This is a genomic window from Rhodococcus sp. APC 3903, assembly GCF_030407755.1.
Lineage (GTDB): Bacteria > Actinomycetota > Actinomycetes > Mycobacteriales > Mycobacteriaceae > Rhodococcus_F > Rhodococcus_F erythropolis.
In genome coordinates this window covers 1-56,438 of record NZ_JASDCV010000029.1, presented here as the reverse complement: position 1 = coordinate 56,438, position 56,438 = coordinate 1, and the positions used below count along the sequence as shown (strand labels likewise).

58 protein-coding genes and 1 pseudogene (1 of these 59 running past the window's edge) are annotated in these 56,438 nt (G+C 62.0%); 18 read left to right on the top strand and 41 right to left on the bottom strand.

The annotated features are described in order from the left end of the window. Positions 1–166, top strand: the 3' portion of a protein-coding gene (locus QMA15_RS28650) for an Lrp/AsnC family transcriptional regulator (protein ID WP_019746936.1). 356 nt of this gene lie to the left of the window's left edge; 166 of the gene's 522 nt are visible here — the last part of the coding sequence; the start codon falls outside the window, past its left edge; the stop codon is at positions 164–166. 7 nt (positions 167–173) lie between these two features. Here the strand turns inward: QMA15_RS28650 and QMA15_RS28645 are convergent, their stop codons facing one another. The 3 genes from QMA15_RS28645 to QMA15_RS28635 are packed head-to-tail and all read right to left on the bottom strand — an operon-like array spanning position 174 to position 2,581. After that, positions 174–1,238 (bottom strand): maleylacetate reductase, encoded by a 1,065-nt coding sequence (locus tag QMA15_RS28645; protein WP_046377950.1) that lies wholly within the window; start codon positions 1,236–1,238, stop codon positions 174–176. Between the two features lies 1 nt (position 1,239). Then, complete coding sequence (locus QMA15_RS28640; RefSeq protein ID WP_020906267.1) at positions 1,240–2,028, bottom strand: pirin-like bicupin family protein; 789 nt, start codon at positions 2,026–2,028, stop codon at positions 1,240–1,242. A gap of 37 nt (positions 2,029–2,065) precedes the next feature. Then, on the bottom strand, positions 2,066–2,581 hold the full coding sequence (locus QMA15_RS28635) for a VOC family protein (RefSeq protein WP_256063794.1): 516 nt from the start codon (positions 2,579–2,581) through the stop codon (positions 2,066–2,068). A 111-nt stretch (positions 2,582–2,692) separates the two neighbouring features. Between QMA15_RS28635 and QMA15_RS28630 the strand changes: the two genes are divergently transcribed. Then, a complete protein-coding gene (locus QMA15_RS28630) occupies positions 2,693–3,163 on the top strand; it encodes a MarR family transcriptional regulator (protein WP_290287704.1) in 471 nt (156 codons plus the stop codon). Between the two features lie 62 nt (positions 3,164–3,225). Next, positions 3,226–4,044 carry an HAD family hydrolase gene (locus QMA15_RS28625; RefSeq protein WP_256063790.1) on the top strand — a complete coding sequence of 273 codons (819 nt, stop codon included), beginning with the start codon at positions 3,226–3,228 and terminating at the stop codon, positions 4,042–4,044. A gap of 1 nt (position 4,045) precedes the next feature. Here QMA15_RS28625 and QMA15_RS28620 read toward each other — a convergent pair whose 3' ends face one another. The 8 genes from QMA15_RS28620 to QMA15_RS28585 all read right to left on the bottom strand — a co-directional run bounded on the left by QMA15_RS28620 (position 4,046) and on the right by QMA15_RS28585 (position 12,439). Then, the gene (locus QMA15_RS28620; protein WP_003945464.1) at positions 4,046–4,933 is read right to left on the bottom strand and encodes an alpha/beta fold hydrolase; all 888 of its coding nucleotides are present in this window, start codon (positions 4,931–4,933) and stop codon (positions 4,046–4,048) included. A 225-nt stretch (positions 4,934–5,158) separates the two neighbouring features. After that, positions 5,159–5,824 carry a hypothetical protein gene (locus QMA15_RS28615; protein ID WP_290287700.1) on the bottom strand — a complete coding sequence of 222 codons (666 nt, stop codon included), beginning with the start codon at positions 5,822–5,824 and terminating at the stop codon, positions 5,159–5,161. 122 nt (positions 5,825–5,946) lie between these two features. Next, positions 5,947–6,711: an SDR family NAD(P)-dependent oxidoreductase gene (locus QMA15_RS28610; protein WP_003945543.1), complete on the bottom strand. Its 765-nt coding sequence runs from the start codon at positions 6,709–6,711 to the stop codon at positions 5,947–5,949. Positions 6,712–6,857: 146 nt separating this feature from the next. Continuing rightward, positions 6,858–7,910, bottom strand: a complete 1,053-nt coding sequence (locus tag QMA15_RS28605) for an acyl-CoA dehydrogenase family protein (RefSeq protein WP_070796358.1) — start codon at positions 7,908–7,910, stop codon at positions 6,858–6,860. After that, complete coding sequence (locus QMA15_RS28600) at positions 7,907–8,872, bottom strand: acyl-CoA dehydrogenase (RefSeq protein WP_020906274.1); 966 nt, start codon at positions 8,870–8,872, stop codon at positions 7,907–7,909. Before QMA15_RS28600 ends, QMA15_RS28605 begins: the two co-directional genes overlap by 4 nt. Continuing rightward, complete coding sequence (locus QMA15_RS28595; RefSeq protein ID WP_007734181.1) at positions 8,869–10,029, bottom strand: acyl-CoA dehydrogenase family protein; 1,161 nt, start codon at positions 10,027–10,029, stop codon at positions 8,869–8,871. Before QMA15_RS28595 ends, QMA15_RS28600 begins: the two co-directional genes overlap by 4 nt. Then, positions 10,029–10,901, bottom strand: a complete 873-nt coding sequence (locus tag QMA15_RS28590) for an enoyl-CoA hydratase (RefSeq protein WP_019746945.1) — start codon at positions 10,899–10,901, stop codon at positions 10,029–10,031. The genes QMA15_RS28595 and QMA15_RS28590 overlap by 1 nt, the downstream gene beginning before the upstream one ends. Then, positions 10,898–12,439 carry a FadD3 family acyl-CoA ligase gene (locus tag QMA15_RS28585; protein ID WP_069147001.1) on the bottom strand — a complete coding sequence of 514 codons (1,542 nt, stop codon included), beginning with the start codon at positions 12,437–12,439 and terminating at the stop codon, positions 10,898–10,900. Before QMA15_RS28585 ends, QMA15_RS28590 begins: the two co-directional genes overlap by 4 nt. A gap of 55 nt (positions 12,440–12,494) precedes the next feature. Here QMA15_RS28585 and QMA15_RS28580 point away from each other — a divergent pair, with 55 nt between their 5' ends. The 4 genes from QMA15_RS28580 (at position 12,495) to QMA15_RS28565 (ending at position 16,444) form a co-directional block, all read left to right on the top strand. Beyond that, complete coding sequence (locus QMA15_RS28580) at positions 12,495–13,724, top strand: acyl-CoA dehydrogenase family protein (protein WP_290287693.1); 1,230 nt, start codon at positions 12,495–12,497, stop codon at positions 13,722–13,724. Further along, positions 13,724–14,536: an SDR family oxidoreductase gene (locus QMA15_RS28575; RefSeq protein ID WP_290287691.1), complete on the top strand. Its 813-nt coding sequence runs from the start codon at positions 13,724–13,726 to the stop codon at positions 14,534–14,536. Before QMA15_RS28580 ends, QMA15_RS28575 begins: the two co-directional genes overlap by 1 nt. Positions 14,537–14,612: 76 nt before the next feature. Beyond that, positions 14,613–15,284 (top strand): TetR/AcrR family transcriptional regulator, encoded by a 672-nt coding sequence (locus QMA15_RS28570; protein ID WP_003945807.1) that lies wholly within the window; start codon positions 14,613–14,615, stop codon positions 15,282–15,284. A gap of 11 nt (positions 15,285–15,295) precedes the next feature. Continuing rightward, positions 15,296–16,444, top strand: a complete 1,149-nt coding sequence (locus tag QMA15_RS28565; protein WP_084326860.1) for an acetyl-CoA C-acetyltransferase — start codon at positions 15,296–15,298, stop codon at positions 16,442–16,444. Positions 16,445–16,498: 54 nt separating this feature from the next. Here the strand turns inward: QMA15_RS28565 and QMA15_RS28560 are convergent, their stop codons facing one another. Together QMA15_RS28560 and QMA15_RS28555 are read right to left on the bottom strand one after the other, a co-directional pair. Further along, complete coding sequence (locus QMA15_RS28560) at positions 16,499–16,816, bottom strand: DUF4333 domain-containing protein (RefSeq protein WP_020906277.1); 318 nt, start codon at positions 16,814–16,816, stop codon at positions 16,499–16,501. Positions 16,817–16,913: 97 nt separating this feature from the next. Beyond that, the gene (locus QMA15_RS28555) at positions 16,914–18,314 is read right to left on the bottom strand and encodes a cytochrome P450 (RefSeq protein WP_020906278.1); all 1,401 of its coding nucleotides are present in this window, start codon (positions 18,312–18,314) and stop codon (positions 16,914–16,916) included. A 95-nt stretch (positions 18,315–18,409) separates the two neighbouring features. On the opposite strand from QMA15_RS28555, the gene QMA15_RS28550 reads away from it, so the two are divergent. Beyond that, complete coding sequence (locus QMA15_RS28550; protein ID WP_020906279.1) at positions 18,410–18,997, top strand: TetR/AcrR family transcriptional regulator; 588 nt, start codon at positions 18,410–18,412, stop codon at positions 18,995–18,997. 47 nt (positions 18,998–19,044) lie between these two features. Here QMA15_RS28550 and QMA15_RS28545 read toward each other — a convergent pair whose 3' ends face one another. Together QMA15_RS28545 and QMA15_RS28540 are read right to left on the bottom strand one after the other, a co-directional pair. Then, a complete protein-coding gene (locus tag QMA15_RS28545) occupies positions 19,045–20,055 on the bottom strand; it encodes an ABC transporter substrate-binding protein (RefSeq protein ID WP_134998411.1) in 1,011 nt (336 codons plus the stop codon). Positions 20,056–20,136: 81 nt separating this feature from the next. Continuing rightward, positions 20,137–21,015, bottom strand: coding sequence for a bile acid:sodium symporter family protein (locus tag QMA15_RS28540; protein WP_029254492.1), 879 nt, complete (start codon positions 21,013–21,015; stop codon positions 20,137–20,139). 132 nt (positions 21,016–21,147) lie between these two features. Between QMA15_RS28540 and QMA15_RS28535 the strand changes: the two genes are divergently transcribed. The 3 genes from QMA15_RS28535 to QMA15_RS28525 are packed head-to-tail and all read left to right on the top strand — an operon-like array spanning position 21,148 to position 23,335. Next, a complete protein-coding gene (locus QMA15_RS28535; RefSeq protein WP_003945457.1) occupies positions 21,148–21,420 on the top strand; it encodes a DUF2277 domain-containing protein in 273 nt (90 codons plus the stop codon). A 5-nt stretch (positions 21,421–21,425) separates the two neighbouring features. After that, positions 21,426–22,847: an alpha/beta hydrolase gene (locus QMA15_RS28530; RefSeq protein ID WP_290287681.1), complete on the top strand. Its 1,422-nt coding sequence runs from the start codon at positions 21,426–21,428 to the stop codon at positions 22,845–22,847. Positions 22,848–22,870: 23 nt separating this feature from the next. Continuing rightward, on the top strand, positions 22,871–23,335 hold the full coding sequence (locus QMA15_RS28525) for an NUDIX hydrolase (RefSeq protein WP_290287679.1): 465 nt from the start codon (positions 22,871–22,873) through the stop codon (positions 23,333–23,335). Positions 23,336–23,745: 410 nt separating this feature from the next. Here the strand turns inward: QMA15_RS28525 and QMA15_RS28520 are convergent. From QMA15_RS28520 to QMA15_RS28470, 11 genes and pseudogenes are all read right to left on the bottom strand, one after another. Continuing rightward, positions 23,746–24,072, bottom strand: a pseudogene (locus QMA15_RS28520) (transglycosylase family protein); the annotation flags it as partial. A gap of 483 nt (positions 24,073–24,555) precedes the next feature. Then, a complete protein-coding gene (locus QMA15_RS28515; RefSeq protein ID WP_290287677.1) occupies positions 24,556–25,461 on the bottom strand; it encodes an oxygenase MpaB family protein in 906 nt (301 codons plus the stop codon). Between the two features lie 24 nt (positions 25,462–25,485). Continuing rightward, positions 25,486–26,043 (bottom strand): mce associated protein mas1a, encoded by a 558-nt coding sequence (locus QMA15_RS28510; protein ID WP_290287675.1) that lies wholly within the window; start codon positions 26,041–26,043, stop codon positions 25,486–25,488. Further along, positions 26,030–27,250, bottom strand: a complete 1,221-nt coding sequence (locus QMA15_RS28505) for an MlaD family protein (RefSeq protein ID WP_290287673.1) — start codon at positions 27,248–27,250, stop codon at positions 26,030–26,032. The genes QMA15_RS28510 and QMA15_RS28505 overlap by 14 nt, the downstream gene beginning before the upstream one ends. After that, positions 27,247–28,311, bottom strand: a complete 1,065-nt coding sequence (locus tag QMA15_RS28500) for an MCE family protein (protein WP_060938404.1) — start codon at positions 28,309–28,311, stop codon at positions 27,247–27,249. The genes QMA15_RS28505 and QMA15_RS28500 overlap by 4 nt, the downstream gene beginning before the upstream one ends. Continuing rightward, positions 28,308–29,405, bottom strand: coding sequence for an MCE family protein (locus QMA15_RS28495; RefSeq protein WP_290287670.1), 1,098 nt, complete (start codon positions 29,403–29,405; stop codon positions 28,308–28,310). The genes QMA15_RS28500 and QMA15_RS28495 overlap by 4 nt, the downstream gene beginning before the upstream one ends. Next, complete coding sequence (locus tag QMA15_RS28490; RefSeq protein WP_029537558.1) at positions 29,402–30,457, bottom strand: MCE family protein; 1,056 nt, start codon at positions 30,455–30,457, stop codon at positions 29,402–29,404. The genes QMA15_RS28495 and QMA15_RS28490 overlap by 4 nt, the downstream gene beginning before the upstream one ends. Beyond that, complete coding sequence (locus tag QMA15_RS28485) at positions 30,457–31,488, bottom strand: MCE family protein (RefSeq protein ID WP_134998407.1); 1,032 nt, start codon at positions 31,486–31,488, stop codon at positions 30,457–30,459. Before QMA15_RS28485 ends, QMA15_RS28490 begins: the two co-directional genes overlap by 1 nt. Continuing rightward, positions 31,485–32,708: an MCE family protein gene (locus QMA15_RS28480; RefSeq protein WP_134998406.1), complete on the bottom strand. Its 1,224-nt coding sequence runs from the start codon at positions 32,706–32,708 to the stop codon at positions 31,485–31,487. Before QMA15_RS28480 ends, QMA15_RS28485 begins: the two co-directional genes overlap by 4 nt. Before the next feature lie 3 nt (positions 32,709–32,711). Beyond that, positions 32,712–33,569, bottom strand: a complete 858-nt coding sequence (locus QMA15_RS28475) for an ABC transporter permease (RefSeq protein WP_134998405.1) — start codon at positions 33,567–33,569, stop codon at positions 32,712–32,714. Then, positions 33,569–34,378 (bottom strand): ABC transporter permease, encoded by an 810-nt coding sequence (locus QMA15_RS28470; RefSeq protein ID WP_046377962.1) that lies wholly within the window; start codon positions 34,376–34,378, stop codon positions 33,569–33,571. The genes QMA15_RS28475 and QMA15_RS28470 overlap by 1 nt, the downstream gene beginning before the upstream one ends. A 531-nt stretch (positions 34,379–34,909) precedes the next feature. Here QMA15_RS28470 and QMA15_RS28465 point away from each other — a divergent pair. Continuing rightward, positions 34,910–36,184 (top strand): TetR/AcrR family transcriptional regulator, encoded by a 1,275-nt coding sequence (locus QMA15_RS28465; protein ID WP_134998404.1) that lies wholly within the window; start codon positions 34,910–34,912, stop codon positions 36,182–36,184. Between the two features lie 68 nt (positions 36,185–36,252). After that, positions 36,253–37,488: a crosslink repair DNA glycosylase YcaQ family protein gene (locus tag QMA15_RS28460; RefSeq protein ID WP_211918252.1), complete on the top strand. Its 1,236-nt coding sequence runs from the start codon at positions 36,253–36,255 to the stop codon at positions 37,486–37,488. Between the two features lie 222 nt (positions 37,489–37,710). On the opposite strand, the gene QMA15_RS28455 is transcribed toward QMA15_RS28460, so the two are convergent. Further along, positions 37,711–38,820, bottom strand: coding sequence for a Rieske 2Fe-2S domain-containing protein (locus QMA15_RS28455; RefSeq protein WP_290287725.1), 1,110 nt, complete (start codon positions 38,818–38,820; stop codon positions 37,711–37,713). Between the two features lie 287 nt (positions 38,821–39,107). On the opposite strand from QMA15_RS28455, the gene QMA15_RS28450 reads away from it, so the two are divergent. After that, positions 39,108–39,824: a helix-turn-helix domain-containing protein gene (locus tag QMA15_RS28450; protein ID WP_003945819.1), complete on the top strand. Its 717-nt coding sequence runs from the start codon at positions 39,108–39,110 to the stop codon at positions 39,822–39,824. A gap of 77 nt (positions 39,825–39,901) precedes the next feature. On the opposite strand, the gene QMA15_RS28445 is transcribed toward QMA15_RS28450, so the two are convergent. Genes QMA15_RS28445 through echA20 form a run of 4 tightly spaced genes read right to left on the bottom strand, consistent with a single transcriptional unit; the run spans position 39,902 to position 43,404 of the window. Continuing rightward, positions 39,902–40,963: a nitronate monooxygenase gene (locus QMA15_RS28445; protein ID WP_019746967.1), complete on the bottom strand. Its 1,062-nt coding sequence runs from the start codon at positions 40,961–40,963 to the stop codon at positions 39,902–39,904. Next, positions 40,960–41,715, bottom strand: coding sequence for a CoA-transferase (locus tag QMA15_RS28440; RefSeq protein WP_019746968.1), 756 nt, complete (start codon positions 41,713–41,715; stop codon positions 40,960–40,962). The genes QMA15_RS28445 and QMA15_RS28440 overlap by 4 nt, the downstream gene beginning before the upstream one ends. Further along, entirely contained in the window at positions 41,712–42,620 is a 909-nt protein-coding gene (gene ipdA / locus QMA15_RS28435; RefSeq protein WP_019746969.1) for a cholesterol ring-cleaving hydrolase subunit IpdA, read from the bottom strand. Before ipdA ends, QMA15_RS28440 begins: the two co-directional genes overlap by 4 nt. Before the next feature lie 7 nt (positions 42,621–42,627). After that, positions 42,628–43,404 carry a (7aS)-7a-methyl-1,5-dioxo-2,3,5,6,7,7a-hexahydro-1H-indene-carboxyl-CoA hydrolase gene (echA20, locus tag QMA15_RS28430; protein WP_003945611.1) on the bottom strand — a complete coding sequence of 259 codons (777 nt, stop codon included), beginning with the start codon at positions 43,402–43,404 and terminating at the stop codon, positions 42,628–42,630. A 102-nt stretch (positions 43,405–43,506) separates the two neighbouring features. On the opposite strand from echA20, the gene QMA15_RS28425 reads away from it, so the two are divergent. Further along, positions 43,507–44,421, top strand: a complete 915-nt coding sequence (locus QMA15_RS28425; protein WP_020906294.1) for an SDR family oxidoreductase — start codon at positions 43,507–43,509, stop codon at positions 44,419–44,421. A 67-nt stretch (positions 44,422–44,488) separates the two neighbouring features. Here QMA15_RS28425 and QMA15_RS28420 read toward each other — a convergent pair whose 3' ends face one another. The 4 genes from QMA15_RS28420 to QMA15_RS28405 all read right to left on the bottom strand — a co-directional run bounded on the left by QMA15_RS28420 (position 44,489) and on the right by QMA15_RS28405 (position 47,379). Beyond that, positions 44,489–45,160 (bottom strand): GNAT family N-acetyltransferase, encoded by a 672-nt coding sequence (locus QMA15_RS28420; RefSeq protein ID WP_279163097.1) that lies wholly within the window; start codon positions 45,158–45,160, stop codon positions 44,489–44,491. A 94-nt stretch (positions 45,161–45,254) separates the two neighbouring features. Continuing rightward, entirely contained in the window at positions 45,255–45,668 is a 414-nt protein-coding gene (locus QMA15_RS28415; RefSeq protein WP_021342917.1) for a hypothetical protein, read from the bottom strand. 57 nt (positions 45,669–45,725) lie between these two features. Next, positions 45,726–46,214, bottom strand: coding sequence for a nitroreductase family deazaflavin-dependent oxidoreductase (locus QMA15_RS28410; RefSeq protein ID WP_029254509.1), 489 nt, complete (start codon positions 46,212–46,214; stop codon positions 45,726–45,728). Between the two features lies 1 nt (position 46,215). Continuing rightward, positions 46,216–47,379, bottom strand: coding sequence for a steroid 3-ketoacyl-CoA thiolase (locus tag QMA15_RS28405; RefSeq protein WP_019746975.1), 1,164 nt, complete (start codon positions 47,377–47,379; stop codon positions 46,216–46,218). Between the two features lie 174 nt (positions 47,380–47,553). Between QMA15_RS28405 and QMA15_RS28400 the strand changes: the two genes are divergently transcribed. Next, complete coding sequence (locus tag QMA15_RS28400) at positions 47,554–48,804, top strand: cytochrome P450 (RefSeq protein ID WP_003945573.1); 1,251 nt, start codon at positions 47,554–47,556, stop codon at positions 48,802–48,804. A 194-nt stretch (positions 48,805–48,998) separates the two neighbouring features. Here the strand turns inward: QMA15_RS28400 and QMA15_RS28395 are convergent, their stop codons facing one another. The 6 genes from QMA15_RS28395 to QMA15_RS28370 form a co-directional block, all read right to left on the bottom strand. Then, complete coding sequence (locus tag QMA15_RS28395; RefSeq protein ID WP_020906296.1) at positions 48,999–49,379, bottom strand: VOC family protein; 381 nt, start codon at positions 49,377–49,379, stop codon at positions 48,999–49,001. A gap of 173 nt (positions 49,380–49,552) precedes the next feature. Beyond that, the gene (locus QMA15_RS28390; protein WP_019746977.1) at positions 49,553–49,963 is read right to left on the bottom strand and encodes a nuclear transport factor 2 family protein; all 411 of its coding nucleotides are present in this window, start codon (positions 49,961–49,963) and stop codon (positions 49,553–49,555) included. 9 nt (positions 49,964–49,972) lie between these two features. Beyond that, positions 49,973–50,836, bottom strand: a complete 864-nt coding sequence (locus tag QMA15_RS28385) for a TIGR03619 family F420-dependent LLM class oxidoreductase (RefSeq protein ID WP_019746978.1) — start codon at positions 50,834–50,836, stop codon at positions 49,973–49,975. A 35-nt stretch (positions 50,837–50,871) separates the two neighbouring features. Continuing rightward, the gene (locus QMA15_RS28380) at positions 50,872–52,053 is read right to left on the bottom strand and encodes a thiolase domain-containing protein (RefSeq protein ID WP_003945946.1); all 1,182 of its coding nucleotides are present in this window, start codon (positions 52,051–52,053) and stop codon (positions 50,872–50,874) included. Next, a complete protein-coding gene (locus QMA15_RS28375; RefSeq protein WP_003945801.1) occupies positions 52,053–53,123 on the bottom strand; it encodes a thiolase domain-containing protein in 1,071 nt (356 codons plus the stop codon). The genes QMA15_RS28380 and QMA15_RS28375 overlap by 1 nt, the downstream gene beginning before the upstream one ends. 10 nt (positions 53,124–53,133) lie before the next feature. After that, positions 53,134–54,111 (bottom strand): OB-fold nucleic acid binding domain-containing protein, encoded by a 978-nt coding sequence (locus QMA15_RS28370; protein ID WP_019746979.1) that lies wholly within the window; start codon positions 54,109–54,111, stop codon positions 53,134–53,136. A 73-nt stretch (positions 54,112–54,184) separates the two neighbouring features. Here QMA15_RS28370 and QMA15_RS28365 point away from each other — a divergent pair, with 73 nt between their 5' ends. Both QMA15_RS28365 and QMA15_RS28360 read left to right on the top strand, forming a co-directional pair. Continuing rightward, positions 54,185–55,222, top strand: a complete 1,038-nt coding sequence (locus QMA15_RS28365; RefSeq protein ID WP_019746980.1) for an LLM class F420-dependent oxidoreductase — start codon at positions 54,185–54,187, stop codon at positions 55,220–55,222. A gap of 172 nt (positions 55,223–55,394) precedes the next feature. Beyond that, entirely contained in the window at positions 55,395–56,369 is a 975-nt protein-coding gene (locus QMA15_RS28360; RefSeq protein ID WP_020968491.1) for a hypothetical protein, read from the top strand. Positions 56,370–56,438 lie beyond the last annotated feature (69 nt).

Here is a 56,438-nt window from a genome sequence, read left to right as displayed (position 1 = left end):
GTACTTCGTTGCCGGTGTCGACGACTACATGCTGCACGTCGCAACGACGGATTCGGCGCAGCTGCGTGACTTCGTCGTCAACAATCTCTCGGCACATCCAGCGGTTGCTGCGACCGAGACGATTCTGATCTTCGAACACGTCAGGCCTCGAGGCGGTACTGCCTGATTAGTTCTCACCTGATGGCGGGTCGACGCCCGGACCAGGCGTTCTCGAGGAGTTCGCTCAGGCCCGGCGGGGTGATCTCACGCGGGTTCGGATACGCGGCGGAGGTGGCGAGTTCGACTGCATTTTCGATTTGATCGTGACTCATTCCCAGTTCTTGCAGAGTGGTCGGTCCGCCGCACGCGGTGACGAGGTCGAAAACGCCGGTAGCGGCATCGGATGCGCCCAGAGCAGTCGCTATTCGCGACATCACATCCGGGACAGCAGGCGCGTTGAATGCCATTGCGTGGGGGAGGACAACGGTGTGGGTGGGAGCATGCGGCAAACCGAAGCTGCCACCGAGGGTGTGGCACAACTTGTGATGAAGCCCCATACCGACTGTGCCCAAGCAAGTTCCGGCCAACCAGGCCGCTTGCAGTAGTTCGGCCCTACCTTCCAGATTTTTCGGATCATCGACAATGCTCGGCAGCGCACGGGCGATCCCGGCGATCGCCTCGATCGCCATCAAGTCCGTGATCGGGTTGGACTCGGTGGAGTACAACGCTTCAACCGCATGCGCCATCGCGTTGACGGCGCTGGTGACGGTGGTATCCAGCCGCAGATCGAGAGTGAGGTCGACGTCGTAGATGACGGTTTCGGGTCTGATGTGGGGAGAGGAGCGAGTTGTCTTGCGTCCGTTCTCTGTTTCACCCAACACCGGAGTGACTTCTGATCCCGCGTACGTTGTCGGAACGACGATCTGATCGAACCCCGCTCGTAGTGCCAGTGCCTTGGACAACCCGGTTGCCGAACCGCCGCCGATCGCGACGACCGTGTCGACGTGATGGTTCTCGGCAAGTCTCAGCGCGGCTGTCGTGACTTCGATCGGAGTATGCATCACAGCGCCGTCGAAGCGGACCACCGCCATGTCGCCGAGAGATTCGGTCACGGCGGCGGCAACCGCGTCGAGTCGACGACTTGCCAGCACCATCACTCGGCTACGGCCGAGCCGCCGCACTTCTTCGGCGATCGTATCGATCATCCCTTGGCCGAAGACAATTCGAGCCGGTGAAGCGTCGTACGAGAAGGGCTTCATGTCATCCCTGCGAAACGGTGGCGTGCATTTCCCAGACGATGACCTCTGCCCCGGTATCGGAGCTGAGCTGCTGACCTCCACCGCCGGATACTCGCACCGCGTCACCTTGTTCGAGCACTCCGACGCCTTCCATGGCGGCCTGACCGTCGGCGACAAAAACATGCAGGAACGGTGCGTCCGGCAGGGTCACAGGTTGTCCGGGTTGCAGACGCGCAACGTGCATCGCGGCGTACTTGTTCTTGATCCGGATTGCCGAGTGATCGGCGTACGCGTCCATGCCCGACGCGACGGGAACCAGTCCACCGGCAAGCAATTCGGCGTCGATCTCCAACTGCTCGTATCCGGGCGTGATTCCGGCCTCGTCGGGGACGACCCACATCTGGATGAAGTGAACCGGGTCGCTGTGCTTGTCGGAATGCGCACCCGCCACGTCACCGAGTCGCCACGAATCGTTCTTCTCCGAATGCAGGATTCCCGTTCCAGCGCTCATCCGCTGGGCGAGACCGGGGTAGATGACGCCCGAATGCCCCATCGAATCCTGATGTACGAGAGAACCTCTCAGTACCCAGGTGACGATCTCCATGTCCTGGTGCGGGTGGGTGTCGAATCCCATTCCGGGCGTGACGATGTCGTCGTTGTTGACCAGGAGAAGACCGTGGTGAGTGTTCTTCGGGTCGTAGTGATTGCTGAACGAGAACGAGTGCTTCGAGTCCAGCCAGCCGGCATTGGACTTGAAGCGATCCCCGGATCGACGGATATCGAGGTTCGGCTGCGACAGAGTGGAGGTCATGGTGTGCCTTCCGAATGGTGTGGGGGAGAGCAAGTTTTCAGAGGACGTGATTGCCGTACATCTCGCCGAGGGGGTCGGCGATCAGCTCGAGTCGAGCGCCGTCGGGATCGCGGAAGTACAACGAGACCTCGCTGTGCTCGATCAGTTCGACGCCGGCCTCGGTCAGTTGGGTGCGCAGCTTCGCCCACTTGGCAGGTTCGACGCTGATCGCGATGTGGTGGAGGCCGCCGAGTACTTCTTGGTACGGGCCCACGTCGAGACCCGGGAAGTCGAAGAAGGCCAGCAGGTTGCCATTGCCGATGTCGAAGAAGAAGTGCGACGACCCGGGATAGTCACGGTTCTCGATCAACTCGGTGAGTGGGAATCCGAGGAGATCCTGATAGAACTTCACGGTTCGTTCGACGTCACTGCTGATCAGGGCCGTATGGTGCAGGCCGCGTGCGGTCGATGCGGGTCGTTTGTCGGCGGGGATCAGATGTCGATCCCTGATCTCGGTCCGGCGTTCCTCGAACTGCACTGCGTTGTCGAACTGCACTGCGTTGTCGTCGCTCATGGCGCCCGCCTCTCGGTTGAACCTTCTCTTCGAACAGGTAGTTGATTGATCAACTACATTGAGAATAGATCATTTGATTTCGTTGTCAACTACTTCGGATATGCTGGTGTCATGGAATCGACGCGGTGGTTGAGCGACACGGAGCAAACGGCCTGGCGGGCTTACCTGGACTCGACCCGACTGCTCCAGCGTGTTCTCGATCAGCAGTTGGTGCGAGACTCCGACATTTCCTTCACCGATTTCGAACTGCTGGTCGCTCTCGCCGAAGCGCCCGGCCGGCAACTGCGCATGAGTGAGCTCGCCGACGCTGTGATGGCTACCCGAAGTGGTGTGACCAGGGCCGTAAATCGATTGGTCGGCGCAGGGTGGGTGCGCCGGGTTGAGTGTGTCGACGACAAGAGGGGCGCCAATGCGGAGCTGACCGACTCGGGTGCCGACAGACTGGCGTCGGCAAGCCCGGCGCACGTAGCCGCAGTGCGGGAGAGCATGTTCGATCTGCTGAGCCCGCGAGATGTCGAGCGGCTCGGTGTGGTCTTCGGCGAGATGCGTCGGCACCTTCTCGAGACCCAGTCAGGTAATTGACAGAGCAACGGTCCGTGTCACGTAGTTGGTGAGGGCTGCGAACGGACTGCCATCATTGTCTGGTGACCCGCATTCGTATGTTCGCAACCGACCTCGACGGCACCCTGCTGCGCTCCGACCGAACGATTTCGGCGCGCACCGCGCAGGCCATGGAGAACGCGCGGCTCTCCGGAATCGAAGTTGTGTGGGCGACGGCCCGCGCCCGGCATTCGGTACACACATTGGCGAACTCGTGCGGATTTCGCGGTAAAGCTGTGTGTGCCAACGGAGCTGTGATTCTCGACCTCGCCGACGGGACTCCGGAGATCGTCGATACCGTCTCGATCGAAATGTCCTTGGCTGCAACGGCTATGGAGCAAGTTCGGGCGCTGGTTCCGGGCGTCGTGTTCGCGAATGTCGGACCCACGCAGTTCTTTGCCGAGCCGGAGTATGCCGCTCTGTGCGAATTCGCGGACCATCACCGGCACCTGCACGAGATGGTGCTCGCCGATACCCTGCCGCTGGACGTGGAGCCGATGGTCAAGATCGTGGCTCGGCATGCGGAAGTTCCCAGCGCCGACCTGTACCGAACAGCGGTCGCTGCGGGCATCGAGGGCGTGGAGTTGACGCACTCCGGCGCCCCGTACATGGAAATGGCTGCAGCGGGCGTCTCGAAGGCCAGCGCTCTCGCGCAGTTGTGCGCGATCGACGGCATCGACGCGTCGGAAGTGGCGGCAGCCGGTGACGCCTTCAATGACGTTGCCATGCTGACCTGGGCCGGAACAGCTCTGGCGCCGGCCAACGCCAGAACCGAGGTCATCGAGCTCGCCGACCGAATTTTGCCCACGAACGACGAGGACGGCGTGGCGAGCTACCTCGAAGAGTTGGTTGCGGGGCGCTAGTTCAGCTGCTGACGGCCTTGGGTCCGGTGCCGATACCGACTCCGCAGTCCGTCATGAATTCGGAGAAGACGCGGTCGAAGCGATCCGGGTAGTCAAGGTGCGGGAAATGTCCGGCGCGCTTGAAGATCTCCACCCGCCCCAGCGGTAGTTCGGCGCGAGCGTTCTCGGTGTGGGCGTTGGGGATGATGGTGTCCTCCTCACCCCACACCAGCAGTGCCTGCAGATTCTTGAAGTTGGCGAAATGCGGAGTGGCATTGACGGTTTGACCGTTGTAATTGATGACCGATCGTGCCGTCGCCAGAAATGCCTGACGCGTCGACGCGTCCGATACCGAAGCGAAGCTCTTACGGGCCTCGCTCGCGCTGGCACCGAGCTTGAACAGGCCGATCTTGTTGAAAAGTCCGAGCGCTTTGTCGGTCACGTCGGTCAGCGTCCTCGACGCGAGGACGGGAAGTACCAGTTCGCTGCCGGGCAGTGTCGCCGCACGCAGGAGTGGGCTCACCTCGGGGCCGAGTCCACCGCTGGCTACCAGGCACAGCCGCTCCACCCGGTCGGGGAACAGATACAGCGTCTGCATCGCGATCCCACCACCGAGGGAGTGGCCGACCAGGGTGGCCGACGGAATGTCGAGGGCTTCGAGGAGGTCACGCACAGTGGCGGCGTGAGCACTGAGTGAATAGTCGCCGGCAGGCTTGTCCGACGCACCGTGTCCGAAGAGATCAGGGGCGATCACGCGGTAATGACGCGAGAGCGTCTCGATCTGCGGTTCCCAGTTGGAGTGCGCGCCCAGCAGGCCGTGAATGAGCACCACGACGGGGCCACTGCCTTGGTCGACGTATTTGAGCTGGTCGCCGTGCAATACAACCGTCTGTAATTGGTCGGTTGCCATGATTGAACCTTTCGGAGCCGCCAGTGTCTGTGGCTGCTCGCGTGTTGTCGGACCGCACCCGCCCCGACGCGGATCCACGGGTATTTGTGACCGGGAGTAACCCCAGTTCCCTCAGTATGCCCATCGAGGGGGTCGATGTCGTGGCCATCGGGCGTGTTGTGACGAACCGTGAGCCGTCGGCTGAGGGGAGACGTACAACTCACCGCCGCGTGTCGGCGCCGTTGATCAGGCGAAATCGACCAGTTTGCCGAAGGTGAGGTTGATGTCCCACGGTGTGACGCCCCACGTCTCGATCGCTGAAACCGCGAAGATTCCGGCAGCCTCGATGGTGTCCTGTGAGGCTGGTGCCGACACAGAAACGCCGGTTTGGTCGCTCGGAACCTCCGGCCAGACGCCTGTGCCCACCGGTGCGGGGGTTGCCTCCATGACTGCGTTGGCCAGGCCCGATTCGTCGACGGTCGTGAAGAGGCAGTTCGGCTCGTGCGGAGAATCCCACCCGCCGAGTTCCGCGAGCCAGAATTCGCCGCGTCCAGCAGCGGAGATCGCGATGGACGCGAGTACCGATTCGAGATCTTCCCAAGCGTCGCCGGTCGGGGAGGACGCGTCGGTGAGCTTGAACGGTGCGGCGAGGGCAGTGCTGTCCGGGGAAGTGAAGCGCGGCTGCACAGTGAGGGCCTGGGTCTGGGTATCCAGGAACGCAACTTCTCGGAACTTGTTGTCCGGCAGAGCAGTACGAGCTACGAGGCCGCGTCCAAGCAGTACGCCGAGCGCGGCGGGATCGTCGACGCTCCACAAGCGGGTCTCGTCCTCGGACCAGGTGCGAATCATTCCGCTGACGACAGGACTGATCAGCACGGGCTCGAGGTTCGTACTGCCTGTTGATTCGCTCACCGCTGGCTCCCCACCGCACTTCGTACCGCCGGACCGGTTCCGCGCGACCAGATAAGTATGCCGCCTCGCTGCTGTGCGCCTTTATTAACCGCCGGGGGTTAATAAAGGCGCACAGCAAGTGGTCACATATGCGTGCCGCCGTCGATGCGGATTTCCGTTCCGGTGACAAACGAGCCGTCCTCGGAAGCGAGCATCGCGATCACGCCGGCGACGGCGGACGGGGGCGCGAAACCCTCACCGATTGCCGGGGCCAGCTTGCCGAGCAGCGTGAAGTCGATGTCGGCCGGGAAGCCGGGATCGGACGTCATGCCCGACGCGATGCTGCCGGGTGCGACGGCCACGGCGCGAAGACCCTGCTTGCTGTACTCGAGAGCAAGTGCGTGCGTGAAGGATTGGATTCCACCCTTCGACGCCGCATATGCCGTCATGTACGGGTGGGCGAAGGTCGCCGAAGTGGAACTGAAGTTGACCACGACGCCTGCTCCGCTTTCGAGCAGTGCCGGCAGGGACTCCCTCGTCATGAGGAACGTTCCGGTGAGGTTGACCCCGATGACGGTGTTCCAGAAATCGAGTGTCATCTCGTGGGTGTGCGCGGAGCGCAGAATGCCCGCCGCATTGACCAGCACGTCGAGCCCGCCCAGAGCCTTGATCGCAGCGCCGACCTGTTCGCGAACAGACTCTTCGCTGGAGATGTCGACCTTCACCGTGGTGAGGCGATCGGAGTGGCCGGCGTCTTTCGCGGCGTTCAGCGTCTGTTCGAGGCCGGTCTCGGAAATGTCGGCGGCGACGACGGTGCCTCCTTCTGCCAGGATGCGGGCAACGGTGGCCTGGCCGATTCCGGACCCTGCGCCGCTGATGAGGACGCGCTTGTCGTCGAATCGATTCACGAGAAAACTCCGGTCTGTGAGATGGACAGCTGTCTGGTGACCGATTCTGCGTGATCCAGCCGCATAAATCTGCGGTTCATTCCACTGACTGGGCAGCATCGGTGCTTGTTCGCCCGGGATTGCGAGCGAACAAGCACCGATGTGACTTAGAGACCCGCGGCCTGAGCGAGGCTCGGCAGGTAGGTGCTCGGCTGTCCGAAGAGCTGAGCGCTGCCGTGTGCACGCTTGAAGTACAGCTGAGCGTCGTGCTCCCAGGTGATTGCGATTCCGCCGTGCAACTGAACTGCTTCGGAGGTGATCTGCTGCAAGGCTTCCGAGCAGTAGACCTTCGCCACTGCCGCGTCGTCCGCCGACTGCGTCGCCACGGCCGCGTACGTCATCGACCGCGCCGTCTCGACCAACGTGTACATGTCGGCCATCCGGTGCTTGAGGGCTTGGAAAGAACCGATCGCGCGACCGAACTGCTTGCGCGACTTGGTGTATTCCACGGTCTGTTCGACGATTGCTGCGGCCGCTCCGACCTGTTCAGCGGACAACGCGATCAGAACGACGGTTCGAATGCGATCGACCAGATCTTCGGACCACTCCAGTGGCCGACCACGAACACCGGAGAACGTGACCTCCGCCAGCGTTCGCGTCGGATCCATGGTGGGGACGCGTCGGCGGGAGACGCCCTCGGCCGCGGGATCCACTTCGTAGAAGCCGTCGGCCGTGAGAACGAGCAGGGTGTCCGCAATGTGTCCGTCGAGGACGTACGACGCCGTGCCGGTCAACGCATCCTCGGTTGCCTCGACGCCGAAGGTGCTCCAACCCGCAGCCCCTGCCCAGCACAGGGCCAACGTGCTCTCGCCGGACGCGACACCGGGCAGCAGTCGTGAGCATGCGTCGTCGTCACCGGAAAGCAGCAGTGCCTGTGCGGCAAGAATCGCCGAACCCAGCATCGGTGACGGGGTCAGCGTGCGGCCCAATTCCTCCTGGACCACATGTACCTCGCCCAAACCTGCTCCGACGCCGTCGAACTCCTCCGGAATCGCCAGCGCGGCGACGCCGATCTGCTCGCACAGCTTGCTCCACAACGCGGCGTCGTAGCCGATCTCTGTGGTGATGGCAGCGCGGACGGCAGCGGAGTCGGAATGCTTGCTCAGGAGATCGCGTACCGACGCACGTAGTGCTGCCTGGTCTTCGGTGTCGATGCTCATGATGCAACCAGCGCTTCGACGACGCGCGCACGATGCTCGGACGGTGTGCCCCAGGCGGTGAGCAATGCTCGTACCTTGGTGAGCCACAGTGAGAGATCGTGTTCCATCGTGTAGCCGATGGCGCCGTGAACCTGGAGTCCGACGCGGGCGGCCTTGTAAGCAGCATCCCCGCACGCGACCTTGGCGGCAGAAATGTCACGCGAGGCGTCGGCCGACTGATCGCGAACCGACAGAGCGGCACCGTGGAGCAGGGGGCGAGCCATTTCGAGCGAAACCGCAACTTCTGCCAGGTGGTGCTTCATTGCCTGGAACTGTCCGATGACCTTGCCGAACTGCTTGCGCTGCTTCGCGTATTCGGTGGTGACCTCGAGCAGTGTCTGGCCGAGACCTTGCAACTGCGCGGCAGTGGCAAGAGCGCCCATGTCGAAGGCTGCGGAGAAGTCGGCGGAGCCCAGCGATTCGCCGGCGGAAACTTCGTAGAGCTTGCGGGAGAGATCCACCGATGCCTTGGCTTCGCCAGGGACGCCGAGTGAGACGGTGCCGTCCTGCGCGAGTAGAACCAGATCGACCGCATTGGCGTCGAGCGCGAACGGTGTGCGCGGGGGAGCGGCGACGGTTGCCAGCGAACCCTCGGCGAGAGCAGAGAGACGTTCCGGTGCAACGGAAGCCAGGAGCGTCGGTGCTACTGCGATGGTCTCGACGACCGGTCCGGGTACTGCGTGCCGACCGAGCTGTTCGAGTGCAACGACCAGGTCCACGGCGTCGGCGCCGAGTCCGTCGTGTTCTTCGGAGATGACGAGGCCGTTGACGCCGGTCTCGGCAAGGCGCTGCCAGAGCTTCTTGCCCGGCTCGGTGTCACCGTCGTTCCACGAACGGATGACGGAGGGCATGTCGGACTTGGTCAGCAGTGCATCGATGCTTGCAGCGAAGTCCTGGTGGGAGGAGTCGAGCGCGAATCTCATCGGTCCGCCTTCGGTAGGCCGAGCAGACGCTCAGCGATGACGTTTTTCTGAATCTCGTTGGTGCCTGCGTAGATCGGGCCGGACAGGGAGAACAGGTATCCGTCCATCCAGTTGTCGGCCAGCTCGGCTTCAGGGCCCTGCAGTTCGAGAGCAGTCTCGTGGGTGGCGATATCCCACTCGGACCAGAAGACCTTGTTGATCGAGGACTCGGCGCCGAGTTGTCCACCGTCGGCGAGACGGGTGACGGTACCGAATGTGTTGAGCTGGTAGGCGCGAGCGCCGATCCAGGCGTCGGCAACCTGGTTACGCAGAGCGCTGTCGTCGGTTCGTCCGCTGGACTTGTACAGCTCGAGCAGTCGGTCGACGGTGGCGAGGAAGCGGCCGGGGCTGCGCAGCGAGAGGCCACGCTCGTTGCTCGCGGTGCTCATCGCGACGCGCCAACCTTCGTTGACGTTGCCGATCACACCCGACTCACCGGGGTTGGCCGGGTCGTCCGGCACGAAGACGTCTTCGAGGAAGATCTCGGCGAAGCCGGGCTCGCCGTCGAGTTGATCGATCGGGCGAACGGTGACGCCCTTCGAGCGCAGGTCGAACATGAAATACGTGATGCCCTTGTGGCGCTGCGCATCCGGATCGGAGCGGAACAAGCCGAAGCCCCAGTCGGCGTAGCTTGCGCGTGAGCTCCACGTCTTCTGACCGTTGAGCAGCCAGCCCCCGTCGACCTTCTTCGCACTCGAACGCAGGCTCGCGAGGTCGGAACCGGATTCGGGCTCGGACCAGGCCTGGGCCCAGATGTCGTCGGCACGAGCCATGCGCGGCATGATGCGAGCCAACTGCTCGGCATTTGCATGCTCGAACAGTGTGGGAGCCAACAAGAAGATGCCGTTCTGGCTTACGCGCCCGGGTGCGCCCGAGCGGTAGTACTCCTCCTCGAAGATGACCCATTCGAGCAGCGACGCATCACGTCCGCCGAGTTCCTTGGGCCAGGAGACGACGGCGTAGCCGGCGTCGGCGAGAGTGTGCTCCCACTGACGATGCTCTTCGAAGCCTTCGGCGGTATCCATCGACTTCAGGGGAGTGGCGGGCACATTCGCCTCCAGGAACGAGCGGACCTCGTCACGGAATGCGGTTGTGGCGTCGTCGAATACGAGATCCACTAGTTTGTTCCTTCCTGCGGTGCGCGAGCACTGGCAGCCATGGCTTTGGCGTCGAGACCACCAAGCGAGTCTTTGCCGACCTCGGCGTTGTGAGCGTGAGCGAAGTGATGCAGACCGAAGACGGAGTCGATGCCGTTGCGCATCCCCATCTGATCCTCGCACTGGTTGACGGCCTTTTTGGTCAAAGCCAGTCCGAAGCGCGGCATCTCGGCGATACGTCCGGCGAGCTCGAACGTCTCCTTCTCGAGATCCTTGCGGGCGACGACGCGATTGACCATGCCGATTTCGTAGGCGCGTTGCGCGGTGAACCGATCGCCGGTGAAGAGCATTTCCTTCGCGAAACGTGAACCGACCATCCACGGGTGCGCGAAGTATTCGACGCCGGGGATGCCCATGCGGACAACGGGATCGGAGAAGAAGGCGTCGTCGGCCGCGACGATCATGTCGCAGACCCAGGCGAGCATGAGCCCGCCGGCAATGCAGGCGCCTTGCACCATCGCGATGGTGGGCTTGGGGATCTCCCGCCAACGGCGGCACATGCCCAGGTAGACCTCCATCTCGCGGGCGAAACGCTGGTCACCGCCTGGCTTGTCGACGTGATCCCACCACATGGTGGCCTTGTTCTCGTACTCGACGTGATGGTCGCGTCCCGGAGTTCCCAGGTCGTGTCCGGCGCTGAAGTGAGGTCCGTTGCCTGCCAGGACGATCACTTTCACGTCGTCGTCCTCGACGGCGCGCTGGAATGCCGCGTCGAGGGCGTACGTGACCACCGAGTTCTGGGCGTTGCGGTAGTCGGGTCGATTCAAGGTCACGACAGCGACCGAGTCACGAACCTCGTAGGTCACGACGTCGGCTTCGAAGGGAACGGTCATGATTGTTCCTCGCGCAGAACCGTTTTGAGGACCTTGCCCGAGGGGTTACGGGGCAGGTGATCTACGAAGCGCACCTCGCGGGGCACCTTGAAGCCTGCGATCTTCTCCTTGAGGAAGGCGATCACCGACTCTTCGGTGAGGCCGGCACCGTCGAGTTGGGCGATGTAGACGCGGCCCACCTCTCCCATCCGGTGATCGGGGATGCCGATGGCAGCAGACTCGTGGACGCCGGGCAGGCGAGCCAACATGCCCTCGATCTCGGCGGGGTAGACGTTGAATCCGCCGCTGACGTACATGTCTTTCAGACGGTCGGTGATGTCGAGATAGCCACGCTCGTCGAGGGTTCCGACGTCTCCGGTGTGCAGCCAGCCGTCGGCGTCGATTGCCTTGGCGGTGGATTCGGGGTCGTCGAGGTATCCGAGCATGACGTTCGGTCCACGAAGCAGGATCTCACCCTGGTCGCCGATCTTGACCTCGAAATCGGCTGTCGCGCGGCCGGAACTGGTGGAGACGGTGACCGGGTCGTCGTCGGTGCGGCACATGGTCGCGACCACTGCCTCGGTCAGACCGTATGCCGTGAGGACGGCGTCGAAAAGCTCTGCCTGCATGCGCTCGACGAGAGCAACCGGCACGGGTGCTGCGCCGGTGATCGCGATGCGGAGCGAGGACAGGTCGTATTCGCTGCGGCGGGGGTGATCGAGAATGGTCTGGTAGATCGTCGGGGCACCGGGCAGGATGCTGATCTTTTCGCTGTTGACCAGCGCGAGGGTGTCGTCGATGTTGAAGACGGACACCGGCACGATCGTCGCGCCGTTCAGCAGGCAGACCAGGATTCCGGCCTTGTACCCGAAAGTGTGGAAGAACGGGCTGATGATGAGGAAGTTGTCGTCGGCGGTGACCTCGGCGCATTCACCCCACGACTTGGCGACAGCGATGGACTGACGATGCGCGGTGATCGCACCCTTGCTGCGTCCCGTGGTGCCGGAGGTGAAGAGGATGTCGCTGACGTCGTCTGGCTGCACCTTCGCAGCACGCGCATCGGCTTCGGTGCGGGCGGCGTCGGTGGCGAGCGCGAGGAAGTCCTCGAACTCGATGACGCCGTCACGGTCGTCGTCCCCGTCGATCGGTACCTGGATGACGGTCGGGATCGACAGGTCCGGGTTGGCGTCGAGCAACTGCTGATAGCGATCGGCCTTGAGGAACGTGCCGACGACCACCAAGGCCGCGGCGTCGACGCGCTCGATGATGTCGAGAGCTTCGGTGCCGGTGTATCGAGTGTTGATCGGGATGATGGACGCGCCGGCATATTGAGCGCCGAGCAGGGCGATCACCCAGTGGTACGTGTTGGGCGACCAGATGACGACGCGATCGCCTGCCTTCACCCCACGGTTGATCAGCGCGCCGGCGAAATCGCGGACACGTTGATGTAGCTGTGCGAAGGTCAGTCGGGTGTCGCCATCGGCGATAGCCGCGCGCTCACCGAACTCCTCGGCGGCCCGGATGAGGGCTGATGGGATGGTTCTCGGTTGTTCGGTCACTGGACTCCTACCTGACACGCTACCTAGCAAGTGCTTGGTAGGTTATCTTACATATGTGGACCAGAGCGAGAGCCCGGACGGGCAGATGACGGACGACGAGTTTGCGGCCACGGTCGCGCAGTGGTTGGCCGAGAACTTGACGGGCAAATTTGCCCAGCTCAAGGGTAAGGGCGGCCCCGGCAGTGAGCACGAGTTCTTCGAGCAACGACTCGAGTGGGACAAGCACCTCGCAGCCGCAGGGTGGACGTGCCTCGGGTGGCCGAAGGAGTTCGGCGGGCGGGGAGCAAGCATCTCTCAGCAGGTCATCTTCCATCAGGAGTACGCGAAGGCCGGTGCGCCCGCTCGCGTCAGCCACATCGGTGAAGAGTTGCTCGGCCCGACGCTGATCGCGTACGGAACCGACGAGCAGAAGCGCCGATTCCTTCCTGGAATCAACACGGTCAGCGAACTGTGGTCGCAGGGCTACTCCGAGCCTGGCGCCGGTTCAGACCTCGCGAACGTCTCCACCACCGCACGCCTCGAAGACGGCAAGTGGATCATCAACGGCCAGAAGGTGTGGACCTCACTGGCTCACGTCGCGCAGTGGTGCTTCGTGGTCTGCCGCATCGAGGTGGGCTCCAAGCGTCATCAGGGCTTGAGCTTCCTGCTGGTCCCGTTGGATCAGCCTGGTGTGACAGTTCGGCCCATCCAGCAGCTCACCGGTACGTCGGAGTTCAACGAGGTCTTCTTCGACGACGCCGTCACCGACGCCGATCTGGTGGTGGGGGAACCTGGCGAGGGCTGGAAGATCGCGATGGGGCTGCTCACCTTCGAGCGCGGGGTATCGACGCTCGGACAGCAGATCGGATTCGCTCGCGAGCTCCAGGGCGTCGTCGACCTGGCGAAGGCCAATGGCAGTGACCAGGATCCGCACATTCGCGAGAAGATCGCTCGTGCCTGGGTCGGACTGCGTGTGATGCGCGCCCACGCGATGCGTACTCTCGACGCGGTCGACGCCGGAACCGGTGGCGGCGAAGCGTCCGTCGCAAAACTGTTGTGGGCCAACTGGCATCGTGACCTGGGACAGCTGGCGATGGACGTGCAGGGTGCGTCGTCGTTGGTTGCACCGTGGGCGGATTCCGAAGGCAATGCCTCGGACATCACCGATCCCGAGCATCTCGAACTCGACGAGTGGCAGCGCCTCTTCCTCTTCACCCGCGCCGACACGATTTACGGCGGCTCCAACGAAATTCAGCGCAACATCATTTCCGAGCGCGTGCTCGGTCTTCCCCGAGAGGCTCGTTAATGTCTGACACCAAAGCCGCGTCCCCGCTTTCCGTTGCGCCCGAGGAAACCCCGGGCCACGGACTGCTCGCGGGCAAGAAGGCGATCATCACCGCCGCAGCCGGAACCGGCATCGGCTTCTCTACCGCGCGCCGGGTGCTTGTCGAGGGCGGCGACGTTCTCGTCTCCGACTTCCACGAGCGTCGGCTCGGCGAGACGGTGGAGAAGCTGAAGGCCGAGTTTCCCGGCCAGCAGGTCGAGTCCATCATCTGCGACGTCTCCAGCACCGAGCAGGTCGACGCGTTGTTCGTCGGCGCGGCCGAGAAGTTGGGACGTATCGACATCGTCGTCAACAACGCGGGCCTGGGCGGCGAGACACCCGTCGTCGACATGACGGACGATCAGTGGGATCGCGTCCTCGACATCACCCTCAACAGCACCTTCCGTTCGACGCGTGCCGCGCTGCGGTACTTCAAGAGCGTTCCGCATGGCGGTGTTCTGGTGAACAACGCGTCCGTTCTCGGTTGGCGGGCGCAGCATTCCCAGGCTCACTACGCCGCAGCCAAGGCGGGCGTCATGGCACTGACTCGGTGCAGCGCTATCGAAGCCGCGGAGTACGGAGTCCGTATCAACGCGGTCTCGCCCTCCATCGCGCGTCACGCGTTTTTGGCGAAGGTCACCAGTGAGGAACTGCTCGACCAGTTGGCTTCCGGCGAGGCCTACGGCCGCGCCGCGGAGGTCTGGGAGATCGCAACGGTCATCGCGATGCTCGCCAGCGATTACTCCACCTACATGACCGGCGAGATCGTCTCCGTTTCTTCGCAGAGGGCCTAGCGTCCCCGTGCGCGGTTAAGGAGTCCCCGGACTCGCTGACCGCGCACAGGGGAAGGCCCTGGATAGGATTGAATACATGACGCCACCTCGAAATTCCGACGAATCAAACGGCAAGTCCGGGCGCCGCGACGAGCTGCTCGAGATCGCGGCGGGGCTGTTCGCCGATCGCGGAGTGCGCGCGACGACCGTCCGCGACATCGCCGACGCCGCCGGGATCCTGTCCGGCAGCCTGTATCACCATTTCGATTCCAAAGAGTCGATGGTCGACGAGATCCTGCACCAGTTCCTCGACGAACTCTTCGGAAAATACCGCGAGATCGTTGCGGCGGGGTTGGACAGTCGCGCGACGCTCGAAGCGCTGGTGGTGACCTCCTACGAGGCCATCGACGCCTCACATTCGGCTGTGGCGATCTACCAGGACGAGGTCAAGCACCTCGTCGGGAACGAGCGCTTCGCTTACCTGGCCGAGCGCAACACCGAATTCCGGGACCTGTGGGTCGGCGTCCTCGAAGCCGGCGTCGCGGACGGGACCTTCCGTTCCGACATCGACGTCGAGTTGGTCTTCCGATTCATGCGAGACACCGTGTGGGTCGCGGTTCGCTGGTACCGCCCGGGTGGATCCCTGTCGGCTCACGCCGTCGCGGCTCAATATCTCGCGATCGTGCTCGACGGGCTCTCCGATCCGGCTACAACTTCAGACGCTATTGCTGAATCAACTTCAAGAACTATTGCTGCACAACGAAACTAGGAGCTAACGCTATGTCCGAGGTTTACATCGTCGACGCCATTCGCACACCGATCGGCAAGAGGGGTGGCGCGCTGTCCGGCGTGCACCCCATCGATCTCGGTGCGCACGTCGTCAAGGCACTGGTCGAGCGCACCGGTATCGACCCCAGTGACGTCGACGACGTGATCTTCGGTTGCGTCGACGCCATCGGCGGCCAGGCCGGCAACATCGCCCGTATGTCGTGGCTCGCAGCGGGATTCCCGGAGCACGTTCCCGGTGTGACGGTCGACCGTCAGTGTGGTTCGAGCCAGCAGGCAGTGCACTTCGGCGCTCAGGCCATCCTGTCGGGCACCGCGGATCTGATCGTTGCCGGCGGCGTTCAGAACATGAGCCAGATTCCGATCTCGGCAGCGATGATCGTCGGTCAGCAGTACGGATTCGACACGCCGACTTCGGGTTCGGTCGGTTGGACCGAGCGTTACGGTGACCAGGAAGTCTCGCAGTTCAAGGGCGCCGAAATGATCGCCGAGAAGTGGGACGTCAGCCGCGAAGAGCTCGAGAAGTGGGCCCTGCAGAGCCATGAGCGCGCCAAGGCTGCAATCGCCGCGGGTCGCTTCGACAACGAGATCGTCGCCATGGGTGACGCGACCGTCGACGAAGGACCCCGCGAGACCAGCCTCGAAAAGATGGCGACGCTCAAGGTTCTCGTCGAAGACGGCCGCATGACCGCAGCGGTGGCCAGCCAGATCTCCGACGGTGCGAGTGCGCTGCTGCTGGCGTCGGCGGAAGCGGTGGAGAAGTACAACCTCAAGCCCCGCGCCCGGATTCATCACCTCAGCGCCCGCGGCGACGACCCGATCTTCATGCTCAGTGCGCCGATCCCGGCCACGAAGCATGCTCTCGCGAAGGCCGGTCTGAGCATCGAGGACATCGACATCGTCGAGATCAACGAAGCTTTTGCACCGGTCGTCCTGGCCTGGATCAAGGAAATCGGCGCAGATCCGGCCAAGGTCAACGTCAACGGCGGCGCGATCGCACTCGGTCACCCGCTCGGCGCGACCGGCACCAAGCTGATGGCGACCCTGCTCAACGAACTCGAGCGCACCGGCGGTCGTTACGGCCTGCTGACCATCTGTGAAGGTGGCGGCACCGCGAACGCGACGATTATCGAGCGGCTCTGACGCCTTGCTGTGCGCCTTTATTAACCGCCGGCGGTTAATAAAGGCGCACAGCAGTTAGTTGTTCGGCACATCCGCAACCTTGATGTCGAAGTTCGCACTTTCACCGTCAACGCTGGTCACGGTAGCTGTGACGTCGTATTCGGTGCCCTGCTCGGTCAGGATGCACGTGATCGATGCGCCGACTTCTGCGTCGAGGTTCTCCGGACACGTCACGTCGTCAGGTGGCTCGCCGATCTTCTCGGCGAGTTGAGTGGAGATCTGACTTGCGACTTCGGACTTGTCCACTTGCGGCGTCCCGACGCTTGCCGAGCACGCTCCCGTGGCCAATGCCGCGGAGAGCAAGACGATTCCAACTGCAGGCCTCTTTGTCATGTGAACTCCCAGGGTGCGCCGGTGCTCGCTGCTGCCACCTCGGGGATTACCGCATTCGGGACTGTTCAACCGACTTACTCGACGCCGTTTGCCGAGCTCAGCGTCGGCGGACCGTCAAGTTGAAGCCTTCGGGCATCAGGGTGAGCCGTTCGGCCACCTTCAACTCGTAGTCCGGATCGGCTTCGATCGTATATTTCTGCAAGATGGTGCCCAACACGAGGACCGCTTCGTGAATGGCGAATTGTCTTCCGATGCAGGCACGTTCACCTGTTCCGAACGGCTTGTACACGTGCGCCGGCCTGGCCTTGATGTTGGCAGGTAGGAAGCGATCCGGATCGAAAGCCTCGGGATCGTTGCCCCACACGGGATCGCGATGAAGTGACGGGATGAGCACGAGCATCCAATCGCCCTTTTTCATCGGATACTTGCCGACGAGCGTGGTGTCTTCGAGCGCCGCACGGCCGTAGGCGGGAGCGGTCGGCCACAGACGCAGCGATTCGTCGAGGACGCGTCGTACGTATCGAAGTTTCGCGATCTTCTCGAAGGCGGGCTCCTCGCCCTCCCAGACCTTGTCGACCTCGGCTTGCGCCTTGGCCAGCACGTCAGGGTTTCGTGACAGGTAGTACAGCGCGAACGACAACGCGCCGGAGGTGGTTTCGTGTCCCGCGACGAGGAAGGTCACGACCTGATGGCGGATGTTCAGTTCGTCGATACGGTTGGGATCGTTTTCGCGTGCCGCCCGCAGCATCAGTTCGAGAAGATCTTCCGGCCCCGGTTCGGTACTTGTCCGCCGGGCACGGATCACCTCGTCCACAACCTCGGCCATGTACGCCTTGCGGACCTCGTCACGTTGATCGGCCCGACGTGCGAGGACTCGCCCCAGGGCCGTCGACTTCAAGAACGTCGTGCGTTGTGAATGGGAGAGAGCGCCGACCATCGCCTTGACGAACGGGTGCTGCTCTTCACGTTCGAAAGAGTCGAACGAGTAGCTGAATCCAGTGCGTCCGATGGTCTCCAACGTCAGCTTGGTCATGTCTGCCGAGACGTCGATGGGGGAGTCGCTGTCACGACTGTCCCAATGATCGACCAGCTCGCCGGCCACGTCGAGCATGGTGCGGTGGTACGAGCGCATCGCAGTCTGGCTGAACGCCGGGGCCAGGAGATTGTGCGCCTTGCCCCAGTTGGGTTCGTGGTTGTACGCAGTGAACAGTCCGTCGCCGCCGATTCCGCGGAGTGCTTTGACTCCAGGCGCAAGGTGCTTCGCGAACCGGGACTCGTCGGACAGTTCTGCCACCATGTCCGCGCCCGAGGCGAAGACGAAGCGATTTCCCAGGACATTTCTCTCGAAGATCGGGCCGAGTTCGCGCCCGATGCTCACGGAGTTCTGCAGCGGCGTCCGGATATTGATCCCGAGGACGTCCCCGAGGACTGGCAGGCGCCATGCCGGATGCGGAATCCGAGCATCGGTCGTCGCCTCTGGAGTGGTGTCGACGCTCATGGTGTGTCCCCCGGGTGAGATCGCTTACTGAATTGGTGTCTAGTACGCAAAGTACGCCTTACTGAATCGGTGTCAAGTAGTAATCTGACTTGTCTATGGTCGCACCACGAAAACGCCTGGACCGAGAGCAGCGGCGCACGCAGTTGCTCGACATCGGCGCGCAACTTTTTGCCGATCGTTCGTACGAGGACGTCTGGATCGAAGAGGTCGCCGAGATTGCGGGCGTCTCGCGCGGGTTGATGTACCACTACTTTCCGACCAAGCGAGACTTCTTCGCCGCAATCGTCGAGCGCGAATCGCAGCACCTGCTCGAGGTGACCGCACCGGACGCGACGCTACCGGTGCGCGAACAGGTGGCAGCCGGGTTGGACGCCTACTTCGCGTACGTGAAGTCGCACAGCAGGGGAGTACGCGCCATCAACGTGGGGACGCTCTCCGCCGAGGCCGGTATCCGAGCGATCGTCGAACGGGAACTCGAACAGCAGCAGATTCGAATCCTCGACGCACTGGAATTCGAGGGTGAAAGAAGACAGATCGCTGCCGTCGCAGTTCGGGGATGGATCGCATTCGTCCGAGCTGTCTGCCTCGACTGGCTCGATCAACCTTCCATACCGCAGGAAGAGTTGAGAGTGATTTGTCTGCGGACCCTCTCCGGAGCGTTGGGCATCGACCTCGAAACGTGAAATGCCGACCGCGTGGGAGCGGCCGGCATTTCCACGGACAAGTCTGATCAGTCGAGCGTCGAATAGAGATCGTCCCAGCCCTTGGCTACGTACATGTTGGTGTAGATGGATCCGTAGTACGTACTGCCGCGCAGAACGGTGACGTTCCCGGCCTGCACAGCCGGAAGTCGTTGCCACAACTTGTTGTCCGAGAGCTGATCGAAGGTGGTGTCGCTGCTGTCGGTGACGGAAACCATGAACGCGTCGCAATCGCGAAGGCGATCCATCTCCTCGATGCTCAGTCGCCCCTGATTGTCGAAACCGGTTGTGTTCAATGTTCTTCCACCGATGTCGGCGAGCGTCATGTCGGTGGGCTGGCGATTCTTCTTACCGGTTTCCTCCGACACAGGCAGGCTGTCGATGTAGATCGTGGCCTTGTCCGGACTGTAGGACAAACTCGCGACGGTCTTTCCCGCGATCGCCGAAGCGTGTCGAGAGCGGATGTCGGTGATCAGGGCGTCATAGTCGGTGATCAGGCGATCCATGGTGGGTGTTCGGCCCAACCAATCGGAGAGTCGGGTGAGATTTTCTCGCCACGTCTGCCTCGATTCGGTCGTCAGGACAGGAGCGATGGCTTGGAGTTTTGCAGCGGGCCAGTACTCGTTGTCGGCGTTGACGCAGATGATGAGATCGGGTGCGAGTCCGAGGATCTGCTCCAGATTGGGCTTGTCGCTGAGGTATTCGGCCGAGCTGTCGACGGGAACCCACTCGGTGGCGGGCGAGATGTTGTATCCGAAGACCGGTAGTTCCAGGGCAATGGCGAGCTCGAGGTCGGTGCGTGCGTCGACGGCCAAGACCCGCTTGGGGTTGGTCGGTATGTCGTAAGTTCCCAACGGTGTGGTGACGGTGCGCATTTGAGTGTCGTCAGTTGTACCCGAACCGTCACTCGAACTGCAGGACGACAGAATTGTTGCTACTGCTGCCATCCCGGCTCCGATGCCGAATTGGCGACGGGTCAGTGCGTCGACTAGCTCTTGCCAGGCGCGTTCGTCCAGCACGGTAGGTGTGGTGGTCAGCATTTTTCGATACCCTTCGGTCTGAGTCCGTATCGATCGTAGAGTCGGCGATACCAGATCACCTATATCGAAAACCGCCTGATATTAGTCGATTTCGGCCATTGTCCGTGACTTGCGGGTGATCGTTGCGCCGAAGGCAGCGGCGAGCGGAAACATGAGAACGCCGTACACCGCAGCCGGCACTGCCAATTGCACGTTGCCGAGGAGACTGACGGCGATGGTGATCGCCAACGTGCTGTTGTGGATGCCGATTTCCATGGAACTGGCGATTGCCTGACGATCCTCGATGCCGAATATCCGGGGAACGACGTAACCGATCGAGAGGCTCAGTAGGCAGAACAAGGCAGCGACGACGCCGATGTCGACGAGATAGTCCGCGATGTTCTCGCGCTCGGAAACAACCGTTCCGACGATCACCAGTGCCAGAACCACCGCGGATCCGATGCGGACGGGCTTGTCCATCCGCTCGGCAAAGGCGCTCGAGCGCAACCGAACCCACATTCCGAGGGCGACAGGAATCAATACGACGGCAAAGACCTGAAGCACCTTCGTGAACTGAAGCCCGAGAGTGCCGTCCGCGTCCTCGGGTTCGAAGTAACCCAACGCGAAGTTGGTGATCAGGGGGAGAGTGACCACCGCTATCACCGAATTGACCGCTGTCAGCGTCACATTGAGAGCAACGTCGCCGCGGAACAGATGGCTGAACAGGTTTGCCGTCGTGCCGCCCGGTGATGCGGCGAGGAGCATCATGCCGACCGCGAGCAGTGGGTCGAGGTCGAACAACGTGACCAATCCGAAGGCCGCGGCCGGGAGCAACAACAACTGACAGATCAGGGCGATCGAAACGGCCTTCGGCGCTTTTGCCACGCGGGCGAAATCTCCGACCGTCAGGGAAAGCCCGAGGCCGAACATGATGATGGCGAGTGCGGCGGGTAGGCCGACGGAGGTGAGTGCAGAGTCCATGAGTTAGTGGCTACTTCCAGTCACTGGGGGAATTTCACTGAAACTACCGTGATGCCCGGATCTGCGTGGCAGTTTGGATACATTGGTGTATCGAACCGTGACGGCGTCGGTGAGCAGGGTTATCGTCGAATTATGTGCCGAAACATCACTGAACTTCGTGGACTCGAGCCCGCTGCTACGCCCGAGGAGATCGAGGCCGCCTCTCGCCAATACGTACGTAAGGTGAGTGGAATAGCCAAGGTGTCCGACGCGAACCGAGACGCCTTCGAACAGGCGGTGCGTGAGGTGACCGAAACGACGACGCGCCTGCTCAGCGCATTGCCGCCTCGCAGACAGCCACCTCAGACCGTCCCGCCGTTGCGTCGTCCGGAAGTACAGGCGCGGATCGCTGCTCGTTCGTCCTGACCCGAGTGGATCTCACAGATATCGACGTATGGGACGTCGAACCGTTGGATCAGCTGTCAGCTGGGCTGGAGGGCGTTCTGGTCGCTCATCGTGTCCGCGACATCCGGCGACGGCTGGATACGCTGCGCAAAGAGGCCGTCGCCGACGACTTGCATATTCGTCAGGACGGAACCGTTTCTGCCGTTGCGCCCATCGCCGACGGTCACCCGCTCCACGTGCATGCCCAGTTGCTCGAGGTCGCGGTGCGAGAACTGATCGGTGAGGCACTGCTGGTCAGCGCGGATCTTCATCATGCGTTGTCTCTGCGGTCTCAGGTCGGCACCGACCTCCGTGACAAAGCTGTGCGTGTGGGGGAGGAGTGGCGAGCGTTCAGCCCTGATCGGCAGCGTCAGATGTTGCGTCATGCACCCGGCCTGATCGCCAACCTCGATGGAATTCCTTCTGCGGTTCGCAGTCCTGCCAATCTCGATCGAATTCAATCGGAACGAGCACGGCTGCAAGATGATTCAGTCCGAATCTCGCAAGAACTCCACCGTGAGTTCTTCGGCGGCAGACTGAGTAACACAGGGGCGGGCCAGTGGTACGCCGAACGCAAACTCGAGGATCTGGACGCGCTCGACGAGTTGTTTCGCGCCGAACCTTGTCGACGGTTACTGCTCATGGACATGCGCTCGGGTGAACGCGGCTTCGCGGCAATCGCGATCGGTGATCCGGACACAGCGGATCACATCTCCGTGACGATTCCCGGACTGAACACCAACGTCAAGGACTCGATGCGCGGAATGGTCGGCGAGGCAACACGATTACGAGCCGAGGCGATGCGCCAACTCGAGCTGGCCGGCCGAAAGGAGAGCGTGGCCACCATCGCCTGGATCGGATACGACGCGCCACAGGTGATCGGGCCGGGAAAGTTCGACATCGGTCGGGCCAGCTTCGACGTAAGTCGATCGTCCAAGGCAGGCATAGCCGCCGACGCATTGGGTAGCTTCTTTCACGGTCTTCGTGCTGCGTCGGTCAACGACGGAGTCCATATCACCGCGTTGGGTCACTCCTACGGATCGCTCGCGACTTCTCTTGCGCTGCAATGCGGGGCAAGCGCAGCGGTCGACGACGTGGTGTTCTACGGTTCACCCGGCGTGCGGGCCAAGGTGGAGTCGGACCTCGGTATCGCCGACCGCCACGTCTACGTCATGAAAGCGGAAGGCGACAGTATCGCGGGGTTCGGCCGTTTCGGTGGCGATCCGACACGCACCGAGTTCCACCGATTGTCCACGGCCGAGGGGATCACCCCGGACGGTGTCAAGCACGAGCGGGCTTTCGGTCATGCGGAGTACGCGAGAACCGGGGACAACGGAGAACTGCGGATGTCGGGTTACAACCTCGCGGTTGTGGTTGCCGGACTGCCGGAGTTGGCCGTTGTGGCCTGACCTGCTGACTTACAGTGGCACTCATGCGTCTGAGGCATTCGGCCAGGGGGTTGGTCGTTGACGACCAGTCCCGTCTTCTGCTCTACCGATACATCGCACCCGGGGGCGGGCTGACGGTCTGGTGTCCTCCGGGCGGAGGCTTGGAAGGAGACGAAACCCCGCCCGAGGCGCTCGCGCGCGAATTGGACGAGGAGATCGGCTTGCGTGACTGCGGCGCCGCCACCCATGTATGGCATGAGGAGATCCATGATCCGACGATATTGCCGGGTTGGGACGGTGCGATCAACGACTACTTCCTCGTGCCGGTGGCGGCCGCATTCGAGCCCTGTGGGTCGTTGGGGCGCGAAGCGCTGGCCGCCGAGCTGGTCGAGCACTTCGAGTGGTGGAGCGTTGACCGCCTTCTGTCGCACAATGGTCGAGAAGTGTTCGGGCCACGCGATTTACCCGACCGGTTTGCACGCCTGGTCAAGGATGGATCACCGAGTTAGCTGGAACATTTTGTTCGGGCACCATGAGGGCCGCGAGGCATCGCCGTATTCGAGCATTTCGGCATCGAAACACGGCTAAGCTGGGGTTATGGAGCACTACGTGCGCAAGGAGCCCATCCCGTACGCGTCTACGGCTGCGCCGGTCAGTTCTCACAACCGGTTGGCAAGGACGGCCCAAAAACTGTGGATGGCTCTCCGAGGGCTGATGCGTGATCGGAAGGCGAGTCAGTACACCTCGCTCGCACCGCGTCATCCCGACGGGTCACGTACCGCCGTAATGTCTTTCAACAGCAGCGGCGGAGGGGCTGGATCGGGCGGGGCATGAAGGTCGCTAGTACGACGCTGCCCGGGGTCCGTCGAATTCTCGACGAACACCGGGCAGTGACGCACTACTTGGGCTGGGATCAGCGGAGGTACTGTCCGCAAACCGGCCACGCGCCGGCACCCTGACCGGCAAGGACGTTTTCCGCGACGCGGACCTGTTCTGCCTGGCTGGCGTTGGCGGCACTGCCGGCTCCGCCGTAGGCTTCCCACGTGCTCTGGCTGAACTGGAGCCCGCCGTAGTAGCCGTTTCCGGTGTTCGCGGCCCAGTTGCCCGAAGATTCGCATTCTGCGACACCCGACCAGTCGTGGGTGGCTGCGGACGCGGTGCCGGCGCTCAGTCCGAGGGCTCCGGCTGCGAGGGCTCCGGCTGCGGCGACAGAGGCAAGGGCACGGGTAACGGTGGTCTTGGTCATTTTTGGTAAATCCTCTCGAGTCCCGCCGACGGAGGACGGTGACCGTCTCAGCTCCGCTCCCACCACTAGGAATGTTGTCGAGTCCGAACCGCGGGGTGGGACGGCGGTGGCGATTCGGTAATGCCCGGTTGATCGGGCTGTCACCAACCATAAGAGATGATTACGGATTGGTCACGGGTCGGCGTGTCGACGCATGTTTGTGCAACAGAAATGCATCAAAGAGCGTTTTCCCAGGTCGCGTGGCGATATGCCACCTCTCTCGGCGTTACATAATCGAGATAAAGTGTGATGCAAGTCACTGTAAATGCGTCTTGATGGCGTCGGTATGTGGCGAATGTGGCGCTCGATCGGCCGGTTTTGTCGATTTTCCGGCCCCAGTTCTGGTCACACAGGAGGCTGTGTCGAACCGCGATCTATTGTCGACCGACCGCCCCGATTTACCTGTGGGGCAGCAGAATTGAAAACGAATTACGCGCTGCTGGCTCAGACGAGATTCTTGCTCGCCTTGATCCGACGACGAATGTCGCGCATCTGTATGGTGTTGCCGGCCTGACGAACGGAGCGTGGGATGAACCTGTTGACGAACGACACGAAAATGAAGAGGTGTTCGAACCGGCGGCGGTCGTCTTCGGTCCACTCGAGGTCGAGTTGGTCGCGGTAGATCGGTGAAAGGAATCCGACCGTCAGGAACCGCAACAAGTTTCGGAATACCAGGCGTATCGGCCAAGCGATCATCTGTAGATTGACCAGGTCGATCAGATACTGCTTGGTGCGTTCGTCGATCACGACGCGTTCGCAACCGAGGTTCCAGTAGCGCTCGAAGTCTGCGCGTGTGGCCGGCCACATCTCTTCGGTGACCTGCAGTGTCGTTCCCAAAGTCGATGCGGACTGATAGAACGACTCCGCCTGTTCTTCCGACATCTTGCCGTGCAACAACTGATGACTGTCTTCGAAACCGATGAACAGGCAAGCAGCAACCCATAATTGGAGTTCGCGATTGAAGGCGTTGTACTTGACCGGGCTGTTCGCATCCGACTTCACATGTCGGTGTACCGAATTCACGGCCTCGCGGTAGGCCTTTCGCTCTTCCTCGTTGCCCAGGATCGCGACCGTCAGGTACTGCGTTGTGGTTCGTGCGCGCTTCCACGGATGCGCTGTCAGAGCACCAGATTCGACCTTGCTCTCCATGACGCCGTACGCCACCTCGGGCCAACCGAGTTGCAGGATGACGTTGGCAGCGGCTCCGGCGAACGACCAGAAATCGAGTGCGTCGGTGATGTGTGCGGGTTTACGTGCCCACCGCCTACGCTCCGCCGTGATGGTGATGCGTGTCTGATCGGTCCGAAGAGACGACTCGGACTTTTCCGAATCCAGGTAGTGAGTGGGCATGGATCTTCCTCCGCGCGTGGTGAGTTACTTGGTCTCGACGTTGCTCACGAGCCACCGGTCGTCCGAGCGGACCAGGGACACGACCATGCGGTACTTCTGTGTGTTTCCCTCTGGCGCTGCGACATTCTTCGCTCGTTGGTCGACGAACACGAGCACCTTGGCCGACGAATTGTCCAGCGATTCGATGCCGACGTCTGTCGCCGTTGCGCTCGCCTGGCCTTGCCCCCCGGCGACGACTTCGCGCAGTGAATCGACCATCGTTCGGTAGGTGCCGGCAAACTCGTCGGTCGACATCGAGGCGATGCTGTCTTTGTTGGCATCGAGGTTCTGATAGTCGAAGGAGGACATGATGGTCGAGTAATCCCGCGCGGTGTCCAAAGCCTCCTGCCGCAGCGTGTCTTCCTGATTCGCCGAGTACATCTGGAATCCGAGCACCACCAATGCTGCGACCAGCGCTACCGCTATGAGTGAGATCAGTGCGTTGCGTGGCTCCTTGAGGCGGCGAAGTAGCGACGGAGAAGTCGGATGTTCGGCCACCTCGGCTTCAGCCTCGTCGAGTAGTGCGTTGTCACCGTGTGCCATTTCCCAGTCCTTCCAACATCAATCTCCAGTAGTTCAGGGCGTCGACTCCGGTGGGGACGAGAATCGGATCTGCGACGACGGGTGGTCCGATCGGCGTACCGGGAACCGTCGAGTTCTGCAATCCGAGGTCGTTCGGGCGGGGAGCATTCTCTGCTCCGCGTTGGACGAGGTCGTCGGAGGGGGGACAGTACATCGCCAGACTTGGACTGGTGGGAGACAGATCGCCGACCTCACGCCGAGGGGTGTCGTAGTTACAGACCGGCCCCTGTGTGGCAACCAAGGCAAAGTCGGCGCGATCGCCTTTGACGATGGATGCCAGTTTGGCGAGACCTTCAGGAATCGTGACAAGCCCGGTTTCGAGGGCGTCTGTGCGGTCGGAGATGATCGGTGCGACAGTGACGAGATTGGCCAGGACCGCTCCGAAAGTGTTGTGGTACTTGTCGAACAACTGTTGAGCGCTGTTCAGGGCGGCGGGCGAATGATCGGTGAGGTAGATCAGCACCGGAGCGTTGGATTCGAGTTGTTCGGTGAAGTTCTTGGCAGCCGCCATTCCTCGGACGAACGAATCCGATTGTGTCGCCATGGAGTCCACCAACGTGGAGGTTCGCGACAACAGCGCGGCGAGTTCGGCCGACTGGTCGTTCAACTGCGCGGACATGGTTCCACCGTTGTCGATCATCGTCGCCAAGCTCGGGCCGAGCCCGTTGAACGAATTTCCCAGTTCGGTCCCGATGTCGCTGATCGCTTGCGGATCAATCCCTTCCAGGACACCGGACGCCTGAAGCATCAACTGGCTCATCTGGACCGGTTGCTGATCCGCGGGCATGGCGATTTCGTCGCCGTCCCGAAGATACGGGCCGTGGTCTGTGTTGGGATAGATGTCGACATTCTGAATTCCGGCTGCGGTCCCCATCGTCACCTTGGCGACGCTGTCGGTAGGTATCTCGGCGTTGTCGTTGAGTGAGAGTTCCACCCGAGCCGAGCGGGTGCCTGCGTCGAGTTCGACTTCACTCACTTTCCCCACCTGTACGCCGCGATACGTGACGACCGTGCCCTTGGTCAGCCCGAAGGCGTCGGACATGTTGGCGTGCAGCCGGATTTGGCCACCGAAACCCTGAGGGCCGACCACGTAGACGATTCCGAAAGGGATTACCACAGCAGCGATCAGAGCGAACAGGACAAGTTGAACAAGCGCAAGGCGACTCAACGCAGACCTCCTTGAAGTAGATCGGTGAGAGTTCCCGCCGGTGCGATCGATTGACCGGCCATCCCGCCGCTCCAGAGCTTGTCGATCGTTCCCGGAATATCCAGGGCGCCGTCGAAAACGAGGTAGTCACCTTGGACTGCACTGGTGAAGTTCTCGAGCAGTCCGTTCATATTCGCCAGTGTCTGACCGATCTCCGAATTGAACGAATCCAGAGTCCCGACAACGGTCGACGCATCGTGCAGCATCGCGTCGAGGCCGTCGGGTGACGAGTCGAGGATGGTGTTTGCGTTGGTGGCGAGCTGAACGGTCGAGTTCAACAGGCCTGCAATCTGATCCTTTTGTCCCACGAGAATCGACACCACCTGTGGAACGGAATCGAGGTAGTTGTCGACGACGTCGCGTTGGCCGGCCAGTTGGGAGGAGACCCGGGCAGCGAGGTCGACGGCCTCGTCGAACTCGCTGCGGTGACTGCTTGCCTCTGCCATGAGCGAGGTCAGGGTGTCGGTCAGAGAACGAACTTCACCGGAGCGCCCGGAAAACGCGGTGTTCAGCTCGCGCACCACGGTATCGAGTTGATCGATGCCGCTTCCGGTCAGAACCGTACCGAGCGTGGCAAGCGCACTTTCGACTTGCGGACCGATCTCGGTGCGAGACTCCGGAATTGTGTCGCCGTCGCTGAGCATCGAGCCGGACGGAACCTCCGGCACCAATAGTCTGATGAACGGGTTGCCCAGTGCGGACGGGAGTTCGACGGATGCTTCGACGTTGTCCGGCAACGGCGTCGCGGCGTCCAGACTCAGTGTCACATCGGCTCCGACGACGTCGGCGGACAGCGCGGATACTCGGCCGATGACTTTCTGGCCGCTGCGGACGTCTGCCCCCAACACCAGGCCGTCGGCGCCGGCCAGCTGCAGCGCCACGTTGTACGCATCACCGTCGGCCGAACGACCCAGGGGTAGGTCTTGAATGCCTGCGCTACAGCCGCCGAAGGCGAACACGGCCGCAGAACCCACACCGATGATCACGATACCGGCGACTATTCGAACCGATTGCCGCGTCAATTGCCACCTCCGGGGACGGCTCCGCCGGAAATCGCGGAGGCGATTCCGAGCGGATCAGAAGTGCTGAGGGGGAAGGATATCGGATTCGTGAACCCGGCTCCGGTGCAGATCGGCAACTTGTAGGTGTCGCACAGCGGTTTCGCAACCGCGAACTGAGTCAATGCAGTCGAGACGTTGAGCCGAATGCGCCCGCGCTGATCAGGACCGATTGTTTGGGAAAGGTTCTCCATCATCAACGGCACAAGGTCCATGAACTCTGCGAGGCCGGGTTGTTTGGCAGCCAGAGTGTCACCGAGAACTCGCACGTTGTCGGCTATGGCACCGACATCATCGCCGTGAGTTGTCATGAAACTGTTCAACTGGTCGAAGACCACCTGCAGATCCTGCAGAGGCTGTGAGATGTCCATGTTCTGGTTCGCCCACTGATCGCCCAATGTGCCGAGGTCACCGACAAGTTCGTCGAGGCTGACCTGCCTCGCGTCCAGAGCATTCATCAAGGTATTGAGATTGTCGACAAGGGCACCGATGTCTTCCGACCGAGCGCCGACAACTCCGGTTGCCGTGCTGAGGTTGCGAATTGCGGTGTTGAATTGATCGCCCTGACCCTGCCATCCGGCAGCGCCGCGGCTCACGAGATCGCCGAGATTGCCCCCATCCCCGGCAAATGCGTCGGCCAAAGTGCTGACGCTTCCCATCAAGCCGTCGAAATCTATGGGGGAGTGGGCACGTTCGATCGGAATCTGGTCGCCGTCTTTCAGCGTCTCTCCGCCGGTGTAAGCCGGGCCGAGTTCGATGTGGCGATCGCTGATCACCGATGGATTGAGGACATAGGCCGAGGCGTCGGCTGGCAGGTCCACGGAGTTGGGCATCGACATCGCCACTCGAACAGAAGTTCCGCGAGGTTCCACCGACGTGACCGTCCCGACGCCGACTCCGAGGACGGTGACCTTGCTTCCCTCGTAGATTCCGCCGACGTAGCTGAAATCGGCGTAGACGGTCTTGGACTGATCCGTTCGTCCGAAGATGTACCAACCGGGGAGTGCAATCGCCAGGGTCACGACCAGCATGGCCGTGACGGCTTTTCGTGTATTCACTTGCAGCCCTCCATGATGCCGAGCGCGCAGAGCAGATTGTCCGGGATCACGGCGGCCGGCGCGTTGACGTCGGTCCAATTGCCGGTGCCGGTGGAATCGGTGACCGAACGCAGCGCGGAAGGAAGACGAGTCAACAGCAGGTCGATCTGATCTGCGTTGTTCTTCAGCGTGGTGGTGACCTCGACGAGGTTGTCGGTCATGGCTCCGAACTCGTCCTGACGATCGACGAAAGTGGTGGAGAGCTTCGAGATGATGATTGTCAGGTTGTCGACCAGCTGAGTCAGTGCGTCCTTGCGCATCGCAAGAGTACGAACGATCGTCTGAGCATTGGCCGCAGTACCGACTATCGAATCGGTTTGTGCCGCAGCCATGTCCGACAGCTCGCGGGACATGATGAGAATCTGGTCGATCTGTTCACTGTTCTGCGCGAAAGCCGCCGAGGCGCCGCTGATTCCGGCCAGAGCCCGGCCCACCTGATCGGAATCAGTTGGAATCACCTGCGAAAGGGTGTTCATCATGGACTCCATCGCCTGTAGGTCGACGCCGGTGGCCGCAGTGGTGGCATCACTGCTGACGTCGTCGAGGCTGTACGGCACGGTTGTGCGGGAGAGCGGGATGACCCGCGCATCGGAGTCGTCGACGACTCCGGCCGGCACGATCTCCAGGTAGCGCTTGCCAAGGACCGTCTTGAGCCTGACAGTCGCCGTGCTCTGGTTTCCCAAAGGCTGGTCCTTGTCCAAGCGGAAGTTGACGACGACGTGGTCGCCGGCAAGGTCGATCGAATCCACTCGGCCCGCGGGAACCCCGGCCACGTAAACTGGATCGGTGTCGGAAAGCCCGCTGGCATTGGCCAACTCCGCTGTGTATGCCGACGTGCGTACGTTGTACCAGAGCTTCGGAATGCCCAAGGCGGCGCCGAGTCCCACCACCAGAACGAAGATTCCGAGACTACCCAGGGCGAGAGCGGTGCCGCTACCGCTGCGACGGCGATCCCCTTTGAACAGGAAGAGCATGATGCCGACGAACACGTCGATCAGCTTGACCAGGAACATCATGAGCACACCGGCGAATGTGTCGGACCGAAGATGTTGGCTTCCATGTCGCCTGCCTTCAGAGTGAAATTGCACAGATACAGGCTGATGAAACTTCCGTAACTTCCGATCCGGTTGGCGGCGTCGGCGAACTGGGGAAGGTTGGCGAGAAGTCTGTTGAACTCGTCGGTGCTCGCAATCCAACTCCCGGTGACACTTTCGAGTTGTTGCACGGTCTGACCGAATGCGCCGTTCGACCCGGCCATGATCTGAGCCAACGACGAGACAGTTCGGTTTCCCTGATCCAAGAGCGAGACCAGTTGATCGTTCTGCCCGACGACGGAAGTACTCAGATCGTTCAAACCGTCCAGCAGACCGACCAATTCGGGTTGGCGTTCGTCGACGGAGGTGAGAAGAGTGTTCATGTTCGTGAGTAGTTGTGCGAAGACGTCCTGACGGTCGACAAGGCCGGAGCTCATGGTCGCGATCTGGTCGAGGAGGGTGGTCATCGCCTGGCCCTGGCCGTTGAAGGTTTCGACAAAACTCCGCGTGAGGGTGTTCACCTGCTCGGGCTCGAGTGCGGCGAACAACGGTTTGAAGCCGTTCATCAGTGCGGTCAAGTTGATCGGCGGAGTTGTCTGCGCCAGCGGTATCGTGTCACCTGGTTCGAGCCGTTGTGCGGATACCGTTGTCGCACTGTGATCCTGGGTCAGTGCCAGGTATCGAGCACCCAGCATGTCGCCGTAACGAACTGCGGCACGGACATCCGACTCGAGTGAATACTGTGATTCGATTTCGACGTCGACGATCGCCTTGCTCGTACCGCCGCCGTTGTCGGCAAACGCGACCGAGTCCACGCGGCCGACGCGCACACCCGACATGGTGACAGGGTTACCCGGGTTGAGTCCTTCGACGTCGGTGAACTCGAACGAGTACGAATCAGTGCTTCCGCGAACCGGAACCGACAACGTGTTCGCCACGAACGACGCGCAGGCGACGCCGGTGATGCAGAAGAGTGACAACCGAATTACCTGGCCAGGACGGACCTTCACGGGACGGTCACCTCGTTACCTCTGACCAGCGGCCCCAACATCAGTGTTGTTGCCGGGTTGGGGGTGTCCGACTGCTCCGGCGAGCCGCCCTGCAGTTGGTCTTCGAGGTATCGCAGCGTGGCAGCCTCGGCTTCGCCGCCCACGACCGGGGCACTGACGGGTTGCATTGGCGTCAGGTTGGCGCCGGAACATTGCGCGCCGCGCGAGTCCCCGTACTGCGGGCAATCGGCGCCCGTGTAGGGGAGCGGTTCGGCGAACGTGGCAACTGCTGTGATGTCGAACTTTCCGGTGGCGAAGACCCGAGCTCCGGCGGCGCCGAACGTGCTGGCATTGGCGAGAGTGGAACGCAGTCCGTCGGGATTGGCGGCGGTAGTCGCGAGTATCTTTCCGGCGGAATCGATCACAGTGATGATGTTGCTGTTGTTCGTCGCGACGAAATCGTCGACGGTCGCGGCGAATACGGCCGCCGCGCCGATCGAGGTCTCGAGGTTCGCCCTGTTGGCGACCATGTTGTTCGAGACGGATGTGGCTGCGGCGAGGGTATCGAGAATGTCGGGGGTCGCGCGGTCCAGTGCGTCGACGACAGTTCGGAATTCCGGAGTGGATTGCAGGAATTGGTGGGCGGCAGGAGCCAGTGCACCGGAAGCGGCGCTGAGATTGTCTATCGTGGTACCGATCTCGACTCCGTTTCCGTCCAGAGCTTGGCCGAGTGCGGTCAGAGCCGTTTGAAGTTTCTCGGGTTGCATCGCTGTGAGGACTCCGACCAGCTTGGTGTACACGTCGTAGAGGGCGACGGCCTCGGGTCCGTCGTCCATGCGGATTTCGTCACCGTCCGCGAGGGTCGTTCGGCCCTGTCGCGTCGGGTCGTCCACGAGTTGCATGTAGATGTCACCGAAGAACGTACGTGGAACGACGCGAGCCATCACGTCGGCGGGAATCTTTGATGCATCGTCAGTCTGTATCTGTAGTTGCACAACGGATTCTGTTGTTCCTGATTCGATTTCACCGATTCGGCCGATGTTGACCCCGTGGTACCGGACCGGTGCCTCGCCGCTGATCAGGCCCGCCGTGGCCGGAACCGCGACGAACACGTCGGTGCTCTGCTCGAGGTTTCCGGATCCGCGTAGCACCATCGTCACTGCTGCCACGACGGCCACCACGATGGCGATGGTGCCGCGCAGTGCATAGACGATCTTCGTGCGTGTAGTGAGTCTGTCCACGGCTCAGACCCCCATTCCCGGGATCTGGGGCACGAGGCCCCACAGCGCGAAAGTCATCAGTACGTCGAGGATTCCGATCGCGAGGATCGCAGTACGGAGCGCGCGCCCGGCAGCCTGCCCGACGCCGGCCGGACCACCGGAGGCATAGTAGCCGTACGCGCAGTGAACCAACGCGACAACAGCGGCGAACACCACGGCCTTGAGGCCCGAGTACAGGAGATCCTGCGGCGAGATCGCCAGATGGAAGAAGTAGTCGTAAGTACCTGCCGATGCACCGTTGAAGAACACGACGACCAGTCGGGTCGACAGGTAACTGGCGAGCAGCCCGATCATGTAGATCGGGATGACGCAGATCATGGCAGCGACCACCCGCGTACCCGCGAGGAAGGGGATGGATCTGATCGCCATCGAGTCGAGGGCGTCGATCTCGTCCGAGATGCGCATAGCCCCGATCTGGGCAGTGAAACCCGTTCCGACCTTGGCAGCCAACGCGATAGCGACGACAACAGGGGCAAGCTCACGGGTGTTCGCGACCGCAGACAGCATGCCCGAGAGCGAGGTCATCCCGACGAGTTCGAGGCCCCGGTGAGTCTCGACGCCCAACATCATTGCCGCGGCGAGCGACATCGCGAAGACGATCCCGATGGTGCCGCCGCCGGACAGCAAGGAGTTCGTGCCGAAGCTGACCTCGCTGATCTGACCGAGTACGTGCTTGCGGTACTTGGTGAGCGCAAAAGGGATCGATGCGATGGTGCGGACGTAGAAAGTGACGTGCTGACCGAGGGAGACGAGGCCGTCACCTGCGGTTCGCAGGGGTCTGCTCGCTTGACGGGCTCGAACACGGAGATCGACGAGCGACATCAGAATTCACCGACTGCCGGGACGATTACGGTGTACAACGCGGACAACACTGTGTTCACGATGAAGACGAGCGCGAACGCAATGACGACGGCCTCGTTGACTGCGTCGGCAACGCCGCGGGGGCCGCCTTTTGCATGGAGACCTTTGAAAGTGGCCACCAAAGTCGAAGCGAGGCCGAAGATCGCGGCTTTCACCAAAGCCATGACGAAGTCGGACGATCGACCGTATTGGCTGAACGTTGCCATGAACGTTCCGGCCGGAAGATGCTGCACGTAGATGTGGTACAGATAGCACGCGATCACTCCGCCGAAGGTCACCATCGAGCACAGTGCGAGGGAGACGATCACTGCCGCAACCAATCTCGGAGCTACCAGGCGTTCGATCACATCGATGCCCATCACTTCCATGGCATCGATCTCTTCGCGAATCTTTCGCGAACCAAGATCGGTGCAGATCGCCGACCCGGCAACACCGGCCATCATCAACGCGCACACCAGTGCTGCGGCCTGTCCGACGATGATGAATGCCACGACGGCGCCCGAGTAGCCACCGGCACCGATGCGGCCGGCCAGTTCGCCGACCGACACCGCGATGAAGACACCGATCGGAATCATGAGGAGCAGCGACGGACCAGTGCTGACGCGACCGATGAAGAGCGTCTGAGTGATCGTCTCGTGCAACGAGAGTCGCCTGCGGAGGATTGCCGTGAACAGGCCGAACAGTGCCTGCACCGAGAATCCGATCAGATAGCCCCCCTGCAACGCTACGTCTCGTACCGGGCCTTTCGGGGCTGGTAGCTCGTACGTCATCTAATTGAATTCCTTTGCAGATCAACATGGTTCAGCACGAAAGTCGAACTGTTCGGACGCTGGCGGTCGAGCGAACTGCTTGTGAAGCATCTCACACATATATGTGACGTGGCAAGCATTATGTGAACGAAAATTCTCGGGGGAGTTTTCGGTGTAGTAGCGACGGTCAGCGCGTTGACGTGCCAATATGAGTTCTGTCGGGTGGTGTCCTCGGCTTAAGTTCATCGAAATTCCGGAAGCCGTCGTCCGATGTCCCGATCGGGGAGAGGGGGCCGCTTCGAGCGGTGACCCTACCCCTGGTTTCGACCGCAGGGCAAGGCTTTGTTAACGAGGATTCTCTCGAGTTTCAGCATCGATGATAGGGGCGATGCAGTTGACGGCAACCGGGAGTTAGGGAAGCTAGCAGCGTATATAGAACGTGACTACAGTGGAAATCTCGAAAGTTTCCGATGGCGGGAACCGATTATGATTATGCTCATTCGCAAAAGGATCGGTTTGGTGTTTGGTGGGGCTGAGAGAGGGGGTGCACGAGTGAGCCCGAGACAGCAGTCTGTCGATGCGCAGACAGTTGACGAACAGACCTCGCGTGTAATCCTTCGAGCGGCGGGATCGGAGTCGGTCAAGCGACGTCCGAAGGACCGCAAGGCGAAGATCGCCGCTGCGGCTGCAATTGCGTTCAGCGAACGGGGATATCCTGCCGTAGGCGTCGAGGATATTGCGTCGTCCGTCGGTATTTCGGGTTCGGCACTCTATCGGCATTTTCCGAACAAGTATGCGATGTTCCGCCACGCGGCACTGGAATTGACCGACGCGCTCGAGAGTGCACTCGATGCGGTCTCCGTCGCCGCCGATGCAACTGACCGGGAGCGCCTACGCGAGGATTTGCTCGCTGTGATCCGAACGACGGTGCGTAATCGGCGCACAGCCGGGATCTACCGGTGGGAGAGTCGGTTTCTCGACGCTGCCGATCGGAAATCGGTCCGAGCTCAGGCAGCTGCTGTCAATCACCGAGTTGCACTGCATCTTTCACGCTCCGAACCGCCGGCGAGTGCTCGTGCCGAAACCATCCTCACCTCAGCGATGTTCAGCGTGATCGGCAGCATCACCGCTCACAATCTGATACTGCCCCAACGTCGGATGGAGCAAGTTCTTCTCGACGCTTGTCTGTCGATCGAACACGGTGGGAGTGCAATTACATCGCGGCGGTCGGAGCAAACTGTGTCGACGCGACCGGTGACGACGAACAAGCGTGAACGTCTGCTACAGGAAGCCGTGCGGCTCTTCGATTCTCGCGGTTACCACGACGTCAGTATCGAAGAGATCGCAGCCGCTGCGGGTTTGAACGCTTCCGGGATGTACCGCTACTTTCCGAGCAAAGCGGAACTTCTCGGGGCGGTGTTCTATCGAGCGGCGGACCGTCTGGACCTTGCGACGGCAGCAGTATTCGAGTCTGCGACGTCGCCGGAGGAAGCGCTGCGCGCACTGTCGGCGATGTACGTGGAGTTGTCGTTTGCACAACATGAATTGATGTCGGTCTATTTTTCCGAGATGAACAACCTTCTGCCGGGACATCGAAGCGATCTGAAGAATCGCCAGAAGCTGTACGTGGTCGAGTGGGCGCGGATACTTCGCGAAATTCGTCCGGACCTTTCGGCGATAGAGGCGAAGTTCCTGGTTCACGCTGCTTTGAACCTGGTCCCCGACATCGGACGCTTGATGAAGTTCGATGTTGCAGCAGAAAACGCCTCCACACTTCAGGCGTTCATGTCAGCAGTTCTCTTCGGCCGCCCGGCTCCGCCGCCCTGAACTTCTCGCCGCCCTGAACTTCTCGCCGCCCTGAAACTTGTCGGACGGCGTGCGTAGTGTGGTCGGCTATGAGCGAAGTCGTGTCTCTGGCAGCTGCCCGCCGAATAGCGCTCGCCGCTCAAGGGTTCGGCAAATCACACCCGGCAACGGTGACGCGGCGCAATCTGGTCAGCGTGATGGACCGGCTGCAGGTCTTGCAGATCGACTCGGTCAACGTTTTCGAACGCAGTCACTACCTGCCCGTTTATGCGCGACTGGGCGCGTACGACAAGTCCAGGCTTGATCAGCTGACCTTCTCCCCGGAGTCGGGGTACCTCGAATACTGGGGACACGAAGCGACGTTCCTGCCGGTGGACATGTGGCCGCTCTTTCGTTGGCGCATGGACCAGTTTCGTGACAAAGCGTTGAGCGACAAGAACGGATGGGCGTCTGATCGGCGCGACTTCCTCGACTGGTTGCGCAACGAACTGCGTGAAAACGGTCCGATGGCGGCGAGCGAAGTCGAGCATGAAGCGAATACACGCCGCGGCCCGTGGTGGGGGTGGTCGGACGTGAAAGTCGGGCTGGAGACTCTGTTCCGTTGGGGCGAAGTGGTATCGGCGGGTCGCGCAGGATTCGAACGTCGATACGGCCTTGCCGAACACATGCTCGCGCCCGAGATCCTCGATGCGAGGATCGATCGATCGGACGCGATCCGTGAGCTGGTGCTGCGTGGTGTGAAGGCCCACGGACTCGGTACGCTCGACGATATCGCCGACTACTTTCGGCTGCCGAGCGCTGAGGCACGAATTGCCTTGCGTGAGCTCGAAGACGCCGGCAATGTACGCAGTATTTCCGTCGAGGGCTGGGAGCGTCGTGGCAAGCCTCGCGAGGTATGGATTGATCCACAGGCAAAGCGTCCAAGGTCGATCCGAACCGAGGCTCTGTTGTCGCCCTTCGATCCGGTAGTGTGGGCGCGCGATCGAGCGTTGCGGCTCTTCGACTTTCACTACCGGATCGAGATCTATACTCCCGCACACAAGCGGGTTCACGGCTACTATGTGCTCCCCGTGTTGATCGACGACAATATCTGCGCGCGAGTCGATCTCAAGAACGACCGACAGAGCCGTCGGCTACTCGTGCGCGCTGCTTGGGCTGAGCCCACCGCCGATGCCGACACTGCACCGCGTCTGGCTGAGCTCCTTCGTAGAACCGCAATGTGGCAAGGCTGCGACACCGTAGTCGTGGAGAACAATGGAACATTGGCATCAGAGCTGGCCGCTGTGATGGCCGGCGACGAGGTGGATGCGGTGGGAGCGCGCTAGGTCAATCTGGAACGGTGAGTCTCCCGTCGACTGCAGCTCGGTTGATGGAATCTCTTAATGCCGAACAAGTTCCGGTGCGAATTTTCGGCGACGCCTTGTCTTCGCGATACTCCGAACACACGTTGTGCGGATCCGATCGCCATTGAGTCGAGGTATGTTGCCAGCTGTTCTTCTCGACGAGGACATATGTTCCACACCGCTCGCAGTCCACTGGTTCCATGGTCACTGCGCTGCTCCTGCACGGCGTGCGAGGTTGTCTGCAACCTCCTGTTTCCACACCTCGATGGGTTTGCTTGTGTCCATCTCGAATTCGAAGCGATCGATCATCTCGGGCGTGACGTCGGCGACGTCGACGTAGAACTGTTCGTACCACCGCCTCAGTTGGTAGACCGGACCGTCCTCGGTGCAGAGTAGTGGGTTGTCGATGCGGGTCTTGTTCTTCCAGATCTCGATGTCCTGCTCGAATCCGACGCCGATGTAACCGATCATCGCGTCAACGGTTTGGTCCGCTATCCCGGCGGGAAGTTCCTCGGTCTTCTTGACGGTGATGCCGTACATCAGGACAAACTTGTTCGGGCTGACCGGATAGTGGCAGTTGATCAAAACCGAATCCACCTTGAACGTTTCGTACTGGTACACCAGATCATCGATCATGAACGACGGTCCGTGATAGGCGGCCACCGAGAAGTTCGAGACCAACTGCGGCACGTCGGGATCCGTCCAGGTCACGATGTCGTCGCGGTTGATACCGCTCTGCTCCTGGATGGCGACATGCCCCTCGAAGACGTTCTTGAAGTAAGTGGGAAACGAAAAGTGCACGTAGAAGAAGTGCGCCATGTCCACGACGTTGTCGACGATTTCTCGACAGTTGGTGTCGATGACGATTGACTTCCATACCCAATCGGTCCATTCGTGGTCCGGAGTTTTGATTACCGGTATGGCGACTTCGGCCGGAGGCGGATTGCCTTCGGGGTCATGCCAGACGAAAAGCAGTCCGTCTTGTTCGAGGGTGGTCCAGGCGCGGGTTTTGGCAAGCGGTGGAACGCGGCGTGCATAGGGGATCGCGGTGCATTTGCCGTTGCCGCCCCAACGCCAGTCGTGGAAGGGGCAGGCGACTGAATCGCCCTTGACCGTGCCCTGACTGAGGTCGCCGCCCATGTGACGGCAGTAGGCATCGAGGACCTTCAATTCGCCCTGGCTGTCGGCAAATACGACAAGCTTGGTGCCTAAGGCCTCGATCGGATGTGGGTTCCCGTCGTGGAAATCCGTTGCAAGTCCGAGGCAGTGCCATCCGCGGGCAAAACGTTCGGGAGCAGCGCCCTCGTCGATCATGCGGATCTCGTCGACTTCGCCGAGGTCCGTTGTGGTCGTCACGTCTGTAGTCAACTCGTCGTCCTTTGTTCAGTGATCTGTGTTGGCCACTGTGGTGAGGAGTTGGTCCAGGTTCAACGGGGGTAACCGGTGATCGGTATAGCTGCAGGTGGAGTGGCCAGGCAGGTTTGTCTCCCGCACGGTGGGAAATGCCCTGGCGGTTCGTCCGGTGAAGGCCCAGATTTGCAGTCAGCAGAGCACGCCCAGCGCTGTCCTCTCGACGGGCGGATCACCGAAACGGAGACGCCATGTCGGTCGGACCGATCACAGAAGAGCCCATCCCTATGTCAACCCTCGACAGGTTGGCGATGGTAGTGGATTGCTTTCGTGACACGCCGCGGTTGACGCTGGGCGAGGTGGCCCGTCGAACCGGGATTCCGCGATCGTCCGTGCACAGGATGCTTCTGAAGCTAGTGAGGATGGATTGGCTTCGCAGAGAAGGCCTCGAGTACGAAATCGGCGACAAACTCGGCGATCTTGGGGCAATCTCGTTGTATCGAAACAAGTTCGAGAGGGTGGTGGTGCCGTTGTTGTACAACCTGCACCTCGTCACCAATCAGGCCGTACATCTCGGGGTCCTCGAGGGAAGCAACGTGCGATACCTTCAGAAGATCGGCAGCCAGGCGATACCTGACCTCCAGACAGGCGTCGGCTCTCGCATCCCGGCGCGATCCTCGGCAATCGGCAAGGCACTCTTGGCAGCGGGCCGCCGTTCGACGGTCGCGCAGCATTCCGCAATAGCCAACCATCGGTACGGTGTCGTATTCGGTACGTGTACTTCGGGTCTCGGCTGCATCGGTGTGCGGGTGGGTGCGCTGGGCGAAGCGGAAGTCGGTCTGTCGATCAGCGGCCCACTCGTTCGAGGCAAGATCGACGATCGACACGTTGCACCGGTACAGATGGCCGCGGTGGCAATCTCCCAGTATTTCGAGGTGCCGGGTGGTCGTCACCAGCAGACCGGTTAGCTCGGCAATGCGCAGAGTGCGCCTCCTCCGACTCCGCGTAAAGCGCAGTGGGGGAGACGCACTCGGATGAATCTGCGTCAGCGAAGAGCCGCAAGCGCGTCGATACGCTTGGCCGCGTCCTCCATGATGTTCTCGATCAGTTCCTTGCAGCTGGGCAGATCGTTGATCATTCCGACAACCTGACCCGAGGCAAGCACGCCGGCTTCCGTATTGCCCTCGACCAGACCGGCCTTGAGCAACATCGGGGTATTCGCCGCCATGATGATTTGCATCAGCGTGCGGTCACCCGAGCGCTTCATCGCGAGGCCGTCCTTGGCGAGCGTCGACCACTTCATACCTGTCATTGCCTTGAACTTGGTGGCGTTCTTGGCAGCAGCGATCAAACCGGTTGCATAGCTGGAACCTTCGAGGCTGTTGACCAGGTCGGTGTTGAGCACACGATGAGGCATGCCGTCGACCTTGCGTGAGACCGTCGTATCCGTCAGTCCTCGCTTGAGGTATTCCTGCTTGACGGAGTCCGGCACCGAAGAGTCACTGGTGAGCAAGAAACGCGTCCCCATGGCGACACCGGCAGCGCCGTACGCCAACGCTGCGGCCAGCCCGCGGCCGTCGAAGAATCCGCCACCGGCGATGACCGGAATATCGACAGCGTCGAGAACCGAGGGGAGAAGCAATGTCGTTGCCACACCGCCGGTGTGACCACCACCTTCGCCGCCCTGGACGATGACGGCGTCCGCGCCCCAAGATGCAACCTTGACCGCATGCTTCGCGGCACCGATCGACGGTACGACGACGATGCCGTGGTCCTTGAGCTTGGCGATCAGTTCCTTCTTGGGAGCCAAGGCAAACGACGCGACCTTGACGCCCTCACGGATCAGCAGGTCCGCGCGCTGCGGCGCGTCGGTGGCGTCGGCACGCATGTTGACGCCGAACGGCTTGTCCGTGAGCTGCTTCGTCTTCTTGATCGCGTGCTCGAGCTCGTCGTAGGTCATCGTGGCCGAAGCCAGGATGCCGAGACCGCCCGCGTTGGCCGTCGCCGACGTCAGCGCGGGCCCGGAAACCCAGCCCATGCCTGTCTGCACGATCGGGTACTCGACACCGACCAGTTCGGTCAGTGCTGTCTTCAGAGTGGGGGTCATGCCGAGACCTCACGGTCCCGGAGGTTGCGCGGATCGAGGGTCTCGCGAATGAGGTGGAGTTCTTCGGCGGTGGGGTCACGGGTGATACCGGCCTCGGCGAGTCCGGCTACCTCGAACGAGGTGTTCTCGGCTACCTCTTCGGCGGTGACGCCGGGATGGAGGCTCAACGCGCGGAAGGTGTTTCCCGGTCCACCGAAGTCGAAGACACCGAGGTTGGTGACAACGCGGGGGATGTTCAGGTACTTGTATGCCGGGTTCTCGGGATCGATCTGGTCGTAGCCGACACCGCACACCACGTCGACCTTGTCGACGAACACTCGCTTGGAGTGCTTGGGGACGAAGTAGCTCGTCGCGTGGTTGATGGTGTTGCCCGGGGCGCCGCGCACACCGAACATCTGACGCGTCGGTTGCTGAAGCGGGCCGAAGGCGGAGAGGTTCTGGTTGCCGTGGCGATCGAGCTGATTGGCGCCCATGACTACGTGGCGACGGCCCGAAGCGACGACGTCGAACACCTTGCGGAAAGGCATCCATCCTTCGATGGGGCCCTTCGTTCCGACTGCCGGGGTGTCCTCGAGAATGAGGGCTTCACCATCGGTGATCAGCAGGTCGGGTTCGGTGGTGAGTCGAGCCAGGCGAGCACCGATGGTGGACGACGTCGACATCGGGCTGGCCATGATTTCGCCTGCACCGGAGAAGATTTCAGCGCACGCGAGAACAACGTACTCTGCGCGGGTGACGGTGGATTCGCTCATTTTGCCTGCTCCCCTGCCTTTGATGAATCGGCAAACTTCTTTACTGCGGCTTGGTAGTCCTCTTCGCTGCCGGAGAGGAAGGTGTCGACGAACGTCTGCCACGACTCGGGGGTCTTGGCGGCCTCGGCGTAGTGACGCTGGAACTTCTCGTCGCGGCCGTAGCTTTCGCCGGCCAACGTGAAGTGGGCACCGTTCGGGGCCTCGACGACGGCGTCGACCATCATGCGGTTGAGCAGAAGATTCTGCAGTGGAACGGATTTGACCAGTTCCTCGGTCTCGACAATGCGTTCGACGGAGACGTAACGCTTTTCGGCGGCCATGCAGTACAGGTCGTCGAAGTACGGGTCGACACCGTTGTACGCGGCATTGCCGTGCTTGTCACCGAGATTGAGGTGAACGAACGACGCATCGAGGTTGAGTGCAGGCATCGCGATCAAGGTCTCGGAGCGGCCGTCGGCCTCGGGGTACGGGGAGGTGACGGTCTTGAGTTCGTCGCCCCAGAAGTTGCGAACGTCCGAACCCAGGCCCGCGCGGATCGGGAGGAAGGGGAGGCGAGCGGCAGCGGCTTCGAGGCCGCACTTGACCATTCCCTCGTCCATCTCGCGGACTTCGATCTCACCGGCGGTGCGCGCCTTGGCGAACCACGGATCGTAGAACGGTGCGGAGTCCAGGGACACGAAACCGTAGTACGCCTTCTTGACCTTGCCGGCCGAGCACAGCAGCCCGAGATCCGGTCCGCCGTAAGTGACCACGGTCAGGTCCTTGATGTCCGAACGCAGAATCGCACGCACGAAGGCCATCGGCTTGCGGCGAGATCCCCAGCCGCCCAAGCCGATCGTCATTCCGCTGCGGAGCTCGCCGACTACCTCGTCGAGCGACTTCGTCTTGTCACGCTTGCTAGCCATGTTTGTCTCAGCCTTCCTTCTGGGTTGCGTTCTCGCGCGGCTTGCCGGTGGCGACGAATTCGTCGCGGTGTTCGTCGGACACACCGAGGAGGTTGAGTTCGAAGGTGTAGCCCTGCTCGAGGCGGTAGCTGCCCTTGACGTCGACCGGGTCGATGCCGTTGATGGCTTCCTTGGCGCACCGGATGATGCGGGTGTCCTTCGCGGCGATCTTTGCGGCGATCTCGCGAGCGCACTCGTCGAGCTTCTCGCGCGGGACCACGTCGTAGACGCTGCCGAACTGTTTGAGTGTGTGGGCGTCGACGCTCTGTGCGGTGTAGTACAGCGTGCGCATCATGTGCTGCGGCACCAGTCGTGAGAGGTGCGTGGCAGCGCCGAGTGCACCGCGGTCGACCTCGGGGAGGGAGAAGATCGCGTCGTCGGAAGCGACGATCACATCCGCGTTGCCGACCAGTCCGATGCCACCGCCGACACAGAATCCGTTGACGGCCACGACGACGGGTACAGCGCAGTCGTAGACGGCTGCGAAGGCCGCGGCGCAACCGCGGTTGGCGGCGACCAGTGCGTCGAATCCCTCGGTCGCCTGCATCTCCTTGATGTCGACGCCGGCGTTGAATCCGCGTCCCTCGGCTCGCAGGATCACCACGTGAGTGTTGAGATCCTTGCCCGCGTCGAGGATGGCGTCGGCAAGCTCGAACCATCCCTTGGACGGGATTGCATTGACCGGCGCGTAGTCGATGGTGACCGTGGTGATGCCGGTTCCGTCGGAGGAGGTGCTGATGCCCATATCGGGATTCCTTACGTCTGTGTACCAAACCAAGCGATTGCTTGGTAAGTTAGCACACAAGCGGAGCCGACAAGCCCGAGCAGAGTGCATTAGGAGACAAATATGAGTGGATTGGTCGACGGACGCGTAGTCATCATCACCGGGGCTGGTCGCGGGATCGGGCGTGCGCATGCCTTGGCGTTTGCTGCCGAGGGCGCCAAGGTCGTCGTCAACGACATCGGTGCGGGTGCCGACGGTTCCGAGACCGGTGAGAGTCCGGCCGAGCAGGTTGTCGCGGAGATCATCGCCGCCGGTGGCCAAGCAGTGGTCAACGGAGACGACGTGGCCGACTGGGCGGGCGCCGAGAATCTGATCAAGACCGCGATCGACACCTTCGGTGGCCTGGACGTACTCGTGAACAACGCGGGCTTCCTGCGGGACCGCATGCTGGTCGGCATGAGCGAAGGCGAGTGGGACGCGGTGATTCGCGTGCACCTCAAGGGGCACTTCGCGCCGCTGCGTCACGCTGCTGCCTACTGGCGCGCTGAGGCCAAGGCGGGCAAGACCGTCGACGCACGCATCATCAACACCAGTTCGGGTGCAGGACTGCAAGGTTCGATCGGCCAGGGTAACTACGCTGCCGCGAAGGCCGGTATCGCCGAGATGACCATCCAGGCCGCAGCCGAGCTCAAGAATTACGGCGTCAGTGTCAACGCGATCGCGCCTGCTGCGCGCACGCGCATGACCGTCGGCGCGGGTGGGGCGATGGCCGAGTCGATGGCAGCTCCCGAAGAGGGCTTCGATGCCATGGCGCCCGAGAACATCTCGCCGCTGGTCGTCTGGCTCGGTAGCGCCGAGTCCAAGGACGTCACGGGGCGGGTGTTCGAGGTCGAGGGCGGAAAGATCACCGTCGCGGAGGGCTGGCGTCACGGCCCGAGCGAGGACAAGGGTGACCGTTGGGACCCGAAGGAGATCGGGCCCGTCGTGGCAACGCTGTTGGAGAAGGCGGAGATTCCGACGCCGGTGTACGGGGCGTAGGGCCTCCGGCCCCGTGAGTGGTTAAGGAGTGCAGGGACTCCTTAACCACTCACAGGTGGTGTGCCGGCTACGCAGGCGCCCGAACCACCAACACGGTGCCGGGGAACTCTGCGGCGAGCTCGCGCCGAGAATGCTTCACGCAGGCTGTGCCGTAGCCCTTCTTGCGAGATTCCGGCGCGATCCAGATCGCCACGTTGACCTCTTGGCCGTCGAGTTCGCCGAATACCAGGCCGACGCTCTTCGAGCCGTCACCGGAGACGTCCTCGGCGACGAACCAGGCAGCGGTCTCGTCGTCGATCCGGCCGAGGCCACCGACGAGCTCAGCTTCGATCCGACCCTCGCTCCACGGCTTGCCGTCTTCGCCGAGCTGCTCGCCCGAACGAATCGTGAACAGCGACTTGTCTTCTGCGCTGTCGCTGAACGGACGCAGGGTGAAGTTCTGCCCGCTGCTCGCGGGACGATCGAGCGTCGTCCATTCGAGAGTGGCGTCGAGATTCTCCAGCTCGCCCTGGATGCGATCGCGCGCAGCCTTGGTGAGCGCGCTGAACTTGAGGCTCAGAACTGCTTCGGCATTTGCTTCCGACGTGCCGAGGAGTTCCGCGACGGTGGTCAGTGCCTCCTGGTGGTCCTTGCTGTCGACCACTGCGTCCAGCACCTCGTGGCGACGCTCCAGCGCACGCACGAGGGCTGAGGTGATCTCGCGTCGGTCCAGGATTTGATCTTGAATATGCGTCGTCATATATGCGACTCCTTGCTGTGTTCGAGGCTCTGTCGAAACGCCGTGCGGACCGTACGAGTCAATAGTGCTCCAACTCGCTCGTTATGGCACGTGTTCAGCCTCCGGTGCGGCGAACGAGCCGTTCGTAGCGCTGGCGGGCAGCTTGAGTGCTGCCGAGCCCGAGTCCGAAGGCAATATCTTGCCAGGTCATGCCCCGTTCGCGGGCAATTCCGAGGAACAGCGCTTCCAGCTGTTCCATTTCGGCTCGGGCCTTGGGAATCAGAGTCAACGCAGCCATGACATCGGCGTCGTCGACCTCGGGTTCGTTCGGCTGCGGTGTGTCGGTCCCGCCGGCAAGACGAGCCACGACGCGCACCGCGCCGTAGGGCTCGAGCATCTCCGGATGAGATTGCCGCGCGCGCTGGCTTTGGGTCGCGCCGTGGCGCTCGCTGATCCGAAAGAGTCCGGCGTACTCGCGATGTGCGCGTTCGCGGCCGGAATCGATCGGTCTGAACTGGTCATCGGTCATGAACCCAGGCTGGCACGAACCCGGGCCGATGTAAACGTTTTGTTGTAAACAGTTCGTTTATTTCTTCAGTGGCTCGCACACGATGACGGGAATGATCCGGTCGGTCCAGGCCTGATAGTTGTCGAAATCCGGATACATCGCCGTCAACATCGGCCACAGTCGAGCGCGTTCGTCCTCGGTGGAGACGCGGGCTTTCATCGATCGGATCCGAGACTTGATCTGCACCGTCACCACCGGGTCCGCCTTGATGTTGAGGTACCACATCGGGTTCTTCGGAAGACCACCTTGCGACGCCACCAGAATCACGTTCTCGCCGTCCTCGAGGAACAGCAACGGACTGATCCGCTCCTCGCCGGATTTGCGACCGGTGGTGGTGAGCAGGCAGATCGGCAGCCCGCGCGGGAACGCGCTGCCGACCCGCCACTTGCTACCCAGCCGCCCGTCGGTGGCGCGATACATGGCGACGTTTGCCTTCGACATCCACTTGATGATCTTGACCGTCGCCGGAGCGTCGAGTCCCTTGGGTTTAGCTGGGGGAGTAGTCATCTCAGATACGCTCGATGATGGTTCCGGTGGCCAGCGCGCCGCCGGCGCACATCGTGATCAGAGCCGTCGAGCCGTTGCGACGCTCCAATTCGTGCAGTGCGGTGGTGATCAGTCGAGAGCCCGTGCTGCCGACCGGATGGCCGAGAGCGAGCGCGCCGCCGTTGACATTGACGTTGTCGAAGTCAGGTTCGTGAACCTGAGCCCAGGACAGTGCGACGGATGCGAATGCTTCGTTGATCTCGAACAGATCGAGGTCGCCGATCTTCATTCCGCTCTTCTCCAGGACACGGCTGGTTGCCTGCACCGGTCCGTCGAGGTGGAATTCCGGTTCCGAGCCGACCAGGGCCTGGGCGATGATGCGGGCTCGCGGCTTCAACCCGAGTGCGCGAGCCTTGTCCTCGTCCATGAGCAGGACTGCGGCTGCACCGTCGGAGATCTGGGAAGACGTTCCGGCCGTGTGAATCCCGCCTTCGAGGACGGGCTTCAGTCGGGCTAGGGACTCGGCCGTCGTATCGCGCAGGCCCTGATCGCGATTGACGAGCTTCGTCTCGCCCGTGAGGTTTCCTTCCTTGTCGACCTGGGGCGCCGAAAGTTCGAGAACCTCGCGGTCGAAACGCCCTTCCTCCCAGGCCTGCTTGGCCAGCGCCTGCGAGCGGACGCCGAGGGCTTCGATGTCGTCACGGGTCAGTCCGCGTCGACGCGCGATGCGTTCCGCAGCTTCGAACTGGTTGGGCATGTCGATGTCCCACGTCGCAGGCCGACGCGGTCCGGCCTGATCGCCGACGTTTGCGCCGAGGGGAACCTGGCTCATGGCTTCGATGCCGCAGGCGATGCCGGCGTCGATGGCGCCGGTGGCAATCAGACCGGCGATCAGATGGTTCGCCTGCTGGGCCGAACCGCACTGGCAGTCCACGGTGGTTGCGCCGGTCTGCCACGGAAGTCCGGCGTGCAGCCAAGCCGTGCGCGTGATGTTGTTGGACTGAGCGCCGGCCTGGGTGACGCAGCCGCCGATCACCTGCTCGATCAGCAACGGGTCGATTCCCGACCGGTCGAGAACGCCCTTTTGTGCCGCTCCGAGGATCTCGGCGGCGTGCAGACCGGCGAGCCAACCTCCGCGCTTGCCGATCGGTGTACGGACAGCCTCGACGATTACTGGTGTGCCCACAGCGGGCTCCTTTCCTTGTAATGAAAAAGTAGAACAGGTTCTCTGCGGGAAGCAAGACCTGCCGACGTTTCCTTTCCTAGTAAGCAGGCTTGTGTTTCAATGAGAGTAGAACGTGTTACACATCACGGATCCCCATCACCCCTGTGATGAAAAGGCTTAGGGCAGGAGACATCAGTGGCACAGCCCGCATTCCCCGAGGGAATCGACTTCACGGACCCCGACATCTACGCGGAACGCATGCCGTTCGAGGAGTTCGCCGAACTCCGGAAGACGGCCCCCGTGTGGTGGAATCCGCAGCCCCCGGAAATCGGTGGATTCCAGGACGAGGGCTTCTGGGTGGTCACCCGTCATGAAGAGGTCAAGGAGGTCTCGCAGCGAAGCGACATCTTCTCGACCCACGAGAACACTGCGATTCCTCGCTTCGCCGACGACATCCCGCGTGAGAACGTCGAGATGCAGCGATTCATCCTCATCAACAAGGACGCTCCGGAGCACACCAAGCTTCGCAAGCTGGTTTCGCGTGGATTCACCCCGCGAGCCATCAACAGCCTGCGCGAAGAACTGACCGAGCGCGCCGAAAAGATCGTCAAGACTGCGGCTGCCGGTGGTGCCGGAGACTTCGTGGTTCAGGTCGCGTCCGAACTTCCGCTGCAGGCAATCGCCGAGCTTCTCGGTGTGCCGCAGGAAGATCGAATGAAGCTCTTCGACTGGTCCAACCAGATGACGTCCTACGACGATCCTGAGTTCGACATCGACCCGCAGGCAGCGTCGATGGAGATTCTGGGATACGCGTACCAGATGGCGGATCAGCGCAAGAAGTGTCCCGCCGATGACATCGTCACCAAGCTCATCGAAGCTGACATCGACGGAAATGAGCTCTCCCCAGAGGAATTCGGCTTCTTCGTGATTCTGCTTGCGGTCGCGGGTAACGAGACCACTCGCAATGCCATCACACACGGCATGGTTGCCTTCCTCGACAATCCCGACCAGTGGGAGCTGTACAAGAAGGAACGCCCGAAGACTGCGGCCGACGAGATCGTTCGTTGGGCCACCCCGGTGACCTCTTTCCAGCGGACCGCGCTCGAAGACACCGAACTCGGGGGACAGAAGATCAAGAAGGGCGATCGCGTCGTGATGATGTACGCGTCGGCCAACTTCGACGAAGACGTCTTCGAGAACCCCACGAAGTTCGACATCATGCGTGACCCCAATCCGCACCTCGGATTCGGCGGCACGGGTGCGCACTTCTGCATCGGCGCCAACTTGGCTCGTCTCGAAATCGATCTGATCTTCAACGCGATCGCCGATCACCTACCCGACATCACCAGGCTCGGCGATCCCCGTCGCCTGCGCTCGGGCTGGCTCAACGGCATCAAAGAGTTTCAGGTTGATTACAAGACATCGGGCTGCCCGGTCAAACACTGATCCGGACATATACTGACCTGGTAACCGGCGAGTAGGTTCTGTGTAGGTTTTCGGGAGTTGCCTCTGCACTCTCGAACACGCAGAACTACAGTAGACGTTCCGGGGGGCCACTAGTTGGCAACCTGGAACTGCGGCGGCGTCTGCGGGATCCCTCATCTCCCGTAGGCGCCGCCGTTTGTAGTTCAATCTCTAATTCAGCCGCCGTATGGCTTGGTGATCGCTTCCAGGAAATGTCCCGACGGGTCGAGGAAGTAGACCCCACGCCCACCGTCGTTGGTGTTGAAGCCGGTACTCGACTGGCGCGGATCGGCCCAGTGATCAAGTTTCAACGCCTGTATCCGCTGGTAGATGCCGTCGAAGTCATCTTCGGAGACGAGGAAAGCGTAGTGCTGAGACGCAACCTCGGCGCCCTCTTCCACCTGTGCGAAGTCCAGTGTCACCCCGTGCTCGAGTTCGACGCCGAGAAAGTAGCCGGCCTCGACCGGGCCTGGCAGACCGAACATGTGAGTGAAGAACCACGCAGACTCTTGTCGGTCTTTTGCGGCGATGATGGTGTGGTTGAACGAAATGGTCATGAGTGACCCCTTGCAGTACGACGCCTCCATGCCTGACGCAGTCCGTCATCGACACGCGACGTTGGCAACCAGGAAACCATTTCAGGGTTCTCGGTGCAAGTACGACAGGCTGATTCGAATACGACGAGAGCGGCCCCGGTCGATGACCGGGGCCGCTCTCGTACTGTGGGTTCTCAGGCTTTGCGTGCCGTCTTCATCGCACGGTCCACTTCCCAGAATGCTCGAAGCGACGCGATCTTGCCTGCGTCGTTCACGCGATAGACGAACACGCCCTCGGCGTCGATGATCGAGCCGCCGATGGTGGTCCGGATCTTGCCGATGTTGACGTTCTCGTTGCCGCACACCAGTGAATCGTCGATCAGAAACTCGAGCTTGTCCGCGGTCGCGATCGTCATGTCGTAGAACTTGGAGATCGCTTCGCGTCCGTGATGGCCTTTGCCCTCGGGATCGAATCCCGACGGCCCGACCGGATCCTCCACCCAACCGTCCTCGGCGAAGAGGTCCAGCCAGGCTTCCTTGTTCTTGCCACTCGCTGCGGCGCGCGAAGCGTTACCCGCGACGCGGGCGGGGTGTTCGTCAGTCATCGCGACTCCTCAGTTGATGTACTGCTCGGCGAACTTACGCATCGAATCCTGCTTTGCCTCCAGCGGGGCATCGAAGCCGATTCCGTCGAAAACCCAAGGTACGGTGATGATGTCCGTGACGCCGGCATCTTCGAGTTCTGCGTAACCGTCCTTGCCGAAACGGTCGATGCACACCGTCTGGATTTCGAACGGCTCGTTCTCGCGGCCGTACTCGGCGCGTAGTTCGCGTAGTCGTGCGATCACACCCACCAGGTCGTCGAACTTGATCATCGCCGAGGTCCAACCGTCGCCGACTCGCGCAGCACGCTTGAGCGCCACCTCGGTGTGGCCGCCGACGTAGAACGGAACCGGCTTGGTGGGAGCCGGACTCATCTGCAGGCGATCGAAATCGAAGAACTCGCCGTGATACTCGACCATCCCGCCGCCGAGAATTAGTTTGAGAACGTCGATCATCTCGTCCACTCGGGCGCCGCGACGCTTGTACGGAGCGCCGCACCACTCGAACTCTTCAGGAGCCCAACCGATTCCGACACCGAAGCCGAAACGGTTGTTCGTCAATGCCGCTACCGATCCGACCTGCCGCGCGAGCAGGACCGGATTGCGGCTACCCAGCTTGAGCACCTGGGTGTAGAACTCGATCTTCTCGGTCACCGCGCCCATTGCAGCTGCGGCGATCAGCGGATCGACCCAGGGGGTCTCGGCATTCCACATCCGAGACCCGTCCGGGGTGTACGGGTAATCCGCCGCCTGCGTTTCCATGAAGAACAGTGAATCGGGGAGAGCGATCGACGAAAAGCCGCATTCTTCGGCCGTTTTGGCGATACCGGCTAACTGGTCCAAGGGGTTCATGGCAACCCCGACGGTGTACTTCATCTTCGGTCTCTTCCTGATCGGCGTGTGTGCTGCTGTTACGTGGTGGGACGTTCGGAGCCGACGACCCACATCGAGAAGTACTGCGAGCCACCGCCGTAGGCATGGCCGAGAGCCTTGCGCGCGTCGGCCACCTGGTGATCGCCGGCGCGGTGCATGACCTGCATCGCCGACTCGGCAAAACGGATCATGCCCGAGGCGCCGATCGGGTTGGAAGAGAGAACACCGCCCGAGGCATTGACCGGGAGCTTGCCGCCGATCGCGGTTTCGCCGGCCTCGGTCAGCTTCCAGCCCTGGCCTTCCTCCGCGAAACCGAGGTTCTCGAGCCACATCGGCTCGAACCACGAGAACGGGACATAGATTTCGGCGCAGTCGATTTCGTTGAGCGGATCGGTGATTCCCGCGGACTTCCACAGCGCGGCCGCGGCGTCACGGCCGGCCTGCGGATTGACCTGATCGCGTCCGGCATAGAAGGTCGGCTCGGTGCGCATGGCGGTTGCGTGGATCCACGCGACCGAACGACCCTCGGCCTCGACCTGTGCGGCCGCTTCCTCGTTGCCGATCACCAGAGCGCACGCGCCGTCCGAGGACGGGCAGGTCTCGTCGTAGCGGATCGGATCCCAAAGCATCTGAGATGCCTGCACCGATTCGAAGGTGATGTCCGGCTGCCGCAGGTGCGCATACGGATTGAGGCTGCCGTTGAGCCGATCTTTCACCGCGACGAGGTAGCCGATGTGCTCCGGTGCGCCCGATCGACGAATGTACGAACGGACGTGCGGGGCGAAGTATCCACCGGCGCCGGCGCCGACAGGCATGTTGAACGGTACCGGTGTGGACAGCGCCCACATGGCGTTCGACTCGGACTGCTTCTCCCAGGAAACCGTCAGAACCCGCTTGTGGACACCGGATTTGACCAGGCTGGAGGCGACGATAGCCGTCGAACCACCCACCGAGCCGGCAGTGTGAACACGCAGCAACGGCTTTCCGTTGGCGCCAAGGGCATCCGACATGGCGAGTTCGGGCATCATCGAACCCTCGAACAGGTCGGGGGCCTTTCCGATGACGACGGCGTCGATGTCGTCCCAGCCGACGTTGGCGTCGAGCATCGCGGCGTCGATGGCTTCACGAACCAAGCCCGCCATCGAGACATCATGACGCTTTGCGACGTAGTGAGTTTGGCCGGTGCCGAGCACGGCCGCGAGTTGAGGCGTTCCGGCCATCAGTTCCGTCCCTCCAAGACTGCTACCAGGTTCTGCTGCAGCACAGGGCCGCTTGTTGCATGGGCCAGAGCGCGATTCGCCTGGCCGTCGAAGATTGCCTTGGCGGCGTGGCCGATTCGTTCCAGACCACCGGCGAACAGTGGGTTGCCGCTGAGCGGACCGCCGGACGGATTGATCGTGGTGGCGTCGGTCAGGCCGATCGCTTCCTTCAAGATCAATTCCTGGTGAGTGAACGGCGCGTGCAGTTCGGCGACGTCGATGTTGCCGACCTCGCCGCCCGTTGCCGCCTTGGCTGCCGACGTTGTGGACGGCGAGGTGGTCAGGTCACGTGCACCCAGGTTGGGGGAGTCGATGCGATGCTCGAGTCCGGTGATCCACGCCGGCCGCTCGCAGAGATCGCGGGCGCGATTGCCCGAGGCCAGCACGATTGCTGCCGCACCATCGGTGATGGGCGCACAATCGTGTGCGCGCAACGGATCTGCGAGGAACGGGCTGGCGAGTAGTGCCTCGATGTCGACCTCGCCTGCGAGCTGAGCCTTCGGATTACTCAGCGCGTGACGACGGCTGCGAGCGGCAACCTCCGCCATGTCCTCTTGCGTCCACTTACCCGCGTCGAGTCCGAGTCGGGCTTGAAGTCCGGCGATCGAGACGGAGTCCGGCCACAGCGGAGTGACGAGGTACGGATCGAGCTGCATGGACAGGATCTTGCGCAGGTGCCCGGCGGAGGATTTGCCGAAGCCGTACACCAGCGCGGTCTCGACCTCGCCGGTCAAGATCTTGATCCACGCTTCGTAGAAGGCCCACGCAGCATCCATCTCGACGTGAGATTCGTTGATCGGCGGGACCGCTCCGATGGAGTCGATGGCCGAGATGAAGGAGAACGCTCGTCCGGCCAGGTAATCGGAAGATCCGGAGCACCAGAAGCCGATGTCGGACTTGGTGATTCCCAGATCGCTGTAGAGCTGCTGGAAGCACGGGACGAGCATCTCGACGCCGTTGGTGGTGCCGTTGGTTTCGCGGACGTGGGGTGCCTGAGCAAAGCCCACGACTGCGATGTCTGCAGAAGTCATTTCAGGAGCCTCACAGGTGGTGTTGGAAGGTGGAGTACTCGGCGTCGGGTTCACCTGTCGGCCGGAAGTATTCGATGTTCTCGAGGGTGTAACCCCACTCTTCGCGAGGCTTCCACTTGGCTTCGACGCGCATGCCCATGCGTACGTCCGCGGCATCACATTCGAGGATCAAGTGCAGGAACGGAATGTCGGCTCCGTCGAGAAGCACGTAGGCGGCCACGTAGGGCGGTTTGATTCGCTGCCCGAGGAACGGGACGTTGACGATGCAGAAGGTGGTGACAATTCCCTTGTCGGGCAGTTCGATCTGCTCGCTCGTCGGCTTCCCGTTGGTGGGATTCGCGCCGCGCGGTGGGATGTAGATCTTGTCTTCGGGTCCGCTGCGACCACCGATCAGTTTGCCTTCTGCGAGACCGCGGAGGTAGAAGCTCTCCTCGGCCGAAGCGGAATGCATGAAGTGCAGGTCGACAGGCGTCGTGATCATGGTGACAGGATCGGCGCTGGAATCGACTGTCGCGATTCCATTTTCGCTCTCACCTGGTTCGAAGCACTCGATGTCCTTGATCTGCCCGATCCGCTCCGACGCCCAGCGAGCACGAACCCGCAGGCCGGTGCTGATGTCGTCGGGGGAGTCGACGTCGACCGCGTGGAGCATGGACGTGTCCGCGCCGTCGAGCTTGATCAGGGCCCACGCGAAAGGCTTCGTCAGGGGTTGACCCTCGATGGGTTCGGGCATCCACGTCCAACTCACGACCGTTCCGCCGTCGGACACTCCGACGAAGTCGGTCAGTGGTTCGGCCGTATCCGGATCGAATTCCGGTGGCGGCACGAAGACACGACCGTTCGACCCACGTGCGCCGATCACCTTGCGATCACGCAGGGCAGTCACGAACGCGCCGATGGTCGGTCCCGTCGATCTGGTGTAGTCGAAATGGAGATTCAATGGTGCGCTCAGGGGCTTGTCGGCCACCCCGCTCTTTCCGATGGTCACAAGATCGAGTAGAACAGGTTCTAGAGATTGTGGCAAGAGTCACTTCTGATCACCGGCAATGTGGAGGCCTGCGATGAAGCTTGGGTTGCAACTCGGATACTGGGGCGCACAGCCGCCGGCAAACGCCCCGGAACTGATCGAGGCCGCGGAAGGCGCGGGATTCGACGCGGTCTTCGCGGCGGAGTCGTGGGGCTCGGACGCATTCACCCCGCTCGCCTGGTGGGGATCTCGGACCGAGAACGTCCGTCTCGGCACCTCCGTCGTACAGATTTCGGCGCGAACACCGACCAGCTGTGCCATGCACGCGCTCACTCTCGATCACCTAAACGGTGGGCGAACGATCCTCGGGCTCGGCGTATCCGGACCGCAGGTCGTCGAAGGTTGGTACGGCCAGCCATTCGAGAAGCCGCTCGCGCGCACCCGCGAATACGTCTCGATCGTGCGCCAGGTCCTCGCCCGTGAAGCGCCCGTCACCAGCCCCGGCCCCCACTACCCTCTGCCGTATGCGGGACCGGGCAGTTCGGGACTTGGCAAGCCGCTCAAGCCCATTACGCACCCGCTGCGTGCGGACATCCCGATCTGGCTCGGCGCCGAAGGGCCGAAGAACGTCGCGCTCGCCGGTGAAATCGCCGACGGGTGGCTGGCGATCTACTACACCCCGCGCCTGGCCCCGATGTACAACAAGTGGCTCGACGAAGGCTTCGCTCGCGCCGGGGCCCGTCGTAGTCGCGAAGACTTCGAGGTGGCCGCCACGTGCCAGGTCATCGTGACCGACGATCGTGCCGCCGCCATCGCCGCTCTCAAGCCGATGACCGCCCTCTACGTCGGCGGAATGGGCGCCCCGGAGTTGAACTTTCACGCGCAGGTCTACAAGCGGATGGGCTACGAGAAGGAGGTCGACGAGATCGGTCGCCTCTTCATGTCGGGCCGCAAGGACGAAGCTGCTGCCGTCGTCCCCGACGAGATGGTCACCGAGACGATGATCATCGGCAACGTCGACGAGGTGCGCGCGGACGTGAAGCGTTGGGAGGAAGCCGGAGTCACGATGCTGCTGGTGACCTGCCGCGACGCCGACCATGTGCGAGAGCTCGCGGCCGCGGTGGGTGGTTGAGCGGGGCACCCCCTTTTTTTCGAGCGGGACCCCCCTTTTTTCGAGCGAACGGCACGTTCAGCGCATCTGAGGCGCTCAACGCGCCTTTCGCTCGCCGAAAGTTATCCACAGGGCCGCCAAAACCCCAGGTCGCCGCCGGGGCCCGCGGTGCTACTCGAGTCATGCTGCGACCATGCGGCGTGGAATGTGGGGCGATGATCTGGACGCGATCTACCGCGTCAGTCGAAGCGGAGTGATCCGAACGGCCGAGTTGGCGCGATTGGGCGTCTCCAACTCCGCCGTGCACACCCGGTGTCGAGTGGGTGGACCCTGGCAGCGCATATTGCCAGGAGTGATCCTGCTCCGAAATGGTCAACCGACGCCGCGTCAACGATCGATCGCTGCGCTCATGTTGAGCGGTGACGAGTCTCTGCTGACGGGGCGATCTGCCATGTCGGAGTACGGATATCGGACGCACGCCGGGGATGTGCAGGTGCTCATCCCCATCGACCGTCGTGTTCAATCGGTTGGGTTCGTCACGGTGGAGCGCACTGTTCGACTGCCTGAGCCGGAGATTCGCAACGGTCTGCGCTGTGCGCCGCTGCCGAGGGCACTACTCGACGCTGCGAGGCGGTGCAGGGCCCTCGATCCCACACGGGCACTCATTGCCGAGGTCGTTCAGCGTGGCGACGTCTCGGTGCGCGAACTTGCGAAGGAACTCGAGGCGGGCAGCAGTCGGGGGTCCGCGCTACCTCGGGTCGTGTTGCGCGAAGTGAACGCGAACGTCCACTCGGTTCCGGAGGTTCACGCGCGAAAACTGTGGCAGCGGAGCGGGCTGCCGGAAATGTTGTTCAACCATGAGATCCGGGATGCCGACGGAGACTTCATCGCAATTCCGGACGGATGGATCGATTCGGTTGCCTTCGCGTGGGACATCGACTCCTTGGAATGGCATGCCGCGCCGACGGACTACAAGCGCACGGTGGAACGTCGGACGCGTATGCAGAATGCGGGAATCATCGTGTTGCCGACGGTGCCCAGTGCACTGCGAACGGACCCTGATCGTGTGATCGACGACCTGCGTGCGCACTACAGATTGGCGCAGTCACGTCCCCGGCCACAGGTGTTCGCGAGGTCGAGGTGGGTCAAATTGGACGAAACCGGCTGAGCGAAAGTGCCTTTCGGCGCACTGAAGGCGCCGAAAGGTACGTTCGCTCGAAAAGGGGGGGGGTGGGAC

Coding starts and splice junctions, on each gene's coding strand:
- echA20 (WP_003945611.1), bottom strand. CDS start 43,404: ATGGGCATCAGCACCTCCTCCGACGGAACCGGCATCACCACGGTCACC.
- QMA15_RS28515 (WP_290287677.1), bottom strand. CDS start 25,461: ATGCCCACTCACTACCTGGATTCGGAAAAGTCCGAGTCGTCTCTTCGG.
- QMA15_RS28525 (WP_290287679.1), top strand. CDS start 22,871: ATGCGTCTGAGGCATTCGGCCAGGGGGTTGGTCGTTGACGACCAGTCC.
- QMA15_RS28600 (WP_020906274.1), bottom strand. CDS start 8,872: ATGAGATTCGCGCTCGACTCCTCCCACCAGGACTTCGCTGCAAGCATC.
- QMA15_RS28455 (WP_290287725.1), bottom strand. CDS start 38,820: ATGATCGACGAGGGCGCTGCTCCCGAACGTTTTGCCCGCGGATGGCAC.
- QMA15_RS28440 (WP_019746968.1), bottom strand. CDS start 41,715: ATGAGCGAATCCACCGTCACCCGCGCAGAGTACGTTGTTCTCGCGTGC.
- QMA15_RS28395 (WP_020906296.1), bottom strand. CDS start 49,379: ATGACCATTTCGTTCAACCACACCATCATCGCCGCAAAAGACCGACAA.
- QMA15_RS28475 (WP_134998405.1), bottom strand. CDS start 33,569: ATGTCGCTCGTCGATCTCCGTGTTCGAGCCCGTCAAGCGAGCAGACCC.
- QMA15_RS28470 (WP_046377962.1), bottom strand. CDS start 34,378: ATGACGTACGAGCTACCAGCCCCGAAAGGCCCGGTACGAGACGTAGCG.
- QMA15_RS28555 (WP_020906278.1), bottom strand. CDS start 18,314: ATGAGCGTCGACACCACTCCAGAGGCGACGACCGATGCTCGGATTCCG.
- QMA15_RS28420 (WP_279163097.1), bottom strand. CDS start 45,160: ATGACGACGCATATTCAAGATCAAATCCTGGACCGACGCGAGATCACC.
- QMA15_RS28360 (WP_020968491.1), top strand. CDS start 55,395: ATGCGGCGTGGAATGTGGGGCGATGATCTGGACGCGATCTACCGCGTC.
- QMA15_RS28450 (WP_003945819.1), top strand. CDS start 39,108: ATGTCGGTCGGACCGATCACAGAAGAGCCCATCCCTATGTCAACCCTC.
- QMA15_RS28510 (WP_290287675.1), bottom strand. CDS start 26,043: ATGGCACACGGTGACAACGCACTACTCGACGAGGCTGAAGCCGAGGTG.
- QMA15_RS28620 (WP_003945464.1), bottom strand. CDS start 4,933: ATGGCAACCGACCAATTACAGACGGTTGTATTGCACGGCGACCAGCTC.
- QMA15_RS28540 (WP_029254492.1), bottom strand. CDS start 21,015: ATGGACTCTGCACTCACCTCCGTCGGCCTACCCGCCGCACTCGCCATC.
- QMA15_RS28365 (WP_019746980.1), top strand. CDS start 54,185: ATGAAGCTTGGGTTGCAACTCGGATACTGGGGCGCACAGCCGCCGGCA.
- QMA15_RS28415 (WP_021342917.1), bottom strand. CDS start 45,668: ATGACCGATGACCAGTTCAGACCGATCGATTCCGGCCGCGAACGCGCA.
- QMA15_RS28565 (WP_084326860.1), top strand. CDS start 15,296: ATGTCCGAGGTTTACATCGTCGACGCCATTCGCACACCGATCGGCAAG.
- QMA15_RS28560 (WP_020906277.1), bottom strand. CDS start 16,816: ATGACAAAGAGGCCTGCAGTTGGAATCGTCTTGCTCTCCGCGGCATTG.
- QMA15_RS28635 (WP_256063794.1), bottom strand. CDS start 2,581: ATGAGCGACGACAACGCAGTGCAGTTCGACAACGCAGTGCAGTTCGAG.
- QMA15_RS28550 (WP_020906279.1), top strand. CDS start 18,410: ATGGTCGCACCACGAAAACGCCTGGACCGAGAGCAGCGGCGCACGCAG.
- QMA15_RS28630 (WP_290287704.1), top strand. CDS start 2,693: ATGGAATCGACGCGGTGGTTGAGCGACACGGAGCAAACGGCCTGGCGG.
- QMA15_RS28605 (WP_070796358.1), bottom strand. CDS start 7,910: ATGAGCATCGACACCGAAGACCAGGCAGCACTACGTGCGTCGGTACGC.
- QMA15_RS28385 (WP_019746978.1), bottom strand. CDS start 50,836: ATGAAGTACACCGTCGGGGTTGCCATGAACCCCTTGGACCAGTTAGCC.
- QMA15_RS28410 (WP_029254509.1), bottom strand. CDS start 46,214: ATGACTACTCCCCCAGCTAAACCCAAGGGACTCGACGCTCCGGCGACG.
- QMA15_RS28375 (WP_003945801.1), bottom strand. CDS start 53,123: ATGACTTCTGCAGACATCGCAGTCGTGGGCTTTGCTCAGGCACCCCAC.
- ipdA (WP_019746969.1), bottom strand. CDS start 42,620: ATGGCTAGCAAGCGTGACAAGACGAAGTCGCTCGACGAGGTAGTCGGC.
- QMA15_RS28535 (WP_003945457.1), top strand. CDS start 21,148: ATGTGCCGAAACATCACTGAACTTCGTGGACTCGAGCCCGCTGCTACG.
- QMA15_RS28380 (WP_003945946.1), bottom strand. CDS start 52,053: ATGGCCGGAACGCCTCAACTCGCGGCCGTGCTCGGCACCGGCCAAACT.
- QMA15_RS28575 (WP_290287691.1), top strand. CDS start 13,724: ATGTCTGACACCAAAGCCGCGTCCCCGCTTTCCGTTGCGCCCGAGGAA.
- QMA15_RS28460 (WP_211918252.1), top strand. CDS start 36,253: ATGAGCGAAGTCGTGTCTCTGGCAGCTGCCCGCCGAATAGCGCTCGCC.
- QMA15_RS28545 (WP_134998411.1), bottom strand. CDS start 20,055: ATGCTGACCACCACACCTACCGTGCTGGACGAACGCGCCTGGCAAGAG.
- QMA15_RS28445 (WP_019746967.1), bottom strand. CDS start 40,963: ATGACCCCCACTCTGAAGACAGCACTGACCGAACTGGTCGGTGTCGAG.
- QMA15_RS28425 (WP_020906294.1), top strand. CDS start 43,507: ATGAGTGGATTGGTCGACGGACGCGTAGTCATCATCACCGGGGCTGGT.
- QMA15_RS28645 (WP_046377950.1), bottom strand. CDS start 1,238: ATGAAGCCCTTCTCGTACGACGCTTCACCGGCTCGAATTGTCTTCGGC.
- QMA15_RS28490 (WP_029537558.1), bottom strand. CDS start 30,457: ATGTTCCTGGTCAAGCTGATCGACGTGTTCGTCGGCATCATGCTCTTC.
- QMA15_RS28590 (WP_019746945.1), bottom strand. CDS start 10,901: ATGACCGTTCCCTTCGAAGCCGACGTCGTGACCTACGAGGTTCGTGAC.
- QMA15_RS28390 (WP_019746977.1), bottom strand. CDS start 49,963: ATGACTGACGAACACCCCGCCCGCGTCGCGGGTAACGCTTCGCGCGCC.
- QMA15_RS28570 (WP_003945807.1), top strand. CDS start 14,613: ATGACGCCACCTCGAAATTCCGACGAATCAAACGGCAAGTCCGGGCGC.
- QMA15_RS28640 (WP_020906267.1), bottom strand. CDS start 2,028: ATGACCTCCACTCTGTCGCAGCCGAACCTCGATATCCGTCGATCCGGG.